The sequence below is a fragment of the Geodermatophilus sp. SYSU D01036 genome, from assembly GCF_054050435.1.
The window spans coordinates 1-55798 of the sequence record NZ_JBJGZJ010000027.1; the positions used below are offsets into that span (position 1 = coordinate 1).

Here is a 55798-nt window from a genome sequence, read left to right on the forward strand (position 1 = left end):
TCACGACGACGACCCCCCGAGCCCGCTGGCGGACCCCCAGCCCGCCGCCCCCCCCCCCCCCGCCGCCGAGGAGCAGCCCGCCGACGAGCGGGCCGTCGTCGAGACCGCCGAGGACACCGACGAGGACGCGGCCGACGCCGACCGGGACGACGCCGACCGGGACGAGGCCGACCGGGACGAGGCCGACCGCGAGGACGGCGACCGCGAGGACGCCGACCGCGACGAGACCGCCGGCGGCAGCCGGCGCCGCCGCCGGGGCCGCCGCGGCCGCGGCCGGGGGCGCAGCGGGGACGACTCCGCGGACGCCGACGCCGACGCCGACACCGACGCCGACGAGGAGGCTCCCGAGCGCGCCATCGACGACGAGGACGCCGAGGACGAGGACACTGACGCCGAGGCGGCCGAGGACGCCGAGGGCGAGGACGGCGAGGGCGCCGAGGGCACCTCGACCACGCGGCGCCGCCGCCGGCGCCGCCGCCGCGGCGGGGACGGCGAGGCGTCCGCGGCCGAGGACGACGACGACCGCCCCGAGCGCGCCGGCCGCAACGGCCGCAGCACCAGCGACGACGACGTCCGCGGGGTCACCGGCTCCACCCGGCTGGAGGCCAAGCGCCAGCGCCGCCGCGAGGGGCGGGACAGCGGCCGCCGCCGCGCGCCGATCCTCACCGAGGCAGAGTTCCTCGCCCGCCGCGAGGCGGTGGAGCGCCGGATGGTGATCCGCCAGCGCGGCGAGCGCACCCAGATCGCCGTCCTCGAGGACGGCGTGCTGGTCGAGCACTACGTCACCCAGGCGCAGGCGACGTCGTTCGCCGGGAACGTCTACCTCGGCCGGGTGCAGAACGTGCTGCCCAGCATGGAGGCGGCGTTCGTCGACATCGGCAAGGGCCGCAACGCCGTCCTGTACGCCGGCGAGGTCAACTGGGACGCCGCCGGGCTCAGCGGCAAGCAGCGCTCGATCGAGCAGGCGCTCAAGTCCGGCGACAAGGTGCTGGTGCAGGTCACCAAGGACCCGATCGGCCACAAGGGCGCCCGGCTGACCCAGCAGGTCAACCTGCCCGGCCGGTTCCTGGTCTACGTGCCCGGCGGGTCGATGACCGGCATCAGCCGCAAGCTGCCCGACACCGAGCGGCAGCGCCTCAAGGACATCCTCAAGAAGATCGTCCCCGACGACGCCGGCGTGATCATCCGGACCGCCGCGGAGGGCGCCTCGGAGGAGGAGCTCACCCGCGACGTCGCCCGGCTGCAGGCGCAGTGGGAGGTCATCAAGCAGAAGTCGGAGTCCTCGAACAACGCCCCGACGCTGCTCTACGGCGAGCCCGACCTCGCCATCCGGGTTATCCGCGACGTCTTCAACGAGGACTTCAGCGAGCTCGTCGTCCAGGGCGACGACGCGTGGGACACCGTCGAGGCCTACGTCGCGCACGTCTCCCCGGAGCTCACCGGTCGGCTGACCCGGCACACCGGCGAGGGCGACGTCTTCCGCGACCTGCGCATCGACGAGCAGCTGGCCAAGGCGCTGGACCGCAAGGTGTGGCTGCCCTCGGGCGGCTCGCTGGTCATCGACCGCACCGAGGCGATGACGGTCATCGACGTCAACACCGGCAAGTTCACCGGGTCCGGCGGCAACCTCGAGCAGACCGTCACGCGCAACAACATGGAGGCGGCCGAGGAGATCGTCCGCCAGCTCCGGCTGCGCGACGTCGGCGGCATCATCGTCATCGACTTCATCGACATGGTGCTGGAGAGCAACCGGGACCTGGTGCTGCGGCGGCTGACCGAGTGCCTGGGCCGCGACCGCACCAAGCACCAGGTCGCCGAGGTCACCTCGCTGGGCCTGGTGCAGATGACCCGCAAGCGGGTGGGCCAGGGCCTGCTCGAGGTGTTCTCCGAGCCGTGCGAGCACTGCCGCGGCCGCGGCGTCCTCGTGCACACCGACCCGGTCGACGACCGCCGTCGCGGCGGCAACGGCTCCGGCGGGCACGGCCCGGGCTCCGGCAACGGCGGCCGGCGCGACCAGGGCGGCCGCAAGGACGCCGAGCGCACCGAGCGCAAGGAGACCGACCGCAAGGACGCCGAGCGCAGGGAGACCGAGCGGACCGAGGCCGAGGCCACGGCGCCCGAGACCGGGCCCGACGCCGCCGAGAACGGCGAGGGCCAGCGGTCCGGCGGCGGGCGGCGCAACCGGGGACGGCGCAACCGCGGCCAGGCCGGTGAGGAGCGCGCCGCCGAGGACGCCGCGGTGCTCGCCGCCGCCTCCGCCGACGACCCGTCCGACGCCGGGACCGCCGACGCCGGGACCGCCGGCGCCGGGAGCTCCGGGGAGGCCGCCGTGGAGGAGGCCCCCGAGGTCGAGGTCACGGCCGCCGTCGGCGCCGAGGTCCCGGGCGCCGAGGTGACCGAGCCGGAGGAGACGGCCCGGCCCGAGGCCGCCGAGCCCGGGACCGTCGAGCCCAAGACCGTCGAGCCCGGGACCGTCGAGCCCGGGACCGTCGAGCCCGGGACCGCCGAGCCCGGGTCCGTCGAGCCCGGGACCGCCGAGCCCGGGTCCGCGGAGCCGGAGGACGCGGGCGAGGCCGACCCCGCCCTGCTGGTCACCGACGCCGCCGTCCCGGCGGACGCCGCCTCCGCGGAGCCGCAGGGCGCCGCCGAGGAGGAGGCGGTCCCCGCGGGCGCCGGCCCCGACGACCCGGCCGCGGACCCGCAGGCCCCCGGCAGCCCGGCCCCGGCCGGGGAGACCCCCGCGGCCGAGGCCCAGCCGCCGGTGGCCGACGACGGCACCGGTGCCGCGGTGGGCGGGGCCCGCCCGCGCCGCCGCCGCGCCGCCAGCCGCCCGGCCGGCCCGCCGGCCAGCTAGGCCCTCCGGGCAGCCGGGGCCGCGTTCGACCCGGTCCCGGCTGCTCGGGTACGCTGGTCGGGTTGCACCGCCCCGGACCGGGTCTCCCGGTCCCGCGCAGGCGGAGCGGCCCGTCCAGCACCCGGCGCCCGCGCCGGGGTGTGCGCAGGACGCAGCGCGGGACAGACAGCAGCGATCGAGGAGTTCAGTGGTGTACGCAGTCGTGAAGGCCGGGGGCCGGCAGCACAAGGTGGCCGTGGGCGACCGGTTCACGGTCAACCGTCTCGCGGGTGAGGCGGGCGACACCGTCACCCTCCCGGCCCTGCTCCTGGTCGACGGCGAGACCGTCACCAGTGACGCGCAGGCGCTGGCCGGCGTGACCGTGACCGGCGAGATCGTCGGCCATGGCAAGGGCCCGAAGATCCGCATCCACAAGTTCAAGAACAAGACGGGCTACCACAAGCGTCAGGGCCACCGTCAGCCGCTGACCGACGTGGTCGTCCGCGACATCACGAAGGGCTGACGACGACATGGCACACAAGAAGGGCGCCTCGTCCTCCCGCAACGGCCGCGACTCGAACGCCCAGCGCCTCGGCGTCAAGCGCTTCGGCGGCCAGGTCGTCAAGGCCGGCGAGATCATCGTGCGCCAGCGCGGCACCCACTTCCACCCGGGCCTGGGCGTCGGCCGCGGCGGCGACGACACGCTGTTCGCGCTGACCCCCGGTGCGGTCACCTTCGGCACCAGTCGGGGGCGCAAGACCGTCTCGATCACCACGGTCGAGGCCTGAACCCGTCGGGTTCGAGGGACAGCACGCGACGAGCGCACGGGCCGGCCGGCCCGTGCGCTCGTCGTCGTTGAGCGAGCAGTGAGCAGGTAGAGCAGAGATGGCCGCGTTCGTCGACCGCGTCGTCGTGCACGTCGCCGCGGGCAACGGGGGTCACGGCGTCGCGTCCGTGCACCGCGAGAAGTACAAGCCCCTCGGTGGCCCCGACGGCGGCAACGGAGGGGACGGCGGCGACGTCGTCCTCGAGGTGGACCCCAGCGTCCACACGCTCCTGGACTTCCACCACCGCCCCCACCAGAAGGCGGGCAACGGCCGACCCGGCGCGGGCAGCCACCGGAACGGCGCGCGCGGCGAGGACCGCGTGCTGCGCGTCCCCGAGGGCACCGTCGTCAGCGTCGGCGGCGAGGTGGTCGCCGACCTCATGGGCGCCGGCACCCGCGTCGTGCTCGCGCACGGCGGCAAGGGCGGGCTGGGCAACGCCGCGCTGGCCAACCCGCGGCGCAAGGCCCCCGGCTTCGCGCTGCTCGGGGAGCCGGGGGAGGGCCTCGACGCCGTCCTCGAGCTCAAGAGCGTCGCCGACGTCGGGCTGGTCGGGTTCCCCTCGGCGGGCAAGTCCTCGCTGATCGCGGCGATGTCCGCGGCCCGGCCCAAGATCGCCGACTACCCGTTCACCACGCTGGTGCCCAACCTCGGCGTCGTCCGCGCCGGCGACACGGTGTTCACGATGGCCGACGTGCCCGGGCTGATCCCGGGCGCGGCCACCGGCAAGGGTCTGGGCCTGCAGTTCCTCCGCCACGTCGAGCGCTGCGCGGTGCTCGTGCACGTGATCGACATGGCGACGCTCGAGCCCGGCCGCGACCCGGAGAGCGACATCGACGCGCTCGAGCAGGAGCTGGCCGAGTACGGCGGCGAGGAGCTGGACCTGGTGGGCCGGCTGCGGTTCGCCGTCCTCAACAAGATCGACGTGCCGGACGGCCGCGAGCTGGTCGACCTCGTCCGCCCGGCGCTGGAGGAGCGCGGACTGCGGGTGTTCCCGGTCAGCGCCGCGACGGGGGAGGGGCTGGCCGAGCTCGGCTACGCGCTGGGCGCCGCCGTCGAGCAGTACCGCGCGTCGCTGCCGGCGCCCGAGCCGGTCCGCATCACCCTGACGCCGCGCGCCGTCGACGACTCCGGCTTCACCGTCGCCTTCGACGCCGAGGACGAGGCCTACGTCGTCCGCGGCGTGAAGCCCGAGCGCTGGGTGCGGCAGACCGACTTCACCAACGACGAGGCGGTCGGCTACCTCGCCGACCGGCTCAACCGGCTCGGCGTCGAGGACGAGCTCATGAGGCTCGGCGCGCAGGAGGGCGACACCGTCGTCATCGGCGACGTCGCGTTCGACTTCGCTCCCAGCCTCCCCGCCGGCACGCCGCTGGCCGAGGAGACCGCGGGCCTCGGCGGCCGCGGCACCGACAACCGCATCGACGCGCCGCACCGCGTGCGCGCGGCCGAGCGGCTCGCGGCGAAGAAGGCCCGCCGGGTGCCGTACGAGCTCACCGAGACCTGGACCGACGACGACCTGCCCGGCGGCGACCACCCCGAGGGGGACGAGTGACCGCCCGTCCGCAGGTCGCCGGCGCATCCCGCGTCGTCGTCAAGGTCGGGTCCTCGTCGCTGACCACGCTGCCCGGCGGGCTGGACGCCGACCGGCTCGCCGCGCTGGTCGACGTCCTCGCCGCGGTGCGGGCGCAGGGCCGCGAGGTGGTGCTGGTTTCCTCCGGCGCGATCGCCGCGGGCCTGGCGCCGCTCGGCGTCGAGGGCCGGCCGCGCGACCTCGCGACGGCGCAGGCGGCGGCCAGCGTCGGCCAGCTGCGGCTGGTGCAGACCTACGCCGACGCCTTCGACCGGCACGGCGTCACCGTCGGGCAGGTGCTGCTGACCGCCGACGACCTCACCCGCCGCGGGCACTACCGCAACGCCCGGCAGACGCTGGAGCGGCTGCTCACCCTCGGCGTGATCCCGATCGTCAACGAGAACGACACCGTCGCCACCGACGAGATCCGCTTCGGCGACAACGACCGGCTCGCCGCCCTCGTGGCGCACGTGGCCGCCGCCGACGCGCTGGTGCTGCTGTCCGACGTCGACGGCGTCTACGACGGCGACCCGCGCACCGGCCCTGCGCAACTGCTCGACACCGTCCGCGGCCCCGGCGACCTCGCCGCGGTGACCCTCGGCACCGCCCGGCGCAACGGCGTCGGCACCGGCGGCATGGCCACCAAGGTCGAGGCGGCGCTCATCGCCTCGGGCGCGGGGGTGCCGGTCGTGGTCACCTCCACGCCGCAGGCCGCGGCCGCGCTGGCCGGCGAGCGGGTCGGCACGCTGTTCGAGCCGTCGGGCCGCCGTCCCTCGGGCCGGCAGTTCTGGCTGCGCTACGCCAGCCGGCCGCGCGGGCGGCTGGTGCTCGACGACGGCGCGGTGCGCGCGGTCCGCGAGCGGCACGCCTCGCTGCTGGCCGCCGGGGTGACCGGCGTCGACGGCGACTTCCTGGCCGACGACCCGGTCGAGCTCGTGGGGCCCGACGGCACCGTCGTCGCCCGCGGGCTGGTCGCCTACGACGCCCGGGAGATGCCGGCGCTGCTCGGCCGCCGCACCACCGACCTCGACCCGGAGTACCGGCGCGAGGTGGTGCACCGCGACGAGATGGTGCTGGTCGGGCGGCCGCGGACGGCTGCGAGACTGCCCGGGTGACGATCCGCCCCATCCGCGAGCTCGGTGACCCCGTGCTCCGCACGCCCGCCGACGAGGTGCGGGCCTTCGACAAGGAACTGGCCGCCCTGGTCCGCGATCTCGAGGAGACCGTCGACCACCCCGGCCGCGCCGGGCTGGCCGCCCCGCAGATCGGGGTGAGCGCCCGGGTGTTCAGCTACAACGTCGACGGCGAGATCGGCCACCTGGTCAACCCGCGGGTCGTGGAGCTGTCGGAGGAGACCCAGGACGGCGACGAGGGCTGCCTGTCCATCCCGGGGCTCTGGGCGCCCACGGTGCGGGCGATGTCCGCCGTCGTCGAGGGCTTCGACGTGCACGGGGAGCCGCTGCGGCTGTCGGGCACCGGGCTCATGGCCCGCTGCCTGCAGCACGAGGTGGACCACCTCGACGGGAAGGTGTTCCTCGACCGGCTCGCCGGCGAGGCCCGCAAGGCCGCCCTGCGGGCGCTGCGCGACCGCTAGCCGGGCCCTACGGTCGGGTCCCGTGACCGACCTCGCCACCCGCGCCCGGACCCTCCTCGACCTGCACACCGCCCCGGAGATCCTCGTCCTCACCAACGTGTGGGACGTGGTCTCCGCGCAGGTGGTGGCCGCCACCGAGGGCGTGCGCGCCCTCGCCACCGCCAGCCACGGCATCGCCGCCACCTTCGGCTACGAGGACGGCGAGAACATCCCGCTGGAGCTGCACCTGGACATGGTCGGCCGGATCGCCGCCGCGGTGGACCTGCCGGTCAGCATGGACATGGAGGCCGGCTACGGCGATGCCGGGGAGACCGCCCGACGCGCCATCGAGAAGGGCGTCGTCGGCGGCAACCTCGAGGACCAGATGAAGCCGCTCGACGAGGCCGTGGCCGCCGTCGAGGCGGTGGTGCGGGCCGGCCGGGACGCCGGCATCGAGTTCGTGCTCAACGCCCGCACCGACACCTTCGTCCGCGCCGCCAAGGGTGCCGACCGCGGCGAGCTCGTCGCCGAGGCGATCCGCCGCGGGAAGGCCTACCTCGAGGCCGGCGCCCCGGTCGTGTTCGTGCCCGGGCTGATCAGGCGCGAGGAGATCGAGACGGTCGTCGAGGGTCTGGGCCGCAACAAGCTGACGCTGATCAGCGTGCCCGGCCGGTCGCTGCCGGCCCGCGAGATGCAGGAGCTCGGCGTCGCCCGCGTCTCCACCGGCCCGTTCACCCAGCGGGTCGCGCTCACTGCGCTGCAGGACGCCGTCGTCGAGATGGTCGGCGGCGGCGTCCTGCCGCCCGGCACCCGCGCGCTCAACTGACCCGGCGGGTCACCGGGCCGCCACGCCGGCGGGGACGACCGCCCCACCGGCCGGGACCACCAGGCCGCGGACGTCGAACCGGGTCACGAGCTCGGGCGGGTGCGGCCGCCCCGCCAGGACCTCGTCGACCAGCGGTCCGATGACCTCGCGGCCGTAGCGGTCGTACTGCTCGCGGGAGTCCCACACCTCGATCACCCGCAACCCGTCGGCGGTCGGCCAGGTGAGGTGCACCAGCCGTCCGTCGAACTCCCCACCGGTGCGCTCCAGCAGGAGCCGGTGCACGGTGTCGTACAGCTCCACCAGGTCGTACGGCTGCCCCGCCGGTGCGGTCACGTCCTCGATCACCGCCCAGACCATCTCGTCCCCCTCGACGAACTGAGCCCCGCGGTCAGATGACGACGCCGGCGCGGGGGAGCACCAGGCCGCGGACCTCGAACTCGGTGGACACCGAGGCCGGGGGCTCCTGTCCCCGCAGCACCTCGGCGAACGCCGGCTCGATGACCGCCCGGTTCGCGCGCTCCAGGTCCTCCCGCGACTCCCACACGTCGATCGCCTGGAACCCGTCCGCGGTGGGCCGGACCAGGTGCAGCAGTAGGCCGTCGAAGGCCGGGCCGTTCCGCTCCAGCATCGCCGCGTGCACCGCGTCGTAGAGCTCGACCGGTGCGGACACGTCCGTGATCACGCCCAGGGTCATGACGTCCTCCTCACTCCCTCCCGGCGGCCGTCCGCCGCCGGCAGCCGTCGCGCGCCCTCGCCGGAGAGCCGGTGCACCGTCGCGGTGCGCCCGGTGACCAGCAGCAGGAGGTCACCCGTCGTGCCCTCGACCGGGGCGCCCTCGCCCAGCACGAGGTCGCTGTCGGTGGCCCGCAGCTGCAGTCCGGCCAGCCGCTTCCGCGCCCGGAACGGGAAGCCCATGTCCCAGCCCCGCCGCGCCGCCACGGCCGCGGGGGCCGGCGGGACCGGCCGCTCCCGGCCCAGCGGGACGGCGATGTCCTGCCCGTGCACGAGGACGTCGAGGAGCGGCTCGATCGGGGAGATGAACGGCGCCCGACGCCGTGATCCGACCATCGCCCGGATCCGCCGGCCGTACTCGTCGTCGGGCAGCGGGCCGACGCGCAGCGCCGTGTCCCGGATGATCCGGTTGAAGCTGCCGCCCGCCCGGATCGCCGGGACGACCAGGTCCCGGAGTCCCGTCTGCGCCAGCGTCAGGTGCGCCGCGACGTCGCGCACCCGCCAGGCCTCGCACAGGGACGGGGTCTCCCACTCGGCCGGCGACAGGTCGTCGAGCAGATCGGCCAGGCTCGCCCGCTGGGAGTCGGTCCAGCGCCACACGTCGTCGAGGTCCACGACGGCCCCCTCGGTGTTGGTAAGATGGTCTGACCATTCAGTCAGATCGTCTGACCAACGTCAAGGGGGATCGTGAGCGTCCGAGACGAGGTCCGGCAGGACGGGGACCGCCCGGGCCGGGAGCAGGAGCAGCAGAACCTGGCCCTGCTCTGCTTCTACCCGCACCGCGCGATGGAGGCCCGGCTGCTCGCGACGATGGCGGCCGAGGGCTTCGACGACCTCACGCTCGCCCAGGGCCGCATCGCCGCCCGGATCGGCCCGGCCGGCACCCGGCTGACCGACCTCGCCGCGCAGGCGCTGGTGACCAAGCAGACCGCCGGCCACCTCGTCGACCAGCTCGAGCGGGCGGGCTACGTGCGCCGCGTGCCCGACCCCACCGACGCCCGCGCCCGGCTGGTGCAGATCGCCGAGCGGGGCCAGGAGCTGGTGGCGCTCGCCCGCCGGGTGGAGGCCGAGGTCGAGGCCGAGTGGACGGCGTACCTGGGGGAGGAGACCACGGCCCAGCTGCGGGCGGCGCTCACCCGGCTGCGCGAGGTGACCGACCCCTACCGCTGAGCGGCGGTGCAGCTGCCGCAGGTCCCGAAGACCTCCAGCTGGTGCTGCACGTCGGCGAAGCCGTGCTCGGCGGCGACCCTCGCGGCCCAGCGCTCCACCGGCGGGTCGGCGACCTCCACGGTGGTCCCGCACGAGCGGCAGACCAGGTGGTGGTGGTGCACCGGCGAGCAGCGCCGGTAGGCGGCCTCGCCGTCCTCGCCGCGCAGCACGTCGACCAGGCCGTCGTCGACCAGCGCCTGCAGGGACCGGTAGACGGTGGCCAGGCCGACCGCGTCGCCGCGCTCGCGCAGCAGGGCGTGCAGGTCCTGGGCGGTGCGGAACCCGTCGAGCTCCTCGAGCAGGGCCATGACCGCGGTCCGCTGGCGCGTCTGGCGGCGGACCGGCACCTCGGGCGCGCTCACGGCCGCTCCGTCCCGACCGGCGGCGGGGCGGCGTGCTCGGTGTGCTCGTCGTAGTGCACGCCCGTGCCGGTGCGGTGCGGTGCGTGCAGGTGCCCGTCGTGGTCGTAGTCGACGTGGTCGCCGTGCGGCACCGGGCGGTGCCCGCAGCCGTCGCCGTGCTCGTGCGGGTGCGCGGCGTGCACCTGCACCCGCCGGCCGTGCCGGCGCCGCGCCGTCGCCTCGCGCAGCGCCACCACCACCGTGACCAGCAGGAACAGGGCGATGGCCAGGAGCACGATCGTGCCGCCGGAGGGGGTGCCGGTGTAGTACGACGCCGCCGTCCCGGCGACGCTGACCACGACGCCGATCGCGCAGGCCAGGTACAGGGTGGCGCGGAAGCTGCGCCCGACCAGCTGGGCGACCGCGCTCGGCAGGATCATCAGCGCGCTGATCAGCAGCAGGCCGACCACGCGCATCGACAGCACCACGGTCGAGGCGACCAGCGCGGCCAGCACCACGTTGAGCGGCAGCACCGGCAGGCCGACCGCGCGGGCGTACTCCTCGTCGTCGCTGACCGCGTACAGCCGCTGGCCGAGTAGCCACACCACGGCGAGCACGACGACGGTGATGACGGCGAACACGGCGACGTCGGCGGCGGTCGTCGTGGTGATCGCGCCGAACAGGTACGCGTCGAGGTTGGTGGCCTGCCCGCGCGGCGCCAGCGACAGCAGCACCACGCCGCCGGCGATGCCGCCGTAGAACAGCACCGCGAGGGCGACGTCGCCGCTGGTCCGCCCGCGCGCGCGGACCAGCTCGATGAGCACCGCGCCCAGCACGGCGGCGACCAGCGCCGTCCCCACCGGCGCGGTGGAGGTGAGCACCCCGATGCCGACGCCGGTCAGCGCGACGTGCCCGAGGCCGTCGCCGAGCAGCGACAGCCGGCGCTGCACCAGGAAGACGCCGACGGCGGGCGCGACCAGGCCGACCATCAGCGAGGCCAGCAGCGCCCGCTGCATGAACCCGTACTCGAGCAGCTCCACGTCAGCGGCTCCCGTGGCGCACGCGGACGGCGTCCGGCGCCGGCCGCGGCTGGTCCAGGCGGTAGCCGCGGGCCGCCGGCGCGGCGGCCTCCTCGGGGTGGTGGCAGTCCGGGCCGGCGGGTCCGGCGCCGGCCAGCGGCCCGTCGTAGGTGAGCCGGCCGGAGTCGACGACCACCGCGCGCGAGAGCACGCCCGCGAGCGGGCCGGTCTCGTGGGTCACGACGACGAGTGTCGTCCCGGCGGCCGCGACGCGGGCCAGCACCGCGGCCAGCGCGGCCTGGCTGGCGGCGTCGACGCCGGCGGTCGGCTCGTCCATGACCAGCAGCTCCGGCTCGGCGGCCAGCGCCCGGGCCACCAGCACCCGGCGCTGCTGGCCGCCGGAGAGGGAGGCGACCGGGTCCTCCAGCCGGTCGGCGAGGCCCACGGCGTCGACCGCCTCGGCGACGGCGGCCCGGTCGCGCGGGCCGAGCCGGCGGAACAGGCCCAGCCGCGGCAGCCGGCCGACGCCGACCACCTCGCGCACGGTGGCCGGCATCGCGCCGCTGACGGTGTGCCGCTGCGGGACGTAGCCCACGCGCCCGCGCTCACGCTGCCGGCCGACCGGGGCGCCGAGCACCTCGACGGTGCCGCCGAGGACGGTGGCCAGGCCCAGCACGCCCCGCATGAGGGTGGTCTTGCCCGAGCCGTTGGAGCCGAGGACCGCCACGGCCTCGCCGCGCCGGACGGTCAGGCCGGCGTCGCGGACGATGGCCACGTCGCCGTAGCCGATCGTGGCGCCGGCCAGCCGGAGCGCGGCGTCGTTCATGCGCAGCCCTGTCCCTCCTGCAGCGTGGCGAGGTCCGCGCGCATGACCGCGAGGTAGTCGTCCCCGGCCGACTCGTCGGTGAGGCCCTCGAGCGGGTCGAGGACGGCGGTTCGCACACCGGCCTCCTCGGCGACGGTCTCGGCCACGGCGGGGTCGACGAGGGTCTCGGTGTAGACGGTCGTCACCCCGCGCTCCCGGACCAGCGTAGAGATCTCGGCCAGCTGCGCCGGGCCGGGCTCGGTCGACGGGCTCAGCCCGCTGACGCCGACCACGTCGAGGCCGTACCGCTCGCCGAGGTAGCCGAACGCGTCGTGCGCGGTGACCAGCGTGGTCACCGCGCAGTCCGCCAGGCCCTGCTCCATCTCGGCGTCGAGGGCCTCCAGGTCGGTGCGCAGCGCCGCGGCGTTCTCCCGGTAGGTGTCCGCGCCGTCGGGGTCGACCTCGGCCAGCCGGTCGGCCAGGGCGTCGCCGACGTCGGCCAGCCGGGTGGGGTCGAGCCAGAAGTGCGGGTCGACGGCCTCGCCGTCCTCGCCGGCGTGCTCCTCCCCGCTCTCGCCCCCGTGGCCGTGCTCCTCGGCGGCCGGCGACAGGTCGGCGGCCTCGCCGGCGTCCCAGGCGGCGTCCCCGGCCTCGTCGACGGCCTCGTCGAGGCCGGGCTGGAAGCCGGCGAGGTAGACGACCAGGTCGGCCTCCGTCAGTGACGCGACGTCCTGCGGGGTGAGCTCCAGGTCGTGCGGCTCGGCGCCCGGCGGGGTGAGCGACTCGACGTCGACGCGGTCGCCGCCGACCCGCTCGGCCGCCCACTGCAGGGGGTAGAAGGCGGCCTCGACCGAGACGCCGTCCGCGGCCGCGGCCTCGTCCTCCCCGGCGGAGCCGCACGCGGCCAGCAGCAGCGCGGTGGCGGCGGCGGTGGTCGCGGCGAGGACCCGCGTCGTCGTGGTCATGAGAACCATTCTCACACAGCGGCGGAGGTGCCTGGCCGAAGGGGGCGGCGCGTACCCTGCGGGGGGTGTCCGACGCCGCCGACCTGCCGCTGATCGGGGCCGCCGCGCTGCGCGCCCGCGCCGCGTCCCGCGTCCTGCGCACCCTCCCGACCGACGTCAAGGACGCCGCGCTCACCGCGATGGCCGAGGCGCTGGTCGAGCGGACCGACGAGGTGCTGGCCGCCAACGCCCGGGACGTCGCGGCCGCCGGGGCCGACGGCACGCCGGCGTCGGTGCTCGACCGGCTGCGGCTGGACGCCGGGCGGGTGGCCGGCGTGGCCGCCGCCCTGCGCGAGCTGGTCGCCCTGCCCGACCCGGTCGGCGACGTCGTCCGCGGCTCGCGGCTGCCCAACGGGCTGGAGCTGCGGCAGGTCCGGGTGCCCTTCGGCGTGGTCGGGATCGTCTACGAGGCCCGCCCGAACGTGACCGTCGACGCCGCCGGCCTGTGCCTCAAGAGCGGCAACGCGGCGCTGCTGCGCGGCTCGGCCTCGGCGTACCGCACCAACCTCGCGCTGGTCGCCGTGCTCATGGAGGCCGGCCAGAAGGCCGGGCTGCCCGAGGGCTCGGTCGAGCTGCTGCCGGCCGACCGCGCCTCGGTGGGCGAGCTGCTGTCCGCGCGCGGGCACGTCGACCTCGTCATCCCGCGCGGCGGCGCCTCGCTCATCCAGCGGGTGGTCCGCGAGGCGCAGGTCCCGGTGATCGAGACCGGCGTCGGCAACTGCCACGTCTACGTCGACGCCTCCGCCGACCCGGCGATGGCCGAGGCGATCGTGCTCAACTCCAAGACCCACCGGGTGAGCGTCTGCAACTCCGCGGAGACGCTGCTCGTGCACCGCGACGTGCCGTTCCTCCCGCGGCTGCTCACCGCCCTGGCCGACGCCGGCGTCACCCTGCACGGCGACCAGGCGACGATCGACGCCGCCGCGCAGTCCGGTCTCCAGGCCGTCGTCCCGGCCACCGACGAGGACTGGGCCACCGAGTACCTGTCGATGGACATGGCGGTGCGCGTCGTCGACGACCTGCCGGCCGCGCTCGAGCACATCGCGCGGTGGGGGAGCGGGCACAGCGAGGCGATCGTCGCCGACTCCGCGTCGGCCATCGCCGCGTTCACCGCCGGCGTCGACGCCGCGGCCGTCCTGGTCAACGCCTCCACCCGGTTCACCGACGGTGGCGAGTTCGGCTTCGGCGCCGAGATCGGCATCTCCACCCAGAAGCTGCACGCGCGCGGGCCGCTGGGCCTGCCCGAGCTGACCAGCACCACCTACGTCGTCACCGGGAACGGCCACACCCGCTGATCCCGGACCTGGACCCGAGGAGCCGCATGCCCCGCCCGCCGACCCAGTCGCCGCAGTTCTCCTCGGTGGCCGACGTGAGCAAGCGGCTGTCGACCGCCGGGTACCTGCCCGACGCGCAGATCGCGACGACGGTCTTCCTCGCCGACCGGCTGGGCAAGCCGCTGCTGGTCGAGGGCCCGGCGGGCACCGGCAAGACCGAGCTGGCCAAGGCGCTGGCCGCGGCCACCGGCTCGGAGCTGATCCGGCTGCAGTGCTACGAGGGCCTGGACGAGGCGCGGGCGCTGTACGAGTGGAACTACAAGAAGCAGCTGCTGCGGATCCAGGCCGCGCAGGGCGGGGACGGCGCGGACTGGGACACCGTCCACGACGACATCTTCGGCGAGGAGTTCCTGCTCTCCCGGCCGCTGCTGACCGCGATCCGGCGCACCGAGCCGACCGTGCTGCTCATCGACGAGACCGACAAGGCCGACGTCGAGGTCGAGGGCCTGCTGCTGGAGGTGCTCAGCGACTTCCAGGTGACGATCCCCGAGCTCGGCACGGTGACCGCGACCCGCCGGCCGACCGTCGTCCTCACCTCCAATGCCACCCGCGAGCTGTCCGAGGCGCTGAAGCGGCGCTGCCTGTACCTGTCGCTGGACTACCCCTCCGCCGATCGGGAGCGGGAGATCGTGCTCTCCCGGGTGCCCGACCTCGCGCCGGGGCTGGCCGAGCAGCTGGTGCGCACCATCCGGGCGCTGCGGGCGATGGAGCTGAAGAAGTCGCCGTCGATCTCCGAGACCCTCGACTGGGCGCAGACGCTGCTCGAGCTGGGCCTGGACACCCTCGACGAGACGGCGGTGCGCTCGACGCTCGGCGTGGTGCTCAAGCACGCCAGCGACCAGGACCGCGCCGCCGCCGAGCTGCGGCTCAACTGATGTCCGCGCCGTCGGTGTCCCCCGGGGGGCTGGCCGGTCACCTCGACGGCTTCGTGCGGGCGGTGCGGGAGGCCGGCATCCCGGTCGGGATCAGCCAGGCCGTCGACGCCGCGGAGATCCTCACCGTCGTCGACCTGCTCGACCGCGACCAGCTGCGGCACGGGCTGGCGGCGGTGCTGCTGCAGCGCGCCTCGCAGCGCCCGGCCTACGACGTGCTGTTCGACCTGTGGTGGCCGCTGTCGGACCGGCCCGCTCCCGGCTCCACCGACGACGCGGACCCCGCCGACGGCGAGCCGGACGCCGACGACGGCTCGACCCTGGACCTGCCCGACGGGCACGGCGACGGCGACGGGCGCGACCTGGCACAGCGGATGCGCGAGCAGCTCGCCAGGCTGCTGCTCGAGGGCGACGACGAGGCGCTGCGCCGGTTCGCCCGCCAGGCGGTCGAGCAGCTCGGGCGGGCGCCGGCGTCGCCGTCGGGGCAGTCCTACTTCGGCTACCGGGTGATGCGGGCGCTGTCGCCGGACACCCTGGTCACGCAGCTGCTGGCCGGGCTGCTCGGCGACGGCGGCCGCGGCGGGCTGGCCGAGCAGGTGGCCCGGCAGACCGTCCGCGAGCGGCTGACCGCCTTCCGCACCGCCGTCGACGCCGAGGTGCGCCGCCGGGCCGCGGCCGACCGCGGGCGCGACCGGGTGGCGAAGAGCGCGGTGCGGCCGCTGGCCGAGCAGGTCGACTTCCTGCGCGCCCAGCAGTCCGACCTCGCCGAGCTGCGGCGCGCGGTGGCGCCGCTGGCCCGCCGGCTCGCGGTGCGGCTGTCCGCGCGGCGGCGGATGGGCCGCCAGGGGCGGCTGGACTTCCGCAAGACGGTGCGCGCCTCCCTCGGCACCGGCGGGGTGCCCGTGGTCACCCACCACCGGCCGCGCAAGGTGCACAAGCCCGAGCTGGTCGTGCTCTGCGACGTCAGCGGCTCGGTGGCCGGGTTCAGCCACTTCACGCTGATGCTCACCCAGGCGCTGCGCGAGCACTTCTCCGGCGTCCGGACGTTCGCCTTCGTCGACTCCACCGACGAGGTGACCCGGTTCTTCCGGCCCGGCGCCGACGTCGCCGGCGCCGTCGCGCGGATCGGCCGCGAGGCCGACGTCGTCGCCTTCGACGGGCACAGCGACTACGGCAACGCCCTGGAGGTGTTCGCCGACCGCTGGCCCACCGCCGTCGGGCCGAGGACCTCGCTGCTGGTGCTCGGCGACGGGCGGACCAACTACCGCCGGCCCGGCCTGCCGGTGCTCGCCGACCTGGTCCGCCGCGCCCGCTCGGCGCACTGGCTCAACCCCGAGCCGCGGCGGCTGTGGGGGAGCGGCGACTCCGCCGCCGACCGCTACGGCGAGGTCATCGACATGGTCGAGTGCCGCAACGCCACCCAGCTGGCGGAGTTCGTCACCACCCTCTGACACCACCCGGTCACGGCGACACGCCCGGGGGACCCGTTTACGAGACCTCTCGTAACCGGTGGCCGGGTGGGCCGTTGGTCAGCGCGGGCACCGAGGCGCGACGCGGTGCCCGGCCGGTGCTCCCGTCGTCGCGGGCGGGGGCGCAGGCGGCGCGACCGACGGCACGGGGGTGCCGGTCGCGACCGGGACGGTCCCGTCCCGACGGCCGGGGGCGGAGGCGCCCCGCGCCCGGCCGTCCGGGACCGGGTCCGCCGGGTGCAGCCGGGCCGCCCGTGCGGCGCCCGGATAGGCTCGATCGGTGGCGGGAACCCGGATCGGCGTGATGGGTGGGACGTTCGACCCCATCCACCACGGGCACCTGGTCGCCGCCAGCGAGGTGGCCGGGCTGTTCGGTCTCGACGAGGTGGTCTTCGTCCCCACCGGCCAGCCCTGGCAGAAGACCGAGCGCGAGGTCAGCCCCGCCGAGGACCGCTACCTCATGACCGTCATCGCCACCGCCTCCAACCCCCGGTTCTCCGTCAGCCGCGTCGACATCGACCGCGAGGGCCCGACGTACACGATCGACACGCTCACCGACCTGCACGCCCAGCGCCCCGACGCCGAGCTGTTCTTCATCACCGGCGCCGACGCGCTGGCGCAGATCCTCAGCTGGCGCGACAGCGACCGGTTCCTCCGGCTTGCCCACTTCATCGGGGTCACCCGCCCCGGGTTCGCCCTCGCCGACGGGCACCTGCCCGAGGGCGCGGTCAGCCTGGTCGAGGTCCCGGCCCTGGCGATCAGCTCCACCGACTGCCGCGACCGCGTGGCCCGCGGCATGCCGGTCTGGTACCTCGTGCCCGACGGCGTGGTGCAGTACATCGAGAAGCGCGGCCTGTACCGCGCCGGCGGCCGGCGCGCGCCGGGCCCGCGCGGCGACCGGCCCACCTACGACCGCCCCCCGGCCACCCCCGCGCACGCGGACCCGGCCGACCCCGACCCCACCGACCCACCGTCTGCCCACCTCCGGGAGGTGCCCCGATGACCGCCTCCGCCGAGGCCCGGGAGACCGCGCTGCTCGCCGCCCAGGCCGCCGCGGACAAGCTCGCCACCGACGTCTCGATCGTCGACGTCAGCGACCGCCTGGCCATCACCGACGCGTTCGTGCTCGCCGCGGCGCCCAACGAACGCCAGGTGCAGGCCATCGTCGACGAGGTCGAGGAGCGCCTGCGCCGGCACGGCGTCAAGCCGGTCCGCCGGGAGGGCGTCGCCGAGGCCCGCTGGGTGCTGCTGGACTTCGTCGACGTCGTCGTGCACGTCCAGCACGCCGAGGAGCGCGCCTACTACGCCCTCGAGCGGCTGTGGAAGGACTGCCCGACCATCCCGTTCGTCGACCGCGCCGCCCTGCCGGCCGCCGACGGCGCGCCCGCCGCGACCGGCACGCTGTCCACCGACGACGTCGACCCGGGCAGCGCCGACCCGGTCCCGCTGGCGCCCGACCCGACCGAGGACCTCACCGAGGACGACCTCACCGAGGACGACCTCACCGACGACGAGCTCGCCGACGAGGACGTCCTCGAGGGCGACCCGCTCCAGGAGGACGCCCTCGGCGGCGGCGCCGACGGGGACGTGGGGACGACCGGCCGGTGACGGCTCCCGCCAGCCTCGACCTGCCGGTGCCCCGGCTGGTCGTCTGGCGGCACGGGCGGACCGAGTGGAACGCCACCGGGCGCTTCCAGGGCCAGATGGACCCGCCGCTGGACGCGGAGGGCCGCGCCCAGGCCGCCCGCACCGCGCCGCACCTGGTGGCCGCCGGGCTGGCGGCGGGGACGACCGTCGTCGTCGCCAGCGACCTGGTCCGCGCCGCCGACACCGCCGCGGCGCTGGCCGGCCTGCTCGGCGTGCCGCTGCGGCTGGACGAGCGGCTGCGCGAGCACGGGCTGGGCTGCTGGGAGGGGCTCACCCGCGCCGAGGTCGCCGAGCGCCACCCCGAGCAGTACGCGGACTGGCTCGCGGGCCGGCCGGTGCAGGGCCGCGGCGGCGAGGAGGCCGCCGACGTCGCCCGCCGCGCGCTGGCCGCCCTGCGCGACCTGCCGCCGGCCGAGGTGGCCGTCGTCGTCACCCACGGCGGGACCGCCGGCCGGCTCGTCGAGGCCCTGCTCGAGCTCGGCCCGCAGCACCGGCGGGTGTTCGGGCCGCTGGCCAACTGCGGCTGGAGCGAGCTGGCCCGCCAGGGGGCCCGGTGGCGGCTGATGCGGCACAACGCCGTCGTGGCCGCCCTGCCCGGCCGGGTCGAGGGACCGGCCGCCGGCGTCCCGGCCGACGCCGCGGCCACGCCGGAGGGTGCCGCGCCCCCGGCCCAGGACGCCGACGCGGTCGCCTGAGGACACCTGCGCGACACCGGCCGTCCGCCTGCACGTCGGCCGCCGGTCGGCGTCGGGCTAGCCTCCCCTGGTGTCCGTCGCCGTGGTCACCGACTCCACGGCCTACCTGCCGCCCGACCTCGTCGCGCGGTACGGCATCGAGGTGGTCCCGCTCTACGTCGTCCTCGCCGGGCACTCCGGCCGGGAGGGCGCCGAGATCACCCCGGAGGACGTCGCCCGGGCGCTGACCTCCCGCGGTCAGCACGTCTCGACCTCGCGGCCCACCCCGGGCGACTTCGTCGCCGCCTACCGCCGCCGGCTCGCCGAGGGCGCCGACCGGGTGGTGTCGGTCCACCTGTCCGCCGAGCTGTCGAGCACCTGGGACGCCGCCCGGATGGCCGCCGCCCAGGTCGGGGAGCACCTCGTCACCGTCGTCGACTCGCGGTCGACGGCGATGGGCACCGGCTTCCCCGTCCTCGCCGCCGCCCGCGCCGCCGCCGAGGGTGCCTCCGCGGCCGAGGTCGCCGCCGTCGCCGCCCGGACCGCCGCGCGGACCCGCACGCTGTTCGTCGTCGACACCCTCGAGCACCTGCGCCGCGGCGGCCGCATCGGCTCGGCCGCCTCGCTGCTGGGAACCGCGCTGGCGGTCAAGCCGGTCCTGCACGTGGCCGAGGGGCGGGTCGTTCCGCTGGAGCGGGTGCGCACCTCCGCGCGCGCCCTCGCCCGGCTGGTGAAGCGCGCGGAGGAGGCCGCCGGCGGTCCCGGCGCCTCCCTCGCCGTCCACCACCTGGCCGCACCGGAGCGCGCGCAGCGCCTGGCCGCCGAGCTGCAGCGCGCCGTACCGGGGGTCCGGGAGCTGCACGTCAGCGAGCTCGGGGCGGCGGTCGGCGCGCACGTCGGGCCCGGCGCGGTCGGCGTCGTGGTGACCCCGGCGGACGGGGACTGAGCGAGGGGCGGACACGGGGCGCAGCGTGCACCCGGCCGCCGCCGGACGGCCCGTGCCCGTCCACAGCCCGCACCGCCGTCCACAGCTCCCGCGGACCGGTCCTCCCGGTCGGGCGGCCTGCCTAGCGTCCGCCGCGTGCGCCTGACCTCCCGCCGCGACCCCGCCGCCGACGTCATCCGTGCCCGCCTCCGGGTGCTGCTCGACGAGGGCCGGCGCTCGGGCTGGCTGCCTGACGACGACCCGCTCGAGTCCCCGCCGCGCACCGGCGTCGCCCTCCTCCGCCGCCCGGAGTCCCGCGCGGACCGGGCCGACGACGACGTCGACGACCTCGACGACCTCGACGACCTCGATGGCGACCCGGGCGACGATGCGGCGGACGGGGCGGACGGGCGGTTGCCGGGCGGGCTCGGCCGGCACCGGGCGCCGGGGCGTGCGGTGCGGGTGGACCCCGGCCGGCGCGGCAGCGCGGCGCTGTGGCTGACCGGCCTGGTGGCGGCGCTGCTGCTCGCCGGGTGGACCTGGCTGCAGCGGCCGGAGGTGGAGCCGGCGCCGGAGTCCGTCCCGGCCGTCGACACGGAGCCCGCGCCTGCGGCCGAGACCCGCACGACGGTCGTCGTCTCGGTGGTGGGCCTCGTCGTCACGCCCGGCCTGGTGACGTTGCCCGAGGGCGCCCGCGTCGCCGACGCGGTGGCCGCGGCCGGCGGCCTCCTCCCCGAGGCCGACCCCGCCTCGGTCAACCTGGCCGCGGTCGTCAGCGACGGGCAGCAGGTCGCCGTCGGCGTCCCCGGCGTGGCCGCCGCGCCGGGCGGTGGGGGAGCCGCCCCGGCCGGGCCGCTGGACCTCAACGCCGCCACGGTCGCCGACCTCGACGCCCTGCCCGGCATCGGCCCGGTGCTCGCCCAGCGCATCGTCGACCACCGCGGGCAGCACGGCCGGTTCACCAGCGTCGAGCAGCTCGACGACGTCCCGGGCATCGGCCCGGCCGTCTACGGCGAGCTGGCCGACCTGGTCCGGGTGTGAGCGCCTCCCCGGACCGGCGGTGGTCGTGGCTGGACCTGCGCCTGGTCCCGGCCGCCGCCGCTGCCTGGGCGGTCACCCTCGCCGCCGGCCTGCTGTCGCCTCCGGTCCTGCTCGTCCTGGCCGGCGCGGCCTCGCTGGGGGCGGTGCTGCTCGTCCGGCACCGGGGACGGGCCGGCGTCCTCGTGCTCCTCGCCGTGCTCGCCGCGGTGGCCACCACCGCGACCGTCGCCGCCGTCCGCGGCGCCGCCCGCGCCGCCTCCCCGCTCGCCGACGTCGCGGCCGGCCGCACGGTCGACGTGGTCCTGGAGGTCGGCGGCGACCCGCGGCGGGTCGCCGGCGTCGGCCCGCCCCGGCTGGTCCTCGACGTCACGGTCACCGCGGTGACCGACCCGGCGGCCACGGTGTCGCTGACCGCCGGCGCCGTGCTGTTCGCGCCGGCGGAGGACTGGACCGGCGTGCTGCCCGGGCAGGTGGTGCGCACCCGGGTGGCGGTGGCGACCGCGCCCGCCACCGACGGCGTCGTCGCGCGGCTGTCGGCCCGCGGCCCCCCGGAGCCGGTCGAGGGGCCCTCCCGGCTGCAGCGCGCCGCCGGTGCCGTCCGCGACGGGCTGGCCGCCTCCGCCCGGCGGGTGCTGCCCGGACCCGCGGACGGGCTGCTGCCCGGCCTGGTCGTCGGCGACACCCGGGGCCTGGACCCCGTGCTGGAGGAGGACTTCCGCCGCGCCGGCCTGTCCCACCTCACCGCGGTCTCCGGCGCCAACGTGGCGATCGTCCTCACCGGCGTGCTCGCGCCGCTGCGCCGGCGGGCGGTCGACCGCCGGGTGCAGGCGGTCGTGGCGCTCGTGGTCCTCGCCGGCTTCGTGGTGCTGGTCCGGCCCGACGCCAGCGTGCTCCGGGCGGCGGCCATGGGCGCGGTCACCCTCCTGGCGCTGGCCTCCGGCCGGGCGCGGGCGGCGGTCCCCGCGCTGGCCGCGTCGGTGCTGGTGCTCCTGCTGCTCGACCCGCGGCTGGCCCGCGACGCCGGCTTCGCCCTGTCGGTCGCGGCGACGGCGGCGATCGTGCTGCTGGCGCCCCGCTGGTCCCGCCGGCTGCAGCGGCGGGGCTGGCCGCGCACGCCCGCCGACGCGGTGGCGGTCGCCGCGGCCGCCGGGCTGGCCACCGCGCCGCTCGTGGCGGGCCTGTCCGGGCTGGTCAGCCCGGTGTCGCTGCCGGCCAACCTGCTCGCCGCGCCCGCGGTGGCGCCGGCGACGGTGCTCGGCCTGCTGGCGGCCGTCGTGGGGCCGGTCGTGCCGGTCGCCGGGGACGGCCTCGTGTGGCTGGCGGGCTGGCCGGTGCGGTGGCTGGTCGCCGTGGCGGGCACCGCGGCCGCCCTCCCCGACGGCGCGACCGGCTGGCCGGCCGGCACCGGCGGCGCGCTGCTGCTGACCGTCCTGCTGCTCGCCGCCGGGCTGGCGCTGTGGCGGTACCGGCGGCTGCGCCCGCTGGGACTGGCCGCGCTGCTCGGGCTGGTGCTGCTCGGCTGGCCGCTGCGCCACGTCGCCGACGGCTGGCCGCCGGGCGAGTCCGTACTGGTCGCCTGCGACGTCGGGCAGGGCGACGCGCTGGTCCTCCCGACCGGCCCGGGCGAGGCCGTGCTCGTCGACGCCGGCCCGGACGTGGGACCGGTCGACCGCTGCCTGGACCGGCTGGGCGTCGACCGGCTGCCCCTGGTGCTGCTGTCGCACCTCGACGCCGACCACGTCGGCGGGCTGGCCGGCGCGCTGGACGGGCGAGAGGTCGGCGTCCTCGCCACCGGCACGCTGTCCCCGGCCGACGACCGCGCCGGCGACCTGGCCCGCGCCGCCGCCCGGGCCGGCGCCCGCCGCGAGGTCCTCGTCCCCGGTGACCGCCGCGACGTCGGCGGCGCCCGGCTCGAGGTGCTGGCGCCGCCGCCGGAGATCGCGACCGCCGCGGCCGAGCCCAACGACCTCTCGCTGGTCGTACGGGTCACCGTGCGCGGCGTGCGGGTGCTGCTCACCGGGGACCTGAGCGCGGCCGCCGAGGCACGGGTCCTCGACCGGGGCGTGGACCTGCGCGCCGACGTGCTCAAGGTCCCGCACCACGGCAGCGCCGACGCCGATCCGGCCTTCCTCGCCGCGACCGGCGCCCGGGTGGCGCTGGTCAGCGTCGGCGCGGACAACACCTACGGGCACCCGGCGCCGCGGCTGCTGTCGCTGCTAGCCCGGGACGGGATGCGGGTGCACCGCACCGACCGGGAGGGCGACCTGGCCGTCGTCGGGTCGGCGGGGGAGTGGGGCGTCGCCGCCCGCGGCGCTCCGGGGGCGCGGGCCGGGGCGGCGCACCCCGGCGAGGACGGCGTACCGCGCGGACCCGCGGTGCGGCGGGACCGTCGGCGGGCCGTGACACCATCGGGGCGTGGCAGCGGCACCCCCGGCACCGACCTCCCGCCTGCGGGCCGTCGTCGGCGAGGAGGAGCTGCTGCGCTCCCGCGCCGTGGCCGCCGTGCGCGCCGCCGTCCTCGAGCGCCACCCCGCCGCGGAGGTGCACGAGCTGGTCGCCGCGGGCCTGCCGGTCGGCCGGCTCGCCGACGTGCTGGCGCCGTCGCTGTTCGGCGAGCACCGGCTGGTCGTCGTCAGCGGCGTGCACGAGGCCGCGAGCGCCCTCGTCGACGCCCTGACCGGCTACTGCAAGGACCCCGACCCGGACCTCACGCTGGTCGTCGTCCACCACGGCGGCAAGCGCAACGAGGCGCTGGTCAAGGCGTTCACCGCGGCCGGCGCGGCGCTCGACGAGTGCGCCAAGATCTCCTCGCCCGGCGACCGGGCGGCGTTCGTCCGCAACGAGGTGCGCGCGGCCGGCGGCCGGATCACCCCCGACGCGGTGGCCGCCCTGGTCGACGCGGTCGGCGCGGACCTGCGGGCGCTGTCGTCGGCGGCCACGCAGCTGGTCGCTGACTTCGGCGGGACCATCGACGCCGACGCCGTCGCCCGCTTCCACCGCGGGCAGGCCGAGGTCACCGGCTTCACCGTCGCCGAGAAGGTGCTGGTGGGGGACCGCCAGGGCTCGATCGAGACGCTGCGCTGGGCGCTGGACCGCGGCGTCGCGCACGTGCTCATCGCCGACGCGATCGCCGACGGCATCCGCACCGCGGCCCGGGTCACCTCGCTGAACACCACCAACACCGGCGACCTCGCCCGGGCGCTCAAGCTGCCGCCGTGGAAGGTGAAGAAGGCGCAGACCCAGGCCCGCGGCTGGAGCATCGAGGGGCTGCAGCAGGCGATCGGGGTGGCCGCCGAGCTCAACGCCGACGTCAAGGGCGTGGCCGCGAGCGCCGACTACGCGCTCGAGCGGGCCATCCGCCGGATCGTCGACATCCGCGCCACCACCGGCCGCGGCCGGGCCCGCGCCGGCTACTGAACCGCCCGGCCCGGCGGGGACGCGCCCCGGCAAAGCGACGGGCCCCCGTCCTCCGGTGCGGAGGACGGGGGCCCGGGAGCGCTGGGACGCAGCTCAGAGGCTGGTCAACTGCTTGGCCATGCCCGACTTGCGGTTGGCGGCCTGGTTCTTGTGGATGATGCCCTTGCTGGCGGCCTTGTCGAGGGCCTTGCTGGCCTTCTGCAGCGCCGTGGTCGCGCCCTCGGTGTCGCCGGCGGCGGCGGCCGCGCGGAAGCGGCGGACGGCCGTCTTCAGGGCGGACTTGACGGCGACGTTGCGCTGACGCGCCTTCTCGTTCGTCTTGTTCCGCTTGATCTGGGACTTGATGTTCGCCACGCGTGAGCCTCGGTGTCTCGCAGGAGGGAAAGGGTCTGTCGGTGCGTCCGGACGGCATGCGTCAGCGGACCGGCCTGCCAGGTTACCAGCGTGCGGCGCGCCGTCCCAACCCGGCCGTGGGGACCCCTCCCCGGCACGGTGCTCCACCGCGGTGCCCCGTCGTGGGACGATGGCGGCACTGTGACGACTCCCGCTGCCACCGATCCCGCCCGGATCCGGAACTTCTGCATCATCGCCCACATCGACCACGGCAAGTCGACGCTGGCCGACCGGATGCTCGAGGTGACCGGGATCATCGAGGCGCGGCAGATGCGCGCGCAGTACCTCGACCGGATGGACATCGAGCGCGAGCGCGGCATCACCATCAAGGCGCAGAACGTGCGCCTGCCCTGGAAGGTCGGGGACACCGAGTACGTCCTCGACATGATCGACACCCCGGGCCACGTCGACTTCACCTACGAGGTGTCCCGGTCGCTGGCCGCCTGCGAGGGCGCGGTCCTGCTGGTCGACGCCGCGCAGGGCATCGAGGCGCAGACGCTGGCCAACCTCTACCTGGCCCTGGAGAACGACCTCACGATCATCCCGGTCCTCAACAAGATCGACCTGCCGGCCGCGCAGCCGGAGCGGTACGCCGCCGAGATCGCGCACATCATCGGCTGCGAGCCCGAGGACGTCCTCAAGGTCAGCGGCAAGACCGGTGAGGGCGTGCCGGAGCTGCTGGACGCGATCGTCGCGCAGATCCCCGCGCCGGAGGGCGACGCCGAGGCCCCAGCCCGCGCGATGATCTTCGACTCGGTCTACGACATCTACCGCGGCGTCATCACCTACGTCCGCGTCGTCGACGGGCGGATCTCCAGCCGCGAGCGCATCCGGATGATGTCGACCGGCGCCACCCACGAGCTGCTCGAGATCGGCGTCATCTCACCCGAGCCCAAGCCGGTCGACGGCCTCGGCGTCGGCGAGGTCGGCTACTTCATCACCGGGGTGAAGGACGTCCGCCAGTCCCGCGTCGGCGACACCGTCACGCTGCAGCACCGCCCGGCCGCCGAGCCGATCGGCGGCTACAGCGACCCCAGGCCGATGGTCTACTCCGGCCTCTACCCGATCGACGGCAGCGAGTACCCGCTGCTGCGCGAGGCGCTGGACAAGCTGCTGCTCAACGACGCGGCGCTGACCTACGAGCCGGAGACGTCCGCGGCGCTCGGCTTCGGCTTCCGCGTCGGCTTCCTCGGCCTGCTCCACCTCGAGATCGTCCGCGAGCGGCTCGAGCGCGAGGCCGGCATCAGCCTCATCTCCACGGCACCCAACGTCGTCTACCGGGTGGTCATGGAGGACGGCACCGAGCACACCGTCACCAACCCCAGCGACTGGCCCGAGGGCAAGATCGACAAGGTCTACGAGCCGGTCGTCAACGCCACGATCATCGCGCCCAGCGACTACACCGGCGCGATCATGGAGCTGTGCCAGAGCCGGCGCGGCCAGCTCGGCGGCATGGACTACCTGAGCGAGTCCCGCGTCGAGCTGCGCTACACGCTGCCCCTCGGCGAGATCATCTTCGACTTCTTCGACGCCCTGAAGTCGCGCACCCGCGGCTACGCCTCGCTGGACTACCAAGAGGCCGGCGAGCAGGAGTCCTCGCTGGTCAAGGTGGACATCCTGCTGCAGGGCGAGGCCGTGGACGCGTTCAGCGCGATCGTGCACAAGGACAAGGCCTACGGCTACGGCGTGATGATGGCCGGCAAGCTGCGCGAGCTCATCCCGCGCCAGCAGTTCGAGGTGCCCATCCAGGCCGCCGTCGGCTCCCGGGTGATCGCCCGCGAGACCGTCCGCGCCATCCGCAAGGACGTCCTCGCCAAGTGCTACGGCGGTGACATCACCCGCAAGCGGAAGCTGCTGGAGAAGCAGAAGGAGGGCAAGAAGCGGATGAAGATGGTCGGCCGCGTCGAGGTCCCCCAGGAGGCGTTCGTCGCCGCGCTCTCCACCAACGAGCCCTCCGCCGCGAAGAAGTGAGCGGCCGGCTCCTCGCCGTCTGCGTCTCCGGCTCCGACCTCCTCCCGCTCCCCGGGCGCCGGCCCGACCGCAGCGGCATCGACAAGCGGCCGCGGCCCGGCCGCGTCGCCGTCGGCGAGCTGGGCCTGGACGGCGACGTCCAGGTCAACCGGAAGTACCACGGCGGGGAGGGTCAGGCGGTCTACGCCTACGCCCAGGAGGACGCCGACTGGTGGGCCGCCGACCTCGGCCGCGACCTGCCACCGGGCCGCTTCGGCGAGAACCTGCGGACGGCGGGTGTGGACCTCACCGAGGCGGTCATCGGCGAGCGCTGGCGGGTGGGGACGGCGCTGCTCGAGGTGACCGCGCCGCGCATCCCGTGCGCCAACTTCGCCCGCTTCTGGGACGTCCCGGACCTGGTCAAGCGGTTCACCGCGCACGGCGCCACCGGCGCCTACCTGAGGGTGCTCGAGACCGGCGACGTCGGCGCGGGGGACGAGGTCACCGTCGTCGACCGGCCGGACCACGGGGTCACCGCCGGCCTGGCCTTCCGCGCGCTCACCACCCAGCGGTACCGCATCGGCCAGCTCGAGCCCGCGCTGGCGTCGTTCCCGGTCAAGGACCAGCCGAAGCTCGCCGCGCGGATCGCCGCGAGGGCCGCCGCCCCGGCCTGACCCGGGGCGCGCGCTACCGTGCCCGCGCCGGGAGCCCCCCGGCACGGACGGGAGGACGACGATGGTGCTGCGCCGTGCTGCCGCGACGGCGGCCGGGCTGGTGGTCACGGTGTCCGCGCTGGCCGGCTGCGGCGGGAGCGAGCCGGAGGAGTCCGCCTCCGACGTGCTCGCCCGCGCGAAGACCACGCTCGACGAGACGGAGTCGCTGCACTTCGTGCTGACCAGCGAGGGCGCGCCCACCACCGGCACCGCGCTGGTCGGCGGCGAGGGCGACGTCCTCCGCCCGGCCTCGTTCGAGGGCACGCTGCAGGTGCTGGCCGTCGGCTCGGCGCTCGACCTCGCCGTCGTCTCGGTCGACGGCACCGTCTACGCGCAGCTGCCGTTCACCAGCGGCTACAGCGTCGTCGACCCCGCGCAGTTCGGCTTCGGCGACCCCGGCGCGCTGCTGGACCCCGACACCGGCATCTCGCAGCTGCTCGCCCAGGCCGACGGGGCCGAGCTGGGGGAGGAGCGCCGCGTCGACGGCGAGGTGGTGCGCGAGGTGACCGCGGAGATCCCCGGCGACCTGGTCGAGCAGGTGCTCACCAGCGAGGACCCGAGCCAGCCGGTGGAGGCCCGCTTCTCCGTGGCTCCCGAGTCGGGTGAGCTGCGCCGCGCCGAGCTGACCGGCCCGTTCTACGCCGCCGACCAGGACGCCACCTTCACCCTCGAGCTCTCCGACCCCGGCGACGATGTCGAGATCACCGCACCGCCTGTCGGCTGAGTCCCGGGCGCCCGCGGTCCCGGGGCTGCCGCTGGTCGTCCTCGCCACGCTGGCGGTGCTGGTCACCGCGGCCGACACCTACGTCGTCGTCCTGGCGCTGCCGGACATCCTCGCCGGGGTCGGCGTCGGCATCGACGAGCTGCAGCGGGCGACGCCGATCGTCGGCGGCTTCCTGCTCGGCTACACCGCCACGCTGCCGCTGCTGGGCCGGCTGGCCGACCTGCGCGGCCGGCTGCCGGTGCTGGCCGGCTGCCTGCTGCTGTTCGCGCTGGGCTCGCTGCTGACCGCGACGGCGAGCGACCTGGGCCCGGCCGTCGCCGGCCGCGGCCTGCAGGGCGTGGGCGCCGGCGGGCTGGTCCCCGCCACGCTGGCCCTGGTCGCCGACCGGTGGCCGCCCGAGCGCCGGGCGGTGCCGCTGGGCGTGGTCGGCGCGGTGCAGGAGGCCGGCGCGGTGCTCGGCCCGCTGGCCGGCGCCGCGGTGCTCGCGGTCAGCGACTGGCGGGCGGTCTTCTGGCTCAACCTGCTGCTCGGGCTGGTGCTCGCCGCGGGGGTGGTGCTCACCGGCGGCGGCCGGCGGCCCGACCCCGTCGGCCTCGTCCTGCTGCTGCTCTGCGGCGCCGCCGCGGGCCTGCAGCTGGCCGAGCCGGCCGCGCTGGCCGAGGACGTCACCCTCGGTCTGGCCTGGGTGCCGCTGGCCGACGGCGTGACGGCCTCCACGCCGCTGGTCCTCGTCGCGGTCGCCGCCGGACTGGCACTGGTGGCGCGCAGCCTGGCGCACCCCGCCGGCGCGGTGCTGCCGCTGCGCGGGGTGCCGCGGCTGGTCCGCGAGGTGGACGTGCTGGGCTCGCTGCTCGCCGTCGTCGCGCTCGGGGCGCTGGTGTGGGCGTTCGCCGCCGCCGACCCGGCCACCGAGGTCGTCGCGTACGGCCCGGTGCTGCTGCCGGTCGCCGCGCTGGCCGCCGTCGGCTTCTGGCTGCACGAGCGGCGCGCGCCCGACCCGGTGCTGCCGCTGGGCGCGCTGCGGCCGCCCGGCGCGTGGGGAGCGCTGCTGGTCAACCTCCTGGTCGGGGTGGCGCTGGTGGCGGCGCTGGTCGACGTCCCGCTGTTCGCGCGCGCGACGACGACGCCCGGCGACCAGCTCGGCGCCGCGCTCGTGCTGGTGCGGCTGCTGGTCGCGGTCCCGGTGGGCGCGGTCGCCGGCGGCTGGCTGTGCCGGGTGCTGCCCCCGCGGCTGGTCGCGGCCGGTGGCATGGTGCTGGCCGCGCTGGCGCTGTGGGCGATGACCGGCTGGGGCGAGACGTCGCTGGACCGGTGGTGGTCCACGGTCGTGCTGCTGGCCGCCGGGCTCGGGTTCGGCCTGGCGATCGCGCCGGTCAACGCGGTGCTGCTGGCGGTCACCGGGCCGGCCGTGCACGGCAGCGCCAGCGCGCTCGCCGTCGTCGCCCGGACCGTGGGCATGCTGGTCGGGCTGTCGCTGCTCACCGCGGTGGCGCTGCGCCGGTTCACCGCCGAGGTGGCGGCGATCGGCTCGCCGCTGACCGTCTGCCCGGACACCCCGGCCGACTGCCCCGCCTACGACGCGGCCGTGGACCAGGCCGTCCTCACCCAGCTGCACACCGTCTTCGCGGGCGCCGCGGTCGCGGCCGCGCTGGCGGCGGTGGCGGCGCTCGTGCTGCTGCGCGAGGTCAGCCGGGCTCGCGCAGCTCGTGGTGCGTGACGGTGTCCTCGCGCTGCACGAGGTACCGGTCGTCCTCGGGGTGGTAGACGGCGTAGGCGTCGGCGTCCCCGGTGCGGACCCGGCCCCGCCACACCCGCGCTGTCCGGGCCACGGCCGGCCTCCTCGTCAGAGGGTGAAGACGATCTTCCCGGCGGTGCGGCCCTCGAGCATGCGGCCGAAGCCCTCGCGGGCCTCCTCCAGCGGCAGCTCGACGTCGATGACCGGGCGGACGCCGGTCACCGCGCACATCCGGACCAGCGACTCCAGCTCGTCGCGGGTGCCCATGGTGGAGCCGACCACCGACAGCTGGGTGAAGTACACCCGGTTGAGCTCGGCGCCCGGGTCGTAGCCGGTGGTGGCGCCGGAGGTGACGATGACGCCGCCAGGCCTGAGCGACTTGACGCTGTGGCTCCACGTCGCCTTGCCGACGGTCTCCATGACGCCGTCGACCCGCTCGGGCAGCCGGGCGCCGGTCTCGAAGGCCCGGTCCGCGCCGAGCTGGAGTGCGGCGGCCCGCTTCTCCTCGCTGCGGCCGGTGACCCACATCCGGTAGCCGGCGGCCCGCCCGAGCACGACCAGCGCGGTGGCGACGCCGCCGCTGGCGCCCTGCACGAGCACCGTCTGGCCGGGCCGCAGGCCGGAGCGGACGAAGAGCATCCGGTAGGCGGTCAGCCAGGCGGTGGGCAGGCAGGCGGCCTCGGCGAAGGACAGCTCGGCGGGCTTGGGCAGCACGTTGCGCCGGGGGACGGCGACCCGCTCGGCCATGGTGCCCTGGTACAGCTCGGAGAAGAGCGTGCGCTTCGGGTCGAGCGTCTCGTCGCCGGTCCAGCCGGGGCTGGCGACGACGCCGTGGACGACCACCTCGTTGCCGTCCTCGTCCAGCCCGGCCGCGTCGGTGCCCAGGATCATCGGCATCCGCTCCTGAGGCAGGCCGATGCCGCGCAGGCTGAACAGGTCGTGGTGGTTGAGCGAGACGGCCTTGACCTGCACCGTCGTCCAGCCGTCGGGCACCTCCGGCTCCGGGCGCTCGCCGACCTCCAGGACGGAGAGCGGGTCGTCGGGCGAGGGCGTGGAGACGAAGACGGCGCGCATGCGCCGGACGTTAGGACACCCTCGTCCGGCGGGCGACCGCGCCCGCCGGACGGGCGGGGCTCAGGCGGCCGGTGGCGGGCAGGCCACGTGCTGCCAGCGCAGCGCGACGTCGCCGGCGGCGTCGCCCGTCACGGTGTACGGCGTGCCGCCCCCGATGGTGACCGTGACCGAGCCGGTCACCTCGGCGTCCCGTTCGAGGAAGCGGCCGACGCAGTGGTCGAGTGACCCGGTCAGCGGGAGGCGCCGCACGTCCCCGGCCCCGGTCCAGGCGAGGTCGATCGTCAGGTGCGCCCCCACCGGGACGGCACCCTGTCCACCCTCCGGGGTGCAGCTCATGGCCGATTCCCCGGACACCGCTGCCGACTCCAGCTGCGCGAGGGCGACGTCGAGGTCGCCGAGGGGCACGCAGCGCAGCCCCCCGAGGAAGACGGCGACGTCGGCGACCGCCCCGCCGTCCCGACCGCCGGTGACCGTCGCGTCGACGGAGAGGTCACCGCCGTCCACCTGCGTCGTGGCGTACCAGCTCGTCGTCGCCCCGCGTCCGTCGGGTGGCGCCGCTGCCGCGGTCCCGGTCAGCGTGCCCAGAGCACCGGCAGCCAGCAGCAGTGTCGAGGCGCCGGCCGTCCGCGTCCGCATGTCGTCCTCCTCCGCGCCGCCCGGACCGTCCGGCTCCGGCGCGGGCGGCAGGGTGGCAGCGGTGGACGGGGTGCGGAACGGATCCGTGTGCGGTGGAACCGGACGACGGCGCGTCACGCCGGACGCGCCGGGACCGGTCAGGGGCAGGCCGGGACGCCCCGGGCGAGCGAGTCGTCGTCGTCGGCCAGGGTGACCGCGACGCCGTCGTAGCCGAGCTCCGGCACGACGACGCGCACCTGCCCGGTCACCACGGCGTGCCGGTCGGTGAGCAGCTCGCGGCAGGCGCCGTCGGGGCTGTCGAGGGTGTACTCGTGGCCGGGGCCCTCCGCGGTCCAGGTCAGGTCCACCACGGCGGTGCCGGTGACCTCGCCCGGCCGCGTGTGCGACCCGCAGGTCAGCGCCAGCTCCCCGCGGGCGGTCGCCGACTCCAGGCCGGCGACGGTCGCGGGGACCCGCTGCTCGGTCAGGCAGTCCCAGCCGAGGACGAAGAACTCGCCGTTGCCGAAGGCGTCGGCGTCCGGCGGGTCGAACACGGTGACGTGCACGAAGAGGTCGTCGCTGCCGCTGTCGCCGCCGGCGCCGAGGAACGCGCTGGCGTACCCGGTGCCGTCGTCGTCCGGCGCGGCCGGGGTAGTCGGCGTGGCCCGCGGGACCGCCGCCGGCTGCCCGCCGCACCCGGCCAGCAGCACCGCCGCCAGGCCTCCGATCCACCGCACGCCGTCCTCCTCCGCCGCTGCCGGGCGCGGAGGATGGCAGCCGCCGCCGGGCGGCGGAAGGACCTAGCGGACGACGACGACGTGCTCGCCGCGCGGGACGAACTCGCCGACCACCGGGGCGCCGGGCACCTCGCCGGCCAGCAGCAGCCCGCCGGAGGTCTGCGCGTCGGCCAGCAGCAGCGCCTCGTCCTCGCCGACGGCGGACAGGTCGGTGTGCGGGCGCACCCAGTCGAGGTTGCGCCGGGTGCCGCCGGAGACGAACCCGCCGGCCAGCGCCTCGCGGGCACCGGCCAGGTAGGGGACGGCGGCGGCGTCGACCACCGCGGTCACCCCGCTGGCGCGCGCCATCTTGTAGAGGTGCCCGAGCAGGCCGAAGCCGGTGACGTCGGTGCCCGCGCGGATGCCGGCGGCCAGCGCGGCGCGAGAGGCGTCCCGGTTGAGCGCGGTCATCGACGCCACCGCCTCCTCGCTGACCTCGCCGGTGGCCTTCATCCGGTTGTTGAGCACGCCGACGCCGAGCGGCTTGGTCAGCGACAGCGGCGTCCCGGCGACGGCGGCGTCGTTGCGGATGACCCGATCGAGGTCGAGGACGCCGGTGACGGCCATGCCGTACTTGGGCTCGGGGTCGTCGATCGAGTGCCCGCCGCCGACGTGGCAGCCCGCCTCCTGCGCCGCCTCGAGCCCGCCGCGCAGCACCTCGGCGGCGAGCTCGGCGGGCAGCACGTCCCGCGGCCAGCCGAGCAGGTTGACCGCGACCACCGGGGTGCCGCCCATCGCGTAGACGTCGGACAGCGCGTTGGCCGCGGCGATCCGGCCGAAGGTGTACGCGTCGTCGACGACCGGGGTGAAGAAGTCGGTGGTGAGCACCAGCCCCTGCCCGCCGGCGATCCGGACGACGGCCGCGTCGTCGCCGTCGTCGAGGCCGACGACCAGCTCGGCGGCCGGGTCGGCCGGGCCGGTGTGCGTGAGCCCCGCGACGACGGCCTCGAGCTCGCCGGGCGGGATCTTGCAGGCGCAGCCGCCGCCGTGGGCGAACCGGGTCAGCCGGACCTTCTCCGGGGCGATGGTCACGGCCCCACCGTAGGCTGATCGGTGGAGGCGTCAGGGCGCCTGGTGGCCCCCGCGGCCTCTAAAGCCGACGTGGCCGAGCAGCTCGGTCAGGCGGGTTCGATTCCCGTCCGCCTCCGCCAGCCTCCCCGCGGGCCGGCGCGCATACGCTCCGCAGCGATGAGCGCCGACCCGCGGCGGGCAGTGCCCCGCACCGACACGCTGCTGGCCGACCCGGCGCTGGCCGACGCCGCGTCGCGGCTGGGCCGGGAGCTGGTCAAGGACGCCGTCCGCGCCGTGCAGTCCCGCGTCCGCGCGGGCGAGCTCGCGCCCGGCGACGCGGTCGCCGCTGTCCTCGCCGGCCTGCCCTCGACCGCGTCCGCCCTGCGCCCGGTGCTCAACGCCACCGGCGTCCTCGTGCACACCAACCTCGGGCGGGCGCCGCTGTCGGCCGCGGCCGTCGAGGCGGTGGTCGCGGCCAGCGGCACCACCGACGTCGAGCTGGACCTGACCACCGGCCGCCGCGGGCCGCGCGGCGAGGCGGCGATCGCCGCGCTGCTGGCCGCCGTCCCCGCCGCGCAGACCGCGCTCGTGGTGAACAACTGCGCGGCCGCGCTGGCGCTGGTGGCCACGGCGCTGGGCGGCGAGCTGGTCATCGCCCGCGGCGAGCTGATCGAGATCGGCGACGGCTTCCGCATCCCCGCCCTGCTCGAGTCGACCGGCGCCCGGCTGCGCGAGGTGGGGACGACCAACCGGGTCACCCTCGACGACTACCGCGACGCCCTGCACGAGGACACCGGCGCGGTGCTCAAGGTGCACCCGTCGAACTTCGTCGTCCGCGGCTTCACGCGGGCCGTGCCGGTGCACGAGCTGGCCGAGGCGCTGGCGAACAGCGGCGTGCCGCTGGTGGCCGACGTCGGTTCCGGGCTGCTGCGCCCGCACCCGGCGCTGCCCGACGAGCCGGACCTGCAGACGACGCTGGCCGACGGCGCCGACCTGGTGCTCGCCAGCGGCGACAAGCTGCTCGGCGGCCCGCAGGCCGGCCTGGTGCTCGGCCGCGCCGACCTGGTGCAGCGGCTGCGCCGGCACCCGCTGTACCGGGCGCTGCGGGTCGACAAGACGACACTGGCCGCGCTGGAGGCCACGCTGCGCGGCCCGCAGCCGCCGGTGCAGCAGATGCTCGCCGCGGAGGTCGCGGGGCTGCGGGCCCGGGCGCGTGCTCTGGCGGGGCGGCTGGCCGCCGCCGGGGTGGACGCGCACGCGGTGGACTCCGCCGCCCGGGTCGGCGGGGGAGGGGCGCCCGAGCACCCGCTGCCCAGCGCTGCGGTCTCGCTGCCCGAGGAGTTCGCCGAGCCGCTGCGGCTCGGCGCCCGGCCGGTCGTCGGGTACGTGGCCGACGGGCGCACCCTGCTCGACCTGCGCAGCGTGCCGCCGTCGGCCGACGACGACCTCGCCGCCGCGGTGCTGGAGGTGGCCGGCCGGTGTCCCTGAGCGGCATGGACGTGATCGCGACCGCCGGGCACGTCGACCACGGCAAGTCGACGCTGGTCCGCGCGCTCACCGGCATGGAGCCCGACCGGTGGGAGGAGGAGCGCCGCCGCGGCCTGACCATCGACCTCGGGTTCGCCTGGACGACGCTGCCCTCGGGCCGGGTGCTGGCCGTCGTCGACGTGCCCGGGCACGAGCGGTTCGTCGGCAACATGCTCGCCGGCGTCGGGTCGGTGCCGGCCGCGCTGGTCGTGGTCGCCGCCGACGACGGCTGGTCGCCGCAGACCGCCGAGCACGTCGCCGTCCTCGACGCGCTCGGCGTGCGGCACGCGCTGCTCGCCGTCACCAAGGCCGACCTCGCCGACCCCGCGCCCGTGCTCGCCGACGCGACCGAGCGGCTGGCCGCGACGTCGATGGGCGCCGTCCCCGGCGTGGCGGTGAGCGCGCCGACCGGCCGGGGCGTCCCCGAGCTGACCGCCGCTCTCGAGGCGCTGCTGGCGGAGCTGCCCGCGCCGGACGCCGGCGCGCCGGTGCGGCTCTGGATCGACCGCGCGTTCCCCATCCGCGGCGCGGGCACCGTCGTCACCGGCACCCTGGCCGCGGGCACCGTGGCGCCCGGCGACCGGCTGCGGCTCGGCGACCGCGAGGTCGGCGTGCGCGGCGTGCAGTCGCTGGGCCGTCCGGTGGACCGGGCGACCGCGACCGCGCGGGTGGCGCTGAACCTGCGCGGGGTCGCCGTCGAGGACCTCGCCCGCGGCGACGCGCTGCTCACCCCCGGCGCGTTCCGGTCCACCGCGGAGGCCGACGTCGTCCTGGCCCGCGCACCCGAGGGCCGGCTGCCGGCCGAGGCGGTGCTGCACGTCGGCTCGGCGGCGGTGCCGGTGCGGCTGCGCCCGCTGGACGGGCGGGCGGTGCGGCTGCGGCTGGCCGCCCCGCTGCCGCTGCGGGTCGGGGACCGGGTGCTGCTGCGCGACCCGGGCGCCCGGCGGGTGCTCGGCGCCGACGTCCGCGACGTCGCCCCGCCCGAGCTGCGCCGCCGCGGTGCGGCCCGGCAGCGGGCCGGCGAGCTCGGCCGCCAGCAGCCCGGGCCGGCCGGGGCGGCCGCCGACCTCGCCCGCCGCCGGGTGGTGCGCGCCGACGACTTTACCGCGATGGGCTGGCCGGTGCCGGACGACGCCGTCCGCGCCGGGCCGTGGCTGCTCGCGCCCGGGCTGGTCGGCGAGCTGGCCCGCCGGGTCCCGGGGCTGGTGGCCGCGCACCGGCAGGCGCACCCGCTGGAGCCGGGGCCGCCGGTCGCCGTCGTCCGCCGGGAGCTGGACCTCCCCGACGACGACCTGGTGGCCCTGGTCGTGCGGCCGCCGCTGGCGCTGCGCGAGGGCCGGGTGGTCGTGGCCGCCGCCGGGCTGCCACCGGCCGTGCAGCGGGCGGTCGACGCGATCCGGGCGCGGCTGGCCGCCGATCCGTTCGCCGCCCCGGACGCCGACGAGCTGCGCGCCGCCCGGCTCGGACCGCGCGAGCTGGCGGCCGCGGTGCGCGACGGGCAACTGGTGCGCATCGCCGACGGCGTCTACCTGGCACCGGGCGTGGAGGAGGCCGCCCGCGCGCGGCTGGCCGCGGTGCCGCAGCCGTTCACGCTCAGCCAGGCGCGCTCGGCGTGGGGGACGACCCGGCGGGTGGCCGTGCCGCTCATGGAGTGGCTCGACGCGCGCGGGGTCACCGAGCGGCTGCCCGACGCCTCACGCCGGCTCCGCTGACCCGGCGCGCCACCTCGGTGGGTCCGTTCCGTCGCCGCTCGTGCTCTGCACACAGGTGTGTGCAGAGCACGACTCCCGGCAGGAGACCTCGGATGCCGGCGCTCGTGCTCTGCCCCCACGGGCGGGGCAGAACACGACCGCGCCGAGGGAAGAGGTCAGCCCCCGGCCTGGCGGAGCAGCGCGTCGCGCTCGCCGCTCTCCGTCACCACCGGTTGCGCGGAGGAGGCGTCGACGGTCTCCACGGTGTCCTGCGGGTCGACCGGCTCGGGCAGGGTGCGGAAGCGCTCGCGCGGGTCCTCGGGGGCGGTCACGTCCGCAGGGTCCCGCGGGGGAGCCGGGTCCGCTAGAGCGAGGGGACCCAGCGCGCCGGGCGCTTCTCCCGGAACGCGGCGATGCCCTCCTGGCCCTCCTCGCCGGCGAAGGCGCGGGCGGAGAGGTCGAGCAGGTCGTCGAACGAGCCGCGCAGCCCGCCGGCCCGCAGCAGCCGCTTGGTCTCCGCCAGCGCCCACGGCGACCCGGCGGCCAGCGCCAGCACCTGCAGGTCGACGGCGGCGTCGACCTCGTCGTCGGGCGCGACCAGGTCCACCAGCCCGCCGGCCGCGGCGGTGGCGGCGTCGAACACCTCGCCGGTGAGCATGAGCCGGTGCGCGGCGTGCGGCAGCATCCGCGGCAGCACGACCGCCGAGATCACCGCGGGCACCAGACCGAGTCGCACCTCCGACATCCCGAACGTCGCCGAGGACGCGGCCACCACGACGTCGCAGGCCGCGGCCAGGCCGACCCCGCCCGCCCGCGCCGGCCCGCGGACCGCGGCCACCACCGGCTTGGGCGCGGTCCAGATCGTCCGCAGCAGGTCGGGGAGCTCGCGCACGCCCTGGTCGCCGGCGCCGGCCCCGGCGGCCTCGGACAGGTCCATCCCCGAGCAGAACACCCGGCCGGTGTGGTCGAGCACGACCACGCGCACCGCGTCGTCGGCGAGGGCGGCGTCGAGGGCCTCGCGCAGCTGCGCGCGCAGCGCCCGGGACAGCGCGTTGCGGTTGGCGGGGGAGTCCAGCACCAGCCGGGCCACGCCCCCCGCGACGGTCACCTGCAGCAGCCGGTCCTCGTCCACGGGCGCAGAGCTCACCCCGGCATCCTGCCCCGGGGTGGCGGGGGCGCGGCACACTGGGAGCAGATGACCACCACCCTGCCGCTGCTGCCGGCGCGTCCGCCCGCGGACGACGACCTGCCGGCCGGTGCCCGCGAGCACCTGACGACGACGCCGTTCGGGCTCTACGTGCACGTGCCGTTCTGCGCCACCCGCTGCGGCTACTGCGACTTCAACACCTACACCTCCGACGAGCTCGGCCCCGGCGCCAACCGCGCCGAGTACGCGGGCACCGCGATCGCCGAGCTGCACCGCGCCGCGCGGGTGCTGGGCCCGGACCTGCCGACGGTCGCCACCGTCTTCGTCGGCGGCGGCACCCCCACCCTGCTGCCCGCCGAGGACCTCGCCGCCGTGCTGGCCGCCGTCCGCGAGCTGTTCCCCGTCGCCGGCGACGTCGAGGTGACCACCGAGGCCAACCCCGAGTCGGTGACCCCGCGGTCGCTGGCGACGCTCCGCGCGGCCGGCTTCACCCGGCTGAGCCTCGGGATGCAGTCCGCCGCCGAGCACGTGCTCGCGGTCCTCGACCGGCGGCACACGCCCGGGCGCGCGGCGCAGGCGGCGCGGGAGGCGGTCGCGGCCGGCTTCGAGCACGTCAACCTGGACCTCATCTACGGCACGCCCGGCGAGACCGACGCCGACTGGGCCGCCTCGCTCGACGCCGTCCTCGCCGCGCCGGTCGACCACGTCAGCGCCTACGCGCTCATCGTCGAGGACGGCACCCGGCTGGCCCGCCGGATCGCCCGCGGCGAGCTGCCGATGCCCGACGACGACGTCCTCGCCGACCGCTACGTGCAGGCCGACACCGTGCTGCGCGGCGCCGGGTTCGACTGGTACGAGGTCAGCAACTGGTCGCGCGGGGACGCCGCCCGCTGCCGGCACAACGAGCTGTACTGGGCCAACGCGAACTGGTGGGGGACCGGCCCGGGCGCGCACAGCCACGTCGGCGGCGTGCGCTGGTGGAACGTCAAGCACCCGGCGGCGTACGCGCAGCGGCTGGCGGCGGGGGAGAGCCCGGCGGCCGACCGCGAGGTGCTCGAGCCCGCCGACCGCGCGCTGGAGACGGTCATGCTCGGCCTGCGGCTGCGCGACGGCCTGCCGCTGACCGCGCTGTCCGACGCCGGACGGGCCCGCGCCGCCGACGCCGTCGCCCGCGGGCTGCTGGAGCCCGCCGCGCACGCCGGGGGCCGGGCGGTGCTCACCGACCGCGGCCGCCTGCTCGCCGACGCCGTCGTGCGGGACCTCACCGACTGACGGATGTCAGCCCGGGCCGACGACGTCCGGCAGGTCCGGTACCGGGATCGGCGGGTCTACGGTCGGGCGCCGTGGACGTCCCCTCCCGGTGGCGGCAGATCGGCTGGTCCCTGCCCTGGCTGCTGTTCCAGGTCTTCCCCCTCGCCGACCTGCTGACCACCGACCGGCCGACGGCGGTCCGGGTGGTCGCCGGCGCCGCGCTGCTGGTCTTCACCGCCGTCTACCTCGACGTGTTCCGCCGGTCGTTCACCCGCTGCGACCCGGGGGGACGGCTGGGCCGGCTGGCGGTGGTCGCGGCGCTCGGCGCCGGCCTCGCCGTCTGGCTGGGGCCGTCGTGGGCGGGCCTGCTGATCTACGTCTCGGCGGCCTCGGCCGCGGCGCTGCCGCAGCGCTGGGTGTGGCCGGCGGTGCTCGCCGCCGCCGCGGTGTGCGCCGGGGTGGTCGCGGCCGACGGCCAGCTCGGGAGCCTGTTCATCCTCCCAGTGATGTGCGTGCTCACGGCGTTCGCGATGCGCGGCACCCGCCACCTGGTCGAGGTCAACACCGAGCTGGCCGCGGCCCGCGAGGAGCTGGCCCGCAACGCCGTCGCCGAGGAGCGGCTGCGCTTCGCCCGCGACCTGCACGACCTGCTCGGCCACAGCCTGTCGCTCATCGCGCTCAAGAGCGAGCTCGCCGGGCGGCTGGCCGAGGTGGACCCGGCGCGGGCCCGCACCGAGATGGCGGACGTCGAGGCCGCCGCCCGCCGCGCGCTGGCCGAGGTCCGCGACGCGGTCAGCGGCTACCGCCAGGTCAGCTGCGCGCAGGCGCTGGCCGAGGCGCGCGCGGCGCTGTCCGGCGCCGGGATCGCCGCCCGCCTGCCGGACCGGGTGCCCGTGCTGCCCGGGCCGGTCGACGCCGCCCTGGGCTGGGTGGTCCGCGAGGCGACGACGAACGTGCTGCGGCACAGCGGCGCCCGGACGGTCACCGTCACCCTCGCCGACGACGGCACCGACGCGGTGCTCACCGTCACCGACGACGGCCGCGGCCCCGCCGACGACACCGCGCCCGGCTCCGGGCTCACCGGCCTGTCCGAGCGGGTGGGCGCGCTGGGCGGCCGGCTCACCGGCGGCGCCGGCCGCGACGGCGGCTACGAGCTGCGCGCGGTGCTGCCGCTGCTGCCGGCCCCCGCGGCGGCGGTGGCCCGGTGATCCGGGTGCTGGTGGCCGAGGACCAGTCGATGGTCCGCGGCGCGTTGCGGGCGCTGCTGGAGCTCGAGCCCGACATCACCGTCGTCGCCGAGGTGGGCCGGGGCGACGAGGTGCTGGCCGCCGCCCGGGAGCACGCCCCCGACGTCGCGCTGCTCGACATCGAGATGCCCGGGCGGGACGGGCTGGAGGCCGCCCGCGAGCTGGCCGCCGAGCTGCCCGCGGTCCGCGCCGTCGTCCTCACCACCTTCGGCCGGCCGGGGTTCCTGCGCCGCGCCATGGAGGTGGGCGCGGCGGGCTTCCTGGTGAAGGACGCGCCGGTCGCCGAGCTCGCCCGCTCCATCCGCGCCGTCGTCGCGGGGGAGCGGGTGATCGACCGGGAGCTGGCCGCCGCCGCGCTGGCGATCGGCGCGACGCCGCTGTCCGCCCGCGAGGCCGACGTGCTGCGCGAGGCCGCCGACGGCGCCACCGTCGCCGACATCGCCCGGCGGCTGTTCCTGTCCGAGGGCACGGTGCGCAACTACCTGTCCTCGGCGATCGGCAAGACCGGCGCCCGCACGCGGGTGGAGGCCGCCCGCGTCGCCGCCGACAAGGGCTGGCTCTAGAAGGACCCCCTCGCCCCCCACCCCCCCACCCCTCGCTCCGCTCGGGGCGGGCCCCTGCGAGAGGGCCGCCTGAGACGAGCGAGCCGAGACCGACTAGAGCGCGAGCTTCATCCCCACGTGCGAGGGGACGAAGCCCAGCCGCTCGTAGAAGCGGTGCGCCTCGGGGCGGCGGGCGTCGGTGGTGAGCTGCAGCAGCGCCGCGCCGCGGCGGCGGGACTCCGCGGCGCACCACCGCAGCATCGCCTCGCCGAGCCCCCGCCCGCGGGCGGCCGCGGCCACCCGCACGCCCTCCACCTGTGCGCGGAGGGCGCCGCCGCGGGACAGCCCGGGCAGGAACGACAGCTGCAGGGTGCCGACGACCGCCCCGGCGTCCTCGGCCACGACCAGCAGGTGCGCGGGGTCGGCGGCGACGGCGGCAAACGCCCGCTCGTAGGCGGCCGGGTCGGCCGACTCCCGGGTGGCACCGAGCGGGTCGTCGGCCAGCAGCGCGACCACCGCGGGCAGGTCCCCGGCGGTCGCCTCCCGCAGCAGCACCCCGCCGTCGAGCCGGGCCGGGTCCATCAGGCCAGGTTGGCGGGCATCAGCGCGTCGAGGTCGAGCACCCGGACGTGGATGACCGAGCGCTGCTGCAGGGCCGCCCGCAGCGCGCGGTGCAGGCCGTCCTCGAGGTAGAGGTCGCCGTGCCAGTGGACGGCGTGCGGGAAGAGGTCGCCGTAGAAGGTCGAGTCGTCGGCGAGCAGGGTGTCCAGCGCCAGTTCGCGCTTGGTGGTGACGAGGGTGTCGAGCCGGATCTGGCGGGGCGGGATCATCGCCCAGTCCCTGGTGGACAACCCGTGCTCGGGATAGGGGCGCCCGCTCCGCACCGCTTTGAAGATCAGGGACCCGACCTCCGTCCAAGACCTGCCCCGTACCGGCACCGACGCGTCCGAGCCTATCGGCCCGCCGCCCGCGGTGCCGGGCACCCACCGGGGTGGTGGACCCCGTCACGTCCGCGACGGAACGGCTCCCTGGTCGTATGCTGGATTGGCACTCGGTCCGTGCGAGTGCCAGCCCCGCCGGACCCCCGGCGGGGGCGGGCCGGAGTCCCCCGGGCTCCCCGCACGGCGACGTCGACCGGTTCGGGGAGGTGTCACCGTGGCGCACGACGAACGGCGCCTGCAGGTCCTGCGGGCCATCGTGCAGGACTTCGTCTCCACCAACGACCCCGTGGGCAGCAAGGCCCTGGCCGAGCGGCACGACCTCGGGGTCTCGCCGGCGACCATCCGCAACGACATGGCCGTCCTCGAGGAGCAGGGCTACATCACCCAGCCGCACACGAGCGCCGGGCGGGTGCCCACCGACAAGGGCTACCGGCTGTTCGTCGACCGGCTGTCGGCGGTCAAGCCGCTGTCGCCCGCCGAGCGCCGCGCGATCGAGCGGTTCCTCGACGGCGCGGTCGACCTGCACGACGTCCTCGGCCGCACGGTGCGCCTGCTCGCCCAGCTGACCCACCAGGTCGCCGTCGTCCAGTACCCGACCCTGTCCCGCAGCGCGGTGCGCCACCTCGAGGTGGTGCAGCTGACCGGCTCGCGGCTGCTGCTGGTGCTCATCACCGACACCGGCCGCGTCGAGCAGCGGGTGGTCGACTGCCCGGTCGACGTCAGCCGCGACGACGTCGCCGACCTGCGCGCCACGCTCAACGCCGCGTTCACCGGCGCCCGGCTCGCCGACGCCGGCAGCAAGGTCCCCGACCTCGTGGAGACGGCGCCGGAGCACCTGCGGGCGCTGGTCGCCGCGGTCAGCGCCGCGCTGATCGAGACCCTGGTCGAGCCGGGGGAGGACCGCCTGGTCATCGGCGGGACGGCGAACCTGGCCCGCGTCGCGCTCGACCCCGGCAGCCTGCGCCCGCTGCTGGAGGCGCTGGAGGAGCAGGTCGTCGTCCTCAAGCTGATCAGCGAGGTCGACAGCAGCGGCGCGGTGCTCGTGCGCATCGGCGAGGAGAACGCCCACGAGGCGCTGGCCGGTGCGTCGGTCGTCTCGGTGGGGTACGGCACCGGTGACCGGGCGCTGGGCGGACTCGGCATCGTCGGCCCGACCCGCATGGACTACCCAGGCAACATGGCCGCGGTGCGAGCCGTGGCCCGTTACGTCGGCCAGCTGCTGGCCGGGAGCTGAGGTCTCGACCCCCCATGGCAACCGACTACTACGGCGTCCTCGGGCTCTCCCGGGGCGCCTCCGACGCCGACATCAAGAAGGCATACCGGCGGCTGGCGCGGGACCTGCACCCCGACGTCAACCCCGACCCCGAGGCCAAGGAGCGCTTCCAGGAGGTCAGCCGGGCCTACCAGGCGCTGACCGACCCGGACAAGCGGCGCATCGTCGACCTCGGCGGCGACCCGTTCGACAGCGGCGCCGCCGCCGGCGCGGGCTCGCCGTTCGGCGGGGCCGGCTTCGGCGGGCTCGGCGACATCATGGACGCCTTCTTCGGCGGCGGGATGGGCACGCGCGGGCCGCGCAGCCGTGTCCGCGCCGGCGACGACGCCCTGATCGCGCTGGAGCTCGACCTCGAGCAGACGGTCTTCGGCACCACCGAGACGATCACCGTCGACACCGCGGTGCTGTGCGGCACCTGCGCCGGCGCCGGCACCGCGCCGGGCACCCACCCGACCACCTGCGTCACCTGCTCGGGCCGCGGCGAGGTGCAGAGCGTCCAGCGCTCGTTCCTCGGCCAGGTCGTCTCCAGCCGGCCGTGCCCGACCTGCGCCGGCACCGGCCAGGTCATCCCCGACCCCTGCCCCGAGTGCGGCAGCGAGGGCCGGGTCCGCTCCCGGCAGGACATCCAGGTCAAGGTGCCCGCCGGCGTCGAGGACGGCATGCGGATCCGGCTCACCGGCCGCGGCGAGGTCGGCCCCGGCGGCGGCCCCGCCGGCGACCTGTACGTGGAGATCCGCGAGCGCCCGCACCCGGTGTTCACCCGCGACGGCGAGGACCTGCACTGCCACGTGGCGCTGCCGATGACGGCCGCGGCGCTGGGCACCACGCTGCCGCTGACCCTGCTCGACGGCGAGGACACCGACGTCGACGTCCGCCCCGGCACCCAGGCGGGCACCGTGCTCACCCTCCGCGGCCAGGGCGCGCCGCGGCTGCGGGCCACCGGCCGGGGCAACCTGCACGTGCACGTCGACGTCCAGACGCCGACCCGCCTCGACGCCGAGCAGGAGAAGCTGCTGCGCGAGCTGGCGGTGCTGCGCGGCGAGGACCGCCCCGGCCCGTCGGACACGCACGGCGGCCTGTTCTCCCGGGTCCGGAACTCGTTCAAGTGAGCGTCCCGGCCCCCGGCGACGCCCGGCCGGCCCTCGACGGCTCCCCGCTGTTCCTGCTCGACGAGCTGCCCGACGACGGCGAGGTGCTCGTCGGCGGGGCCGAGGGCCGGCACGCCGTCGACGTCCTGCGGCTGACCACCGGCGAGGCGGTGCGGGTCGGCGACGGCCGCGGCGCCGTCGTCGAGGGCACCGTGCTCGACGCCGGCGCGGCCGGGCTGCGCGTGCAGGTCACCGCCCGCCACGAGGTGCCGCCGCCCGACCCGGAGTTCGTGCTGGTCCAGGCGCTGCCCAAGGGCGACCGCGGCCCGCTGGCCGTGGAGCTGGCCACCGAGCTCGGCGTCGACCGGGTGGTCCCGTGGGCGGCCGCGCGCTGCGTCACCCGCTGGCGCGACGACCGCGTCGAGAAGGGCCTGGCCAAGTGGCGTGCCGCGGCGCGGGCGGCGGCCAAGCAGTCGCGGCGGCCGCGGGTCCCCGAGATCGGCGACCTCATGACCACCCGCCAGGTGTGCGGGGAGCTCGCCGACGTCGACCTCGCGCTGGTGCTGCACGAGCAGGCCCGCCGTCCCCTCGCCGGGGTCGAGATCCCCGCCAGCGGCACGGTCGCCGTCGTCGTCGGCCCGGAGGGCGGGCTCACCGACGGCGAGGTCGTGGCCCTGCGCGCGGCCGGCGCCCAGCCGGTGCGGCTCGGCCCCGAGGTGCTGCGGACCTCCACCGCCGGCGCCGCGGCGCTGGCCGCCCTGTCGGTCCGGACCCGCTGGGCCTGACGCCCGGCCATAAGGTCGGCGGGGTGACCGACTGCCTCTTCTGCCGGATCGTCGCCGGGGAGATCCCCGCCGACGTCGTGCACGAGACCGACCGCACGCTGGGCTTCCGGGACGTCAACCCGCAGGCGCCCACGCACGTGCTGGTCATCCCCAAGCAGCACCACGCGACGGCGGGGCTGCTCGTCGGCGCCGACCCGCAGCTGCTCGCCGACGTGGTGGCCGCCGCGCACGCGGTGGCGATCCAGGAGGGGCTGGCCAGCGAGGACGGCACCGAGCCCGGCTACCGCCTGGTGGTCAACACCGGCCCGCAGGCCGGGCAGACCGTCCACCACCTGCACCTGCACGTCCTCGGCGGCCGCGACCTCCGCTGGCCCCCGGGCTGAGCCGGGCGGGCCGCCTGGCAGGGTGGCCGGCATGACCGACGCCGGCAGCGCCGCCCCCGTCCGGATCGAGCGGGACGGCGACGTCGCCGTCGTCGTGCTGGACGCGCCCCCGCTCAACCTCTTCGACGAGTCGGTGTTCGCCGCGTTCGAGCGGGTCGTCGCCGAGCTGGTGACCCTCACCGAGCCCGGCCGGCCCGACCGCGCCCGCGCGGTGCTGCTCGAGGCCCGCGGGAAGGTCGTCTCCGGCGGCGTCGACGTGCACGCCTTCCGGGACATCGCCGAGGGGCCCGAGCCGGCGCAGCGCGGCGCGGCGCTGTGGGCCCGGCTGCTGCGCATCGCGCAGACGCTGGAGGACCTGCCCGTCCCCACGGTGTTCGCCGCGCACGGGCTGACCCTCACCGCGGCCTTCGAGCTGGCGCTGGCCTGCGACGTGTTGCTCGCCGCCGAGCGCGCGTCGTTCGGGCTGGTGGAGATCGTCGTCGGGCTGACCCCGTCGATGGGCGGGCCGCAGCGGCTGGCCGAGCGGGCCGGCCCGGCGCGGGCCAAGGAGCTGGTCTTCACCGGCGAGCGCTACCCGGCCGCGGTGCTGGAGCGGTGGGACGTGGTCAACCGGGTGCTGCCCGACGACGGCTTCGCCGAGGCCGCCCGCGACTACGCGCGCCGGGTCGCCGCCGGCCCGACGATCGCGCACGCGGCCACCAAGCGCCTCGTGACCACGGCGGTGCGGCACGGCGCGCGGGCCGCCGACGAGATCACCCCGCAGGTCTCCGGGGCGCTGTTCGCCACCGACGACCTGCGCGGCGCCGTCGCCTCCTTCCTGGCGGACGGGCCGGGGAGGGCCACCTACTCGGGGCGGTGACCTGCGCGCGAGCGCGGTTCCCGGTGGCGGGGCGCGGGTAGAGTCGAACCGTCTAGTTCCCCGTGCCAGGAAGGCAGGGTCGAGGGTTCTTGCCCGACACCTCCCCGAACGTCCCCGTGCCGGGCGCGCCCACGTCCCGCGAGGCCTCCGCGCAGGCCGTCGCCGCGGACAGCGCCAGCACCCTCGCCAGCGCCGCCCCCGCCGCGGTCCGCGCCACCATCACCGTCCCGGACTCCGTCTCCATGGTCGCCCTGCTCGGCTCCGGTGACGAGCTGCTCCGGCTGGTCGAGTCCGAGGTCGACGCCGACGTGCACGTCCGCGGCAACGAGATCGCCGTGACCGGGCAGCCGGCCGACAACGCCTTCGCCGTCCGCGTGTTCGACGAGCTCATCGCGCTGCTCGGCACCGGCCAGGCGCTGCGCCCGGACTCGGTGCGCCGGGTCATCGGCATGCTGCGCAGCGGCGGCTCCGAGCGCCCGGCCGACGTCCTCAGCCTCGACATCATCAGCCGACGCGGCCGCACGATCCGGCCCAAGACGCTGAACCAGAAGCGCTACGTCGACGCGATCGACGCGCACACCGTCGTCTTCGGCATCGGCCCCGCCGGCACCGGCAAGACCTACCTGGCGATGGCGAAGGCCGTGCAGGCGCTGCAGACCAAGCAGGTCAACCGGATCATCCTCACCCGCCCCGCGGTCGAGGCCGGCGAGCGGCTGGGCTACCTGCCCGGCACGCTCAGCGAGAAGATCGACCCGTACCTGCGCCCGCTGTACGACGCGCTGCACGACATGGTCGACCCCGAGTCGATCCCGCGGCTCATGCAGTCGGGCACGATCGAGGTCGCGCCGCTGGCCTACATGCGCGGCCGCACGCTCAACGACGCGTTCGTGATCCTCGACGAGGCGCAGAACACGACCGCCGAGCAGATGAAGATGTTCCTCACCCGGCTCGGCTTCGGCTCGAAGATCGTCGTCACCGGTGACGTCACGCAGGTCGACCTGCCCGGCGGCGCGCAGAGCGGCCTCAAGGTGGTGCGGGAGATCCTCGACGGCATCGAGGACGTGCACTTCGCCAACCTGACCAGCTCCGACGTCGTCCGTCACCGGCTGGTCGGCGACATCGTCGACGCCTACGAGCGGTGGGACGCCGCCCACCAGCAGGGTGCCGGCCGTCCCGCGGGCCCGGCCCGGCCCGCGCGGCCGACGCGCCGGCAGGGGAGCTGAGCGCCGTGCCCGTCGAGGTCGCCAACGAGTCCGAGATCGCCGTCGACGAGGCGGAGCTGACCGGCATCTGCCGGTACGTCCTCGCCGAGATGGGCGTCAACCCGATGGCCGAGCTGTCGGTGCTGTGCGTCGACCCGGACTACATGTCCGTGCTGCACGAGCGCTGGATGGGGGAGAAGGGCCCGACCGACGTCCTGGCCTTCCCCATGGACGAGCTCGACACCGCCCGCCCCGACGACCCCGAGCCCGGCCCGGCGCTGCTCGGCGACGTCGTGCTCTGCCCCTCGGTCGCCGTCCGGCAGGCCCGGGCCGCCGGCCACTCCATGGACGACGAGCTGCTGCTGCTGGCCACCCACGGCGTGCTGCACCTGCTCGGCTACGACCACATGGAGCCCGAGGAGGAGCGGGAGATGTTCGGCCTGCAGACCCGCCTGCTGGAGGGGTGGCGCTCGGCGCCGCGGCAGCCGGTCACCGGTGAGCCGGCCGAACGGGGTCCCGGGACGCGGTGACGCGATGAGCGCCGGTGCGGTCACGCTGCTGGTCGTCGCGATCTGCCTGGTGCCGCTGGCCGGCCTGTTCGGCGCCATGGACGCCGCCCTGCAGCGGGTGTCCAAGGCGCGGGTCGAGGAGCTGCGCCGCGACGGCGTCCGGCGGGCGGCCACCCTCGAGCGGGTCCTCGACGAGCGCGCCCGGCTGGTGGCGCTGCTCCTGCTGCTGCGGATCGTCTGCGAGATGGTCGCCGCGGTGCTGGTCGCCGTCGTCCTGGTCCGCGTGCTGGGCATGGGCTGGCAGGCGGTGCTCGTCGCGGCCGGCGTGATGACCGTGGTCAGCTACGTGCTGGTCGGCGTCGGGCCGCGGACGCTGGGCCGCCAGCACGCCTACCCGGTCGCGCTGGCCACCGCCGGGGTGGTGCGGCTGCTGGGCCGGGTGCTCGGCCCGGTCGCGACGCTGCTGATCCTGATCGGCAACGCGATCACCCCCGGCCGCGGCTACCGCGACGGCCCGTTCTCCACCGAGGTCGAGCTGCGCGAGCTGGTCGACCTCGCCGAGGAGCGCGGCGTGGTCGAGTCCGGCGAGCGGAACATGATCCACTCGGTGTTCGAGCTCGGCGACACCATCGCCCGCGAGGTCATGGTGCCGCGCACCGACGTCGTGTGGATCGAGCGCACCAAGACCGTCCGGCAGGCGCTGGCCCTGGCGCTGCGCAGCGGCTTCAGCCGCATCCCGGTGATCGGGGAGAACGTCGACGACGTCGTCGGCGTCGTCTACCTCAAGGACCTGGTGCGCCGGTCGCAGAACCTCGGCGAGGCCCGCGGCCCGAAGGTCGAGGAGCTCATGCGCCCGCCGGCGTTCGTGCCGGAGTCCAAGCCGGTCGACGAGCTGCTGCGCGACATGCAGGCCCGCCGCATCCACATCGCGATCGTCGTCGACGAGTACGGCGGCTTCGCCGGCCTGGTCACCATCGAGGACATCCTCGAGGAGATCGTCGGCGAGATCGCCGACGAGCACGACGCCGTCCAGCGGCCGCCGGTCGAGCACCTCGACGACGGGTCGGTGCGGATCACCGCCCGGCTGCCGGTCGAGGACCTCGCCGAGCTGTTCGACGTCGAGCTGCCCCGCGACGACGACGTCGAGACCGTCGGCGGCCTCCTCGCCCGCGAGCTCGGGCTGGTGCCGATCGAGGGCTCGTCGGCGGAGGTCGCGGGCCTGCGGCTGGTCGCCGAGAGCACCGGCGGGCGGCGCAACCGGATCGACACGATCCTGGTGTGCCGGGTGCCCGACGCGGACCCCGAGCACCAGTCCGGGGCCCCCCGGGCGGAGGTCCCGGCCGCCGCCGAGAGCTGACGTGGAAAGCTCGTCCCTCGTGCCCGACCTGCAGCCCGAGGACGCCAAGCTCGTCACCCTCGCCCGCTCCGCCCGCGGCCGCACCGGCGCGCCGGAGGGGGCCGCGGTCCGCGACACCGACGGGCGCACCTACGTCGCCGCCAGCGTCGCGCTGCCCTCGCTGCGGCTGTCCGCGCTGCAGGCGGCGGTCGCCGCGGCGGTGTCCAGCGGTGTCGAGGGCCTGGAGGCGGCGGCGATCGTGTCCGACGCCGACGCCGTCGAGCAGGAGGGCCTGGCCGCCGTGCACGACCTGACCGCGTCCGCGCCCGTGTTCCTCGCCGGCCCCGACGGGTTGCTGCGCGCCACCTCGTGACCGCGACGAGTGGGGGCCGGAGGCCTCCGCGAGGAGCGGTCGTGGGGGCTCCCGCCTGTGGGGGACGGCACGTGGCCGCGGTGTCGGCCGGTGGGCCGACGATGTCATCACGCAGTGGGAGACTGGGCCGGTGAGCACGCCGGACCAGCCGTACCGCAGCGGCTTCGCCTGCCTGGTGGGCCGGCCGAACGCGGGCAAGACCACGCTGACCAACGCGCTGGTCGGCGAGAAGGTCGGCATCGTCAGCAACCGGCCGCAGACCACCCGGCACGCCATCCGCGGCGTCGTGCACCGGCCGGGTGGGCAGCTCGTGCTCGTCGACACCCCGGGCCTGCACAAGCCCAAGAGCCTGCTCGGCCGCCGGCTCAACGACGTCGTCCGGGACACGCTGTCCGAGGTCGACGTCGTGGTGTTCTGCGTCCCGGCCGACCAGCCGGTGGGCGCCGGTGACCGGTTCATCGCCCGCCAGCTGAAGGAGGTCACGGCCCCGGTGGTCGTCGTCGTCACCAAGACCGACGCCGCGAGCAGGAAGCAGGTCGCCGAGCAGCTGGTGGCCGCCAGCCAGCTCGTCGAGGCCGCCGAGGTCGTGCCGGTGAGCGCGGTCGCGGGCGACCAGGTGGAGCTGCTGGAGGACCTGCTGGTCGGCCTGCTGCCCGAGGGGCCGCCGCTGTACCCCGAGGCGCAGACCACCGACGAGGACACCGACCGGCAGATCGCCGAGCTCATCCGCGAGGCGGCGCTGGAGAAGGTGTTCCAGGAGGTGCCGCACTCCCTCGCGGTCACCGTCGAGGAGCTCAACCGCCGGCCCGATCCCAAGCGGGAGGGCGCGGAGCTGGTCGAGGTGCACGCGCTGCTGCACTGCGAGCGCCCCAGCCAGAAGCCGATGCTGCTGGGCAAGGGCGGGTCGGTCATCAAGGCGATCGGCACCGAGGCCCGCGCCGGGCTCGAGCAGCTGCTCGGCGCCCGGGTCCACCTGGACCTGCACGTCACCGTGCTCGGCGAGTGGCAGGACGACCCGAAGAAGCTGAACCGGCTCGGGTACTGATGAGCACCACGCCGAAGTCGCTGTACCGCGACGAGGGGATCGTCCTGCGCACCCAGAAGCTGGGGGAGGCCGACCGGATCGTCACGGTCCTCACCCGCCGGCACGGCAAGGTGCGCGCGGTGGCCAAGGGCGTGCGCCGCACCAAGAGCAAGTTCGGCGCGCGGCTCGAGCCGTTCAGCCACGTGGACGTGCAGTTCTACACCGGCCGGAACCTCGACATCGTCAGCCAGGCGGAGTCCATCCGCTCCTACGGCTCGGTCATCGCCGCGGACTACCGCGCCTACACCGCCGGCACCGCGGTACTCGAGACCGCCGACCGGCTGACCGCGGAGGAGAAGGAGCCCTCGCTGCGGCTGTTCCTGCTCGTCGTCGGCGCGCTGCGGGCGCTGGCCGAGCAGACCCACCCGGCCGGGTTGGTGCTCGACGCCTTCCTGCTGCGCGCGATGTCGGTGGCCGGCTGGGAGCCCGCGCTCGGCGACTGCGCCCGTTGCGGCCTCGAGGGGCCGCACCGGCACTTCTCCGTCCCGGCCGGCGGCACCGTCTGCCCCGGCTGCCGCCCGACCGGCTCGGCCATGCCCAACCCGGTCACCATCGGCCACCTGGAGGCGCTGCTGTCCGGCGACTGGGCGACCGCCGAGTCCAGCGAGCAGCCGCAGCGCCGCGAGGGCAGCGGGCTGGTGGCCGCGCTGCTGCAGTGGCACCTCGAGCGCGGGCTGCGCTCGCTGCCGCTGGTGGACCGCTCGGACCCGTCGGCCCCGCGCCGGGAAGTGAGCCTGCTGAGTGAGGCGTGAGGTCCCGGCGCCGCGGCAGGTGAAGACCCCGAACCCGCACCCCACGGGGGTCCGACCGCCCGAGCTCCCCGCCGACAAGGTGCCCCGGCACGTCGCGATCGTCATGGACGGCAACGGCCGCTGGGCCAAGGAGCGCGGCCTGCCCCGGACGGCCGGCCACGAGGCGGGGGAGTCCTCGCTGTTCGACTGCGTCGAGGGCGCCATCGAGCTCGGCGTGAAGGCGATCAGCGCCTACGCGTTCTCCACCGAGAACTGGCGGCGCAGCCCCGAGGAGGTCCGCTTCCTCATGGGCTTCAACCGCGACGTCATCCGCCGCCGCCGCGACGAGATGCACGACCTCGGCGTCCGGGTGCGCTGGGCCGGCCGTCGCCCACGGCTGTGGCGCAGCGTCATCAGGGAGCTCGAGGTCGCCGAGGAGCTCACCCGGGACAACGACGTCCTCACGCTCACCATGTGCGTGAACTACGGCGGCCGCGCCGAGATCGCCGACGCCGCCGCGGCCATCGCCCGGGAGGTCGCCGCGGGCCGGCTGGACCCGGGCAAGGTCGACGAGGACACCGTCGCGCGGTTCCTCGACGAGCCGGACATGCCCGACGTCGACCTGTTCGTGCGCAGCTCCGGGGAGAACCGGACGAGCAACTTCCTGCTGTGGCAGTCGGCCTACGCCGAGTTCGTCTTCCTCGACACCCTCTGGCCCGACTTCGACCGCCGGCACCTGTGGGCCGCGTGCGAGGAGTACGCCTCCCGCCAGCGCCGCTTCGGCAAGGCGTAGGGGCCCGTCCGCGGGTCCGCGGCCGGGACCGTCCGGGCCGCTCCGCGGGCGTCCGCGCAGCCCGGGGGGCGGTTCCCGCTGCCGCGCCGGAATCCGTTGACAGTGCGTGCGCGTGACCTGACAGTGGCGGCTCCCCCGACAGAGGACGGAAGACCCCCACCGTGAGCGAGAGCACGATCGCGTCCCAGCACGCCCGGACCCCGGCGGCGCCACCGCAGCCCGGTGACCTGAACGACCAGCTGATCGCCAGTGACTTCTGGACCGACCAGATGCTGGCCGACGCCGGCATCCCCGTCGTCGACGTCCCGTTCGTCACCTTCGGTGGCGGCATCGGCTCGTTCGTGACGGTCGACTACCTGCGGATCTGCGGTGTCCCGACGAGCGCCATGCGCGTGCTCACCCCGCTGAAGACCCCGTGGGAGAGCTACGAGTACCTGACGACGGTCTCGCAGATCCCGCGCGGCGAGCGGCTGCGGTCGGACTCGTCGTCCTGCCCCGACAACATCTGGGGCTTCCCGAGCTACGCCATCCGCGAGGCCCTGCAGGGCAACCTCAAGCAGGCCTGGAACGTGCTGGTCGAGCCCATCTTCGCGAACTACTACACACCGAAGGCGGGGCACGCGTTCGAGTCGATGGAGAAGGAGATGTACCGGATCCGGTATCCGGAGATGGTCGTCAACGGCCAGGTCCGCATGGTCCGGCGCCGCGTGGGCGGCGGGTACTTCACGATCCTGACCCCGCCCGAGGGCGCCACCCCGACCCGGCGGATCGCGTACCGCAGCACCTGGGTGCACGTGGCCGTCGGCTACCCGGGCCTGAAGTTCCTGCCCGACCTGCAGCGCTACCGCAACGAGTACAACGACTACGGCAGGGTCGTGAACGCCTACGAGCGGCACGAGCAGGTCTACGAGCGGCTGCACCAGCGCCCGGGCACCGTGCTCATCCGCGGCGGCGGCATCGTGGCCTCGCGGGTCCTGCAGCGGCTGATCGACGACCGCGACCGGCTCGGCCTGCAGACCCAGATCGTCCACCTGTTCCGCACCTACGTGGACAAGCCGCACGGCACCGGCATCCTCAAGCGCCGCAAGGGCGCCGACGGCTGGGCCTACCAGGGCTTCAACTACCCGAAGTCGGTGTGGGGCGGGCAGCTCAAGCAGCAGGTCCGCAAGAGCGAGGGCGCCGAGCGCAAGCGGCTCTACGACGAGATGGGCGGCACCAACACCCCCGTCCGCCGGGACTGGAAGGAGCAGCTCAAGCGCGGCCGGACCGAGGGCTGGTACCGCGTGATGATCGGCAGGATCGAGGAGATGAAGCCGGTCGGTGACCTCGTCGAGGTCACCGTCAGCACCCCGGACCAGGGCCCGCACACCGGCACCTTCGACGCCGTCATCGACTGCACCGGCCTCGAGGCCGACATCCGCGAGCACCGCGTCCTGGCCGACCTGCTCGACCACTCCAACGCCACCCGCAACCCGGTGGGCCGGCTCGACGTCCAGCGGAACTTCGAGGTCACCGGGACGCAGAACGGCGGCAAGGTCTACGCCTCCGGCAGCGCCACCCTCGGCGGCCCGTTCCCCGGCGTCGACACCTTCTTCGGCCTGCAGATCGCCGCGCAGGAGATCGCCGACGACCTCATCCAGCAGGGGTTCGCGCAGAAGCTGGGGCCGGGCCGGTCGACCAGCCAGTGGTGGAAGTGGGTCCGCAACAAGCAGATCTGACCGATCCGCCCCCCGACTCGACGACCGACGCCCGCGACGACCGAGAGAGACGACACCGTGCTGCCCACCCTGAACGGCCGCATCCAGACCAGGATCTTCCTGCTGGCCGTGGTCGGTTCGATCTGGACCCTGATCATCACCCCGGTGCTCCCGACCGGGGCCTCGCTCGGCGCCTCCTACGGCGCCACCTTCTCCGTGCTGCTGGTCGTGCTGGTGCTCGGCGTGCTCTGGGAGCTCGTCTACCACGGCATCCAGCAGTTCCGGTGGGAGAAGGACTGGCCGACGCTGTTCGGCCTGCTCACCGGCATCCCCGAGGGCCTGCTCGTGTGGTTCCTCTTCGCCGGCGGTGCGATCCCGTGGATCGACTCGCTGCCCGGCCCGGCCTTCGCCATCCACTTCGTCAGCACCTGGCTGATCGTGTGGCTGGTCGCCAACGGCCCGATGCGCGTGCCGTTCATCCACTGGCGGATCAACGGCGGGAGGCTCATCTGATGTCGGCCCCCACGCCTCCGCTCACCGGGACGACCGGCGCGCCGGCCACCGTGCCGCCCTTCGACCAGGTCGCCGTCCGGGTCGCCCCCGGCCCCGACCTCGTCGTCCGGATGCCCGGGGTGCTGCTGGTCGTCGGGGTCCCCACGCAGCCGTCCGGCCCCGCCGCCCCGGCGGCCCGGCCGGCGCTGGTCGGGTGGGGCTCCGCCCCGGTCCCGCCCGCGCCCGCGGCCGCCCCGGCCGGCGACGCGCTGGTCGGCGAGCTGGTCACGCTGTGCCGCCGGGTGTCCGCGGCCGGCTCCCGCGCCCCGGGCCGCCGGCTGCACGAGGACCTGCGCGCCTGGCTCGGCACGGTGACCGAGCCGCCGTCGTTCGCGGTCGCCGCCGCCACCGAGGACGGGCTGACGCTCGTGCTCGTCGGCGGCGGCAGCGCCGAGGTGCCCGACCTGGGGCTGCGGCTCACGCCGGCCCAGGGGGAGAAGCTGGACAACGGCACCCTCGTGCTCGACCGCTCCGTCACCTGGCCGCCGGCCCCGCTGCACCTGTCGGCCGGCTCGCCGGCCGACGCCGCGCCGCACCCTCTCGCCGACCTCGAGGCCGGTGCGGTCCCCGGCGCGGCCGCGGTCCTCTCGCCGGCCCCCGCGCCGTCGGCCGCCGCTCCGGTGCCGTCGGGCACCATGCAGGTCCGGCTGCCGGCACCGCACGCCCGGGTGCCGCTGTCCACGGCGAAGCCGCCGGCCCGCCCGGTGCCCGCCGCGCCCGCGGGGGGCCCGGCCGGGCACGACCACGCCGGGTACGAGCACGCCGGGCACGCGCACGCCGGGTACGAGCAGGCCGGGCACGCGCACGCCGGGCACGCGCACGCGGCCCCGGCACCCGCCGCCGACCCGGCTCCGGTCGCGCCGCCGCCGGTGGAGCTGCCGGCGCCGGAGCGGTCCGCGCTGCTGTTCGGCGCCGCCGCCGAGGCGGAACCGGCGCGGCAGCCGCTGCCGACCCCGGGCCAGGAGCCGGCGCCCGCGGCCGCGGAGCCGGAGGACGAGCGGCCCACGGTCAAGGGCATCCTCTGCAAGAACGGCCACCTCAACGACCCGCGGGCCGGGTTCTGCGCGCTGTGCGGCATCCGCACGACGCAGCAGACGGCGGTGGTGGTCGAGGGCGTGCGCCCGCCCCTGGGCCTGCTCGTCTTCGACGACGGCGCCACGGTCAGCCTGGACATGGACTACCTGCTCGGCCGCGAGCCGGAGACCGACGAGCGCGTCGTCTCCGGGCAGGTGCGGCCGCTGCTGGTCCTCGACCAGACCGGCGGCGTCAGCCGGCACCACGCCGAGATCCGGCTCGAGGGCTGGGACGTGCTGCTGCTCGACGTCGGCTCGGCCAACGGCACGCTCGTCGCCCCGCGCGGCGCCCCGGGCTGGTCCTCGCTGGTGCCGCACCAGCCGATCCGGCTGACCCCGGGCACGGCGGTCCGCATGGGCGGTCGCCAGTTCGCCTTCGAGTCGCAGCACGGCGGGTACTGACCCGCACCCCGCTCCACTCCGGCGCCCGTCTCCCCACCCGGGGAGGCGGGCGCCGTCGCGTTCCCGGCCGGTTCCCCGGGCCGCGGGTGGTCCTGCCGACGCTCGTGCTCTGGCCGCAGGGGGGGGGGGGGGCCGTGGGGGCGCCCGAGGTGCCACCTCCCGCGGCCCGGGCTCCGCCCGCCCGCGGGGTGGGTACCGGCTAT

58 protein-coding genes, 1 tRNA gene and 1 pseudogene are annotated in these 55798 nt (G+C 76.3%); 43 read left to right on the forward strand and 17 right to left on the reverse strand.

Annotated features, from left to right (window positions below):
• The 7 genes from ACI8AR_RS20105 to ACI8AR_RS20135 all read left to right on the forward strand — a co-directional run.
• A partial coding sequence (locus tag ACI8AR_RS20105) for an Rne/Rng family ribonuclease (protein ID WP_457052572.1) occupies positions 1 to 2854 on the forward strand: 2854 nt, incomplete at its 5' end.
• 190 nt (positions 2855 to 3044) lie between these two features.
• On the forward strand, positions 3045 to 3356 hold the full coding sequence (gene rplU, locus ACI8AR_RS20110) for a 50S ribosomal protein L21 (protein ID WP_110007164.1): 312 nt from the start codon (positions 3045 to 3047) through the stop codon (positions 3354 to 3356).
• A 7-nt stretch (positions 3357 to 3363) separates the two neighbouring features.
• Positions 3364 to 3621 (forward strand): 50S ribosomal protein L27, encoded by a 258-nt coding sequence (gene rpmA, locus ACI8AR_RS20115; protein ID WP_387985394.1) that lies wholly within the window; start codon positions 3364 to 3366, stop codon positions 3619 to 3621.
• Positions 3622 to 3718: 97 nt separating this feature from the next.
• Entirely contained in the window at positions 3719 to 5212 is a 1494-nt protein-coding gene (obgE, locus tag ACI8AR_RS20120) for a GTPase ObgE (protein ID WP_457052573.1), read from the forward strand.
• On the forward strand, positions 5209 to 6345 hold the full coding sequence (proB, locus tag ACI8AR_RS20125; RefSeq protein WP_457052574.1) for a glutamate 5-kinase: 1137 nt from the start codon (positions 5209 to 5211) through the stop codon (positions 6343 to 6345). Before obgE ends, proB begins: the two co-directional genes overlap by 4 nt.
• Positions 6342 to 6824: a peptide deformylase gene (def, locus tag ACI8AR_RS20130; protein WP_456938639.1), complete on the forward strand. Its 483-nt coding sequence runs from the start codon at positions 6342 to 6344 to the stop codon at positions 6822 to 6824. Before proB ends, def begins: the two co-directional genes overlap by 4 nt.
• Before the next feature lie 22 nt (positions 6825 to 6846).
• Positions 6847 to 7629: an isocitrate lyase/PEP mutase family protein gene (locus tag ACI8AR_RS20135; protein WP_457052575.1), complete on the forward strand. Its 783-nt coding sequence runs from the start codon at positions 6847 to 6849 to the stop codon at positions 7627 to 7629.
• A gap of 9 nt (positions 7630 to 7638) precedes the next feature.
• Here the strand turns inward: ACI8AR_RS20135 and ACI8AR_RS20140 are convergent, their stop codons facing one another.
• Genes ACI8AR_RS20140 through ACI8AR_RS20150 form a run of 3 tightly spaced genes read right to left on the reverse strand, consistent with a single transcriptional unit; the run spans position 7639 to position 8976 of the window.
• Complete coding sequence (locus ACI8AR_RS20140) at positions 7639 to 7974, reverse strand: hypothetical protein (protein ID WP_457052576.1); 336 nt, start codon at positions 7972 to 7974, stop codon at positions 7639 to 7641.
• Positions 7975 to 8017: 43 nt separating this feature from the next.
• Positions 8018 to 8323, reverse strand: coding sequence for a hypothetical protein (locus ACI8AR_RS20145; protein ID WP_457052577.1), 306 nt, complete (start codon positions 8321 to 8323; stop codon positions 8018 to 8020).
• Positions 8320 to 8976: a maleylpyruvate isomerase family mycothiol-dependent enzyme gene (locus ACI8AR_RS20150; RefSeq protein WP_457052578.1), complete on the reverse strand. Its 657-nt coding sequence runs from the start codon at positions 8974 to 8976 to the stop codon at positions 8320 to 8322. Before ACI8AR_RS20150 ends, ACI8AR_RS20145 begins: the two co-directional genes overlap by 4 nt.
• Positions 8977 to 9048: 72 nt before the next feature.
• Between ACI8AR_RS20150 and ACI8AR_RS20155 the strand changes: the two genes are divergently transcribed.
• On the forward strand, positions 9049 to 9531 hold the full coding sequence (locus ACI8AR_RS20155; protein ID WP_456938635.1) for a MarR family winged helix-turn-helix transcriptional regulator: 483 nt from the start codon (positions 9049 to 9051) through the stop codon (positions 9529 to 9531).
• Here the strand turns inward: ACI8AR_RS20155 and ACI8AR_RS20160 are convergent.
• Genes ACI8AR_RS20160 through ACI8AR_RS20175 form a run of 4 tightly spaced genes read right to left on the reverse strand, consistent with a single transcriptional unit; the run spans position 9522 to position 12700 of the window.
• A complete protein-coding gene (locus tag ACI8AR_RS20160; protein ID WP_456927077.1) occupies positions 9522 to 9932 on the reverse strand; it encodes a Fur family transcriptional regulator in 411 nt (136 codons plus the stop codon). The genes ACI8AR_RS20155 and ACI8AR_RS20160 overlap by 10 nt on opposite strands.
• Entirely contained in the window at positions 9929 to 10951 is a 1023-nt protein-coding gene (locus tag ACI8AR_RS20165; protein ID WP_456927076.1) for an iron chelate uptake ABC transporter family permease subunit, read from the reverse strand. The genes ACI8AR_RS20160 and ACI8AR_RS20165 overlap by 4 nt, the downstream gene beginning before the upstream one ends.
• A 1-nt stretch (position 10952) precedes the next feature.
• On the reverse strand, positions 10953 to 11756 hold the full coding sequence (locus ACI8AR_RS20170; protein WP_457052579.1) for a metal ABC transporter ATP-binding protein: 804 nt from the start codon (positions 11754 to 11756) through the stop codon (positions 10953 to 10955).
• Positions 11753 to 12700, reverse strand: a complete 948-nt coding sequence (locus ACI8AR_RS20175; RefSeq protein WP_457052580.1) for a metal ABC transporter substrate-binding protein — start codon at positions 12698 to 12700, stop codon at positions 11753 to 11755. The genes ACI8AR_RS20170 and ACI8AR_RS20175 overlap by 4 nt, the downstream gene beginning before the upstream one ends.
• 65 nt (positions 12701 to 12765) lie before the next feature.
• Here ACI8AR_RS20175 and ACI8AR_RS20180 point away from each other — a divergent pair, with 65 nt between their 5' ends.
• The 10 genes and pseudogenes from ACI8AR_RS20180 (at position 12766) to holA (ending at position 24118) form a co-directional block, all read left to right on the forward strand.
• Entirely contained in the window at positions 12766 to 14034 is a 1269-nt protein-coding gene (locus ACI8AR_RS20180; protein WP_457052581.1) for a glutamate-5-semialdehyde dehydrogenase, read from the forward strand.
• Positions 14035 to 14060: 26 nt separating this feature from the next.
• Positions 14061 to 14948 carry an AAA family ATPase gene (locus ACI8AR_RS20185; protein ID WP_457052582.1) on the forward strand — a complete coding sequence of 296 codons (888 nt, stop codon included), beginning with the start codon at positions 14061 to 14063 and terminating at the stop codon, positions 14946 to 14948.
• A complete protein-coding gene (locus ACI8AR_RS20190; protein WP_457052583.1) occupies positions 14948 to 16396 on the forward strand; it encodes a vWA domain-containing protein in 1449 nt (482 codons plus the stop codon). Before ACI8AR_RS20185 ends, ACI8AR_RS20190 begins: the two co-directional genes overlap by 1 nt.
• 298 nt (positions 16397 to 16694) lie before the next feature.
• Positions 16695 to 17417 (forward strand): nicotinate-nucleotide adenylyltransferase, encoded by a 723-nt coding sequence (gene nadD, locus ACI8AR_RS20195; protein WP_457052584.1) that lies wholly within the window; start codon positions 16695 to 16697, stop codon positions 17415 to 17417.
• Entirely contained in the window at positions 17414 to 18022 is a 609-nt protein-coding gene (gene rsfS / locus ACI8AR_RS20200; RefSeq protein WP_457052585.1) for a ribosome silencing factor, read from the forward strand. Before nadD ends, rsfS begins: the two co-directional genes overlap by 4 nt.
• Positions 18019 to 18756: a histidine phosphatase family protein gene (locus tag ACI8AR_RS20205; RefSeq protein WP_457052586.1), complete on the forward strand. Its 738-nt coding sequence runs from the start codon at positions 18019 to 18021 to the stop codon at positions 18754 to 18756. Before rsfS ends, ACI8AR_RS20205 begins: the two co-directional genes overlap by 4 nt.
• Before the next feature lie 70 nt (positions 18757 to 18826).
• Positions 18827 to 19681, forward strand: coding sequence for a DegV family protein (locus ACI8AR_RS20210; protein ID WP_457052587.1), 855 nt, complete (start codon positions 18827 to 18829; stop codon positions 19679 to 19681).
• Between the two features lie 135 nt (positions 19682 to 19816).
• Positions 19817 to 20701 carry a ComEA family DNA-binding protein gene (locus ACI8AR_RS20215; protein ID WP_457052588.1) on the forward strand — a complete coding sequence of 295 codons (885 nt, stop codon included), beginning with the start codon at positions 19817 to 19819 and terminating at the stop codon, positions 20699 to 20701.
• A gap of 629 nt (positions 20702 to 21330) precedes the next feature.
• Positions 21331 to 22803, forward strand: a pseudogene (locus tag ACI8AR_RS20220) (ComEC/Rec2 family competence protein); the annotation flags it as partial.
• Positions 22804 to 23203: 400 nt separating this feature from the next.
• Positions 23204 to 24118, forward strand: coding sequence for a DNA polymerase III subunit delta (gene holA / locus ACI8AR_RS20225; RefSeq protein WP_457052589.1), 915 nt, complete (start codon positions 23204 to 23206; stop codon positions 24116 to 24118).
• A gap of 93 nt (positions 24119 to 24211) precedes the next feature.
• Here holA and rpsT read toward each other — a convergent pair whose 3' ends face one another.
• Positions 24212 to 24472: a 30S ribosomal protein S20 gene (gene rpsT / locus ACI8AR_RS20230; protein ID WP_457052590.1), complete on the reverse strand. Its 261-nt coding sequence runs from the start codon at positions 24470 to 24472 to the stop codon at positions 24212 to 24214.
• A gap of 180 nt (positions 24473 to 24652) precedes the next feature.
• On the opposite strand from rpsT, the gene lepA reads away from it, so the two are divergent.
• The 4 genes from lepA (at position 24653) to ACI8AR_RS20250 (ending at position 29615) form a co-directional block, all read left to right on the forward strand.
• Positions 24653 to 26482 (forward strand): translation elongation factor 4, encoded by a 1830-nt coding sequence (lepA, locus tag ACI8AR_RS20235; RefSeq protein WP_457052591.1) that lies wholly within the window; start codon positions 24653 to 24655, stop codon positions 26480 to 26482.
• Entirely contained in the window at positions 26479 to 27135 is a 657-nt protein-coding gene (locus tag ACI8AR_RS20240) for an MOSC domain-containing protein (RefSeq protein ID WP_457052592.1), read from the forward strand. The genes lepA and ACI8AR_RS20240 overlap by 4 nt, the downstream gene beginning before the upstream one ends.
• Positions 27136 to 27196: 61 nt before the next feature.
• Positions 27197 to 27898, forward strand: coding sequence for an LppX_LprAFG lipoprotein (locus ACI8AR_RS20245; RefSeq protein WP_457052593.1), 702 nt, complete (start codon positions 27197 to 27199; stop codon positions 27896 to 27898).
• Positions 27867 to 29615 (forward strand): MFS transporter, encoded by a 1749-nt coding sequence (locus tag ACI8AR_RS20250; RefSeq protein WP_457052594.1) that lies wholly within the window; start codon positions 27867 to 27869, stop codon positions 29613 to 29615. Before ACI8AR_RS20245 ends, ACI8AR_RS20250 begins: the two co-directional genes overlap by 32 nt.
• Here the strand turns inward: ACI8AR_RS20250 and ACI8AR_RS20255 are convergent.
• From ACI8AR_RS20255 to selD, 5 genes are all read right to left on the reverse strand, one after another.
• Entirely contained in the window at positions 29584 to 29727 is a 144-nt protein-coding gene (locus ACI8AR_RS20255; protein WP_457052595.1) for a hypothetical protein, read from the reverse strand. The two genes, ACI8AR_RS20250 and ACI8AR_RS20255, sit on opposite strands and share 32 nt — an antisense overlap.
• A 14-nt stretch (positions 29728 to 29741) precedes the next feature.
• The gene (locus tag ACI8AR_RS20260) at positions 29742 to 30707 is read right to left on the reverse strand and encodes a zinc-binding dehydrogenase (RefSeq protein WP_457052596.1); all 966 of its coding nucleotides are present in this window, start codon (positions 30705 to 30707) and stop codon (positions 29742 to 29744) included.
• A gap of 60 nt (positions 30708 to 30767) precedes the next feature.
• Positions 30768 to 31343 (reverse strand): hypothetical protein, encoded by a 576-nt coding sequence (locus ACI8AR_RS20265; protein ID WP_457052597.1) that lies wholly within the window; start codon positions 31341 to 31343, stop codon positions 30768 to 30770.
• Between the two features lie 137 nt (positions 31344 to 31480).
• A complete protein-coding gene (locus ACI8AR_RS20270) occupies positions 31481 to 32059 on the reverse strand; it encodes a hypothetical protein (RefSeq protein WP_457052598.1) in 579 nt (192 codons plus the stop codon).
• A 63-nt stretch (positions 32060 to 32122) separates the two neighbouring features.
• A complete protein-coding gene (selD, locus tag ACI8AR_RS20275) occupies positions 32123 to 33124 on the reverse strand; it encodes a selenide, water dikinase SelD (RefSeq protein ID WP_456938642.1) in 1002 nt (333 codons plus the stop codon).
• 29 nt (positions 33125 to 33153) lie between these two features.
• On the opposite strand from selD, the gene ACI8AR_RS20280 reads away from it, so the two are divergent.
• From ACI8AR_RS20280 to selB, 3 genes are all read left to right on the forward strand, one after another.
• A tRNA-OTHER gene (locus ACI8AR_RS20280) sits at positions 33154 to 33249 on the forward strand.
• Between the two features lie 37 nt (positions 33250 to 33286).
• On the forward strand, positions 33287 to 34597 hold the full coding sequence (selA, locus tag ACI8AR_RS20285) for an L-seryl-tRNA(Sec) selenium transferase (protein WP_457052599.1): 1311 nt from the start codon (positions 33287 to 33289) through the stop codon (positions 34595 to 34597).
• Between the two features lie 5 nt (positions 34598 to 34602).
• On the forward strand, positions 34603 to 36348 hold the full coding sequence (gene selB, locus ACI8AR_RS20290; RefSeq protein ID WP_457052600.1) for a selenocysteine-specific translation elongation factor: 1746 nt from the start codon (positions 34603 to 34605) through the stop codon (positions 36346 to 36348).
• Positions 36349 to 36503: 155 nt separating this feature from the next.
• On the opposite strand, the gene ACI8AR_RS20295 is transcribed toward selB, so the two are convergent.
• Both ACI8AR_RS20295 and ACI8AR_RS20300 read right to left on the reverse strand, forming a co-directional pair.
• A complete protein-coding gene (locus ACI8AR_RS20295) occupies positions 36504 to 36659 on the reverse strand; it encodes a hypothetical protein (protein WP_457052601.1) in 156 nt (51 codons plus the stop codon).
• Between the two features lie 32 nt (positions 36660 to 36691).
• Positions 36692 to 37474 carry an enoyl-CoA hydratase-related protein gene (locus ACI8AR_RS20300; protein ID WP_457052602.1) on the reverse strand — a complete coding sequence of 261 codons (783 nt, stop codon included), beginning with the start codon at positions 37472 to 37474 and terminating at the stop codon, positions 36692 to 36694.
• Between the two features lie 48 nt (positions 37475 to 37522).
• On the opposite strand from ACI8AR_RS20300, the gene hemW reads away from it, so the two are divergent.
• The 3 genes from hemW to ACI8AR_RS20315 all read left to right on the forward strand — a co-directional run bounded on the left by hemW (position 37523) and on the right by ACI8AR_RS20315 (position 40535).
• On the forward strand, positions 37523 to 38746 hold the full coding sequence (hemW, locus tag ACI8AR_RS20305; protein WP_457052603.1) for a radical SAM family heme chaperone HemW: 1224 nt from the start codon (positions 37523 to 37525) through the stop codon (positions 38744 to 38746).
• Positions 38747 to 38817: 71 nt separating this feature from the next.
• On the forward strand, positions 38818 to 39933 hold the full coding sequence (locus ACI8AR_RS20310; protein WP_457052604.1) for a sensor histidine kinase: 1116 nt from the start codon (positions 38818 to 38820) through the stop codon (positions 39931 to 39933).
• Positions 39930 to 40535, forward strand: coding sequence for a response regulator (locus ACI8AR_RS20315; RefSeq protein WP_457052605.1), 606 nt, complete (start codon positions 39930 to 39932; stop codon positions 40533 to 40535). The genes ACI8AR_RS20310 and ACI8AR_RS20315 overlap by 4 nt, the downstream gene beginning before the upstream one ends.
• Positions 40536 to 40628: 93 nt before the next feature.
• Here ACI8AR_RS20315 and ACI8AR_RS20320 read toward each other — a convergent pair whose 3' ends face one another.
• Complete coding sequence (locus tag ACI8AR_RS20320) at positions 40629 to 41096, reverse strand: N-acetyltransferase family protein (RefSeq protein WP_457052606.1); 468 nt, start codon at positions 41094 to 41096, stop codon at positions 40629 to 40631.
• A complete protein-coding gene (locus ACI8AR_RS20325) occupies positions 41096 to 41497 on the reverse strand; it encodes a type II toxin-antitoxin system VapB family antitoxin (protein ID WP_457052607.1) in 402 nt (133 codons plus the stop codon). Before ACI8AR_RS20325 ends, ACI8AR_RS20320 begins: the two co-directional genes overlap by 1 nt.
• A gap of 172 nt (positions 41498 to 41669) precedes the next feature.
• On the opposite strand from ACI8AR_RS20325, the gene hrcA reads away from it, so the two are divergent.
• The 15 genes from hrcA to ACI8AR_RS20400 all read left to right on the forward strand — a co-directional run bounded on the left by hrcA (position 41670) and on the right by ACI8AR_RS20400 (position 55595).
• Positions 41670 to 42689 (forward strand): heat-inducible transcriptional repressor HrcA, encoded by a 1020-nt coding sequence (hrcA, locus tag ACI8AR_RS20330; protein ID WP_456928409.1) that lies wholly within the window; start codon positions 41670 to 41672, stop codon positions 42687 to 42689.
• A gap of 14 nt (positions 42690 to 42703) precedes the next feature.
• Entirely contained in the window at positions 42704 to 43837 is a 1134-nt protein-coding gene (gene dnaJ, locus ACI8AR_RS20335) for a molecular chaperone DnaJ (protein WP_457052608.1), read from the forward strand.
• Positions 43834 to 44601 (forward strand): 16S rRNA (uracil(1498)-N(3))-methyltransferase, encoded by a 768-nt coding sequence (locus ACI8AR_RS20340; protein ID WP_457052609.1) that lies wholly within the window; start codon positions 43834 to 43836, stop codon positions 44599 to 44601. The genes dnaJ and ACI8AR_RS20340 overlap by 4 nt, the downstream gene beginning before the upstream one ends.
• 23 nt (positions 44602 to 44624) lie before the next feature.
• Positions 44625 to 44984: a histidine triad nucleotide-binding protein gene (locus ACI8AR_RS20345; protein ID WP_457052610.1), complete on the forward strand. Its 360-nt coding sequence runs from the start codon at positions 44625 to 44627 to the stop codon at positions 44982 to 44984.
• A 31-nt stretch (positions 44985 to 45015) separates the two neighbouring features.
• The gene (locus ACI8AR_RS20350) at positions 45016 to 45843 is read left to right on the forward strand and encodes an enoyl-CoA hydratase/isomerase family protein (protein ID WP_457052611.1); all 828 of its coding nucleotides are present in this window, start codon (positions 45016 to 45018) and stop codon (positions 45841 to 45843) included.
• Positions 45844 to 45932: 89 nt separating this feature from the next.
• Positions 45933 to 47066 (forward strand): PhoH family protein, encoded by a 1134-nt coding sequence (locus ACI8AR_RS20355; RefSeq protein ID WP_456938600.1) that lies wholly within the window; start codon positions 45933 to 45935, stop codon positions 47064 to 47066.
• Positions 47067 to 47071: 5 nt separating this feature from the next.
• Positions 47072 to 47575, forward strand: a complete 504-nt coding sequence (ybeY, locus tag ACI8AR_RS20360) for an rRNA maturation RNase YbeY (protein ID WP_093580955.1) — start codon at positions 47072 to 47074, stop codon at positions 47573 to 47575.
• A gap of 4 nt (positions 47576 to 47579) precedes the next feature.
• Positions 47580 to 48911 (forward strand): hemolysin family protein, encoded by a 1332-nt coding sequence (locus ACI8AR_RS20365; RefSeq protein WP_457052612.1) that lies wholly within the window; start codon positions 47580 to 47582, stop codon positions 48909 to 48911.
• Between the two features lies 1 nt (position 48912).
• Positions 48913 to 49263, forward strand: a complete 351-nt coding sequence (locus tag ACI8AR_RS20370) for a cytidine deaminase (protein ID WP_457052613.1) — start codon at positions 48913 to 48915, stop codon at positions 49261 to 49263.
• A 130-nt stretch (positions 49264 to 49393) separates the two neighbouring features.
• Entirely contained in the window at positions 49394 to 50308 is a 915-nt protein-coding gene (gene era / locus ACI8AR_RS20375) for a GTPase Era (protein ID WP_457052614.1), read from the forward strand.
• The gene (recO, locus tag ACI8AR_RS20380) at positions 50308 to 51099 is read left to right on the forward strand and encodes a DNA repair protein RecO (RefSeq protein WP_456928418.1); all 792 of its coding nucleotides are present in this window, start codon (positions 50308 to 50310) and stop codon (positions 51097 to 51099) included. The genes era and recO overlap by 1 nt, the downstream gene beginning before the upstream one ends.
• Positions 51089 to 51871 (forward strand): isoprenyl transferase, encoded by a 783-nt coding sequence (locus ACI8AR_RS20385; RefSeq protein ID WP_457052615.1) that lies wholly within the window; start codon positions 51089 to 51091, stop codon positions 51869 to 51871. The genes recO and ACI8AR_RS20385 overlap by 11 nt, the downstream gene beginning before the upstream one ends.
• Positions 51872 to 52032: 161 nt before the next feature.
• Positions 52033 to 53589: a hypothetical protein gene (locus ACI8AR_RS20390; RefSeq protein ID WP_457052616.1), complete on the forward strand. Its 1557-nt coding sequence runs from the start codon at positions 52033 to 52035 to the stop codon at positions 53587 to 53589.
• Between the two features lie 57 nt (positions 53590 to 53646).
• Entirely contained in the window at positions 53647 to 54081 is a 435-nt protein-coding gene (locus tag ACI8AR_RS20395) for a hypothetical protein (protein ID WP_457052617.1), read from the forward strand.
• Positions 54081 to 55595, forward strand: a complete 1515-nt coding sequence (locus ACI8AR_RS20400) for an FHA domain-containing protein (protein WP_457052618.1) — start codon at positions 54081 to 54083, stop codon at positions 55593 to 55595. Before ACI8AR_RS20395 ends, ACI8AR_RS20400 begins: the two co-directional genes overlap by 1 nt.
• Positions 55596 to 55798 lie beyond the last annotated feature (203 nt).

Coding starts and splice junctions, on each gene's coding strand:
- rpmA (WP_387985394.1), top strand. CDS start 3,364: ATGGCACACAAGAAGGGCGCCTCGTCCTCCCGCAACGGCCGCGACTCG.
- obgE (WP_457052573.1), top strand. CDS start 3,719: ATGGCCGCGTTCGTCGACCGCGTCGTCGTGCACGTCGCCGCGGGCAAC.
- ACI8AR_RS20145 (WP_457052577.1), bottom strand. CDS start 8,323: ATGACCCTGGGCGTGATCACGGACGTGTCCGCACCGGTCGAGCTCTAC.
- ACI8AR_RS20170 (WP_457052579.1), bottom strand. CDS start 11,756: ATGAACGACGCCGCGCTCCGGCTGGCCGGCGCCACGATCGGCTACGGC.
- ACI8AR_RS20175 (WP_457052580.1), bottom strand. CDS start 12,700: ATGACCACGACGACGCGGGTCCTCGCCGCGACCACCGCCGCCGCCACC.
- ACI8AR_RS20185 (WP_457052582.1), top strand. CDS start 14,061: ATGCCCCGCCCGCCGACCCAGTCGCCGCAGTTCTCCTCGGTGGCCGAC.
- ACI8AR_RS20190 (WP_457052583.1), top strand. CDS start 14,948: ATGTCCGCGCCGTCGGTGTCCCCCGGGGGGCTGGCCGGTCACCTCGAC.
- rsfS (WP_457052585.1), top strand. CDS start 17,414: ATGACCGCCTCCGCCGAGGCCCGGGAGACCGCGCTGCTCGCCGCCCAG.
- ACI8AR_RS20245 (WP_457052593.1), top strand. CDS start 27,197: ATGGTGCTGCGCCGTGCTGCCGCGACGGCGGCCGGGCTGGTGGTCACG.
- ACI8AR_RS20250 (WP_457052594.1), top strand. CDS start 27,867: ATGTCGAGATCACCGCACCGCCTGTCGGCTGAGTCCCGGGCGCCCGCG.
- ACI8AR_RS20260 (WP_457052596.1), bottom strand. CDS start 30,707: ATGCGCGCCGTCTTCGTCTCCACGCCCTCGCCCGACGACCCGCTCTCC.
- ACI8AR_RS20265 (WP_457052597.1), bottom strand. CDS start 31,343: ATGCGGACGCGGACGGCCGGCGCCTCGACACTGCTGCTGGCTGCCGGT.
- selA (WP_457052599.1), top strand. CDS start 33,287: ATGAGCGCCGACCCGCGGCGGGCAGTGCCCCGCACCGACACGCTGCTG.
- selB (WP_457052600.1), top strand. CDS start 34,603: ATGGACGTGATCGCGACCGCCGGGCACGTCGACCACGGCAAGTCGACG.
- hemW (WP_457052603.1), top strand. CDS start 37,523: ATGACCACCACCCTGCCGCTGCTGCCGGCGCGTCCGCCCGCGGACGAC.
- ACI8AR_RS20320 (WP_457052606.1), bottom strand. CDS start 41,096: ATGGACCCGGCCCGGCTCGACGGCGGGGTGCTGCTGCGGGAGGCGACC.
- dnaJ (WP_457052608.1), top strand. CDS start 42,704: ATGGCAACCGACTACTACGGCGTCCTCGGGCTCTCCCGGGGCGCCTCC.
- ACI8AR_RS20350 (WP_457052611.1), top strand. CDS start 45,016: ATGACCGACGCCGGCAGCGCCGCCCCCGTCCGGATCGAGCGGGACGGC.
- ACI8AR_RS20365 (WP_457052612.1), top strand. CDS start 47,580: ATGAGCGCCGGTGCGGTCACGCTGCTGGTCGTCGCGATCTGCCTGGTG.
- recO (WP_456928418.1), top strand. CDS start 50,308: ATGAGCACCACGCCGAAGTCGCTGTACCGCGACGAGGGGATCGTCCTG.
- ACI8AR_RS20400 (WP_457052618.1), top strand. CDS start 54,081: ATGTCGGCCCCCACGCCTCCGCTCACCGGGACGACCGGCGCGCCGGCC.